The sequence below is a fragment of the Clostridium thermopalmarium DSM 5974 genome, assembly GCF_002995795.1.
Lineage (GTDB): Bacteria > Bacillota > Clostridia > Clostridiales > Clostridiaceae > Clostridium_H > Clostridium_H thermopalmarium.
In genome coordinates this window covers 115,344-168,039 of the sequence record NZ_PVXN01000012.1, presented here as the reverse complement: position 1 = coordinate 168,039, position 52,696 = coordinate 115,344, and the positions used below count along the sequence as shown (strand labels likewise).

Sequence of the window (52,696 nt, the reverse complement as noted above, 5' to 3'; positions counted from 1 at the left end):
CCCAATTATACTTTTTTAGAAACATTCGAGGATTCAGAGAAAAAAGGCTTTTGCAGATAAATATAATAGAAGATTTGAAAGATGAAATGTTGATAATTATGAATTGGATTAATCCAATTTTTAACACTGCATAGTCGATAATAAAATTGGAAATACAGCTTTTCATTATGATGGGGAGGGGGAAGGTGTATCTATATACATGGCCTACGGCCTTTTTCCCTTCCAAAATTTCAATAAAATAGAAAAAATCTAATTTCCTATAAAGAAAAAAGCTTTACTGGAAATTAGATGCGAAATCTCTGATTTATTAAATAAAATGTTGATATATGTATTTATTTATGGTAAAATACCTTTTGTGCTAGTACGGGCGGTCCTCTATCTAATATTTATATAAGATATGAACGTCAAAAAATATTGAAGGAGGGAATGCACATGTTAGATATTATAAAGTCAATTGAAGCAGAACAAATGAAAAAAGATTTACCACAATTTAATGTAGGAGATACTGTAAGAGTTGATGTAAGAATTAAGGAAGGTAATAAAGAAAGAATTCAAGCATTTGAAGGAACAGTAATTAAGAAACAAAATGGAGGAATAAGAGAAACATTTACCGTAAGAAGAGTTGCTTATGGTACTGGCGTTGAAAGAACATTCCCAGTTAATTCTCCATTAGTTGAGGGAATAAAAGTGGTAAGAAGAGGTAAGGCTAGAAGAGCTAAACTTTACTATTTAAGAGATAGAGTAGGTAAAGCTGCAAAAGTTAAAGAAATAATTAGATAAAGAATGGGACTAAACAGTCCCTTTTTTTATATTCTAAATACAATACATACATAAAATGATTTTAATAAGAGGAGGAATGAGAGTTTTGTCAATAAATTGGTTTCCTGGGCATATGGCTAAAACAAGGAAAGAAATAAAAGAAAATTTAAAATTTGTAGATGTTATTATAGAAATTAGGGATGCTAGAATTGTAAGATCTAGTTCTAATCCTGATATTGATGATATATGCAAAAATAAACCTAGAATCATTTTATTAAACAAAAGCGATCTTGCAGAAGATAGTATAACTAGGCAATGGATAAATAAGTTGTCTACAGATCTAGTAAAAGTTACAAGCGTTAATAGTATCAATGGTAAGGGATTAAGCAATATAAAACCTATTATAAATAGTTTATTAAAAGAAAAGCATGATAAATTAAAGGAAAAGGGACTAACCAATATAATTACACGTGCTATGGTAGTTGGGATACCTAATGTAGGGAAATCTTCATTTATAAACCGAATGGCAAATAATAATAGAGCCAAAGTAGGAGATAAGCCGGGAGTAACACGAAGTAAGCAGTGGATTAAAACCAATATAGGAATAGAACTTTTAGATACTCCAGGAGTTTTATGGCCAAAATTCGAAGATGAAGAAGTTGGTCTAAATTTGGCTTTTACAGGAGCTATAAAAGATGAAATAATGGATATTGAGACACTAGCCTTTAAGCTTATAGAAAAACTTCAGAAAGATTATCCTGATAGATTAAAACAAAGATATAAGTTAGAATTTTTAAGTGAGGATACTCTTGAGAATATGAATAACATAGGAAGAAAAAGAGGAGCGGTTATATCAGGTGGTAATATAGATTATAATAGGGTATCAGTTATGATTTTAGATGAATTTAGAGGAGGCAAATTAGGACCTATTTCTTTAGAAAGGCCGTGATGTGAGTGATTAATATTGATAAGTTACAAATAGATAAAATGAAATCTGAAGAAGTAAAAAAATATGTTTCTTATATTTTAAAAGAAGAGAATGGAGATTTGAATTATATAGAACTAGTAAACAATTTAAAAAATGACAGCAGAAAAACTATTCAGAAACTAGGAGATATTATTTATAAAAATTTTGAAAATAGAAAAAAAGAAGTTCAGCGAGTAAAAAATATGTATGATTTTGATAAAAGTTTTAGAGTAGAAGGATATATTGCTGGAGTTGATGAGGTTGGTAGAGGACCTTTAGCAGGACCTATAGTTGCTGCTTCAGTTATACTAGATTTAGATTATGAAAATAATAATGATTTAATACTGAAAATTAATGATTCAAAGAAATTGTCACCTGATAATAGAAAAGAACTTTCTTACATAATTAAAGAAAAGGCTGTTAGTTACAGTATTTCAGAATTGGATAATTTAGAGATAGATAATAAAGGAATTACATGGTGTAACAATGAAGTTTTAAAAAAAGCAATAATGGGTTTAAAGGTGCAACCGATTTTAGTTTTATCAGACGGATATAGAATAAAAAATTGTAATATAAAAAATGAGTTTATAATAAAAGGCGATGCTAAAAGTGCTTCTATAGCTTGTGCGTCTATAATAGCAAAAGTTTATAGAGATGATTTAATGAAAGAATATGCAACTATGTATCCAGAGTATGGGTTTGATAAGAATGCGGGATATGGTACAAAAACTCATATAGAAGCTATAAGAAAATTTGGATATACACCTATACATAGAAAGAGTTTTCTAAAAAATATACTTAATATAGTTTAAAAACAAAATCACTATGATACTTGGTTTATCTTATCATAGTGATTTTATTAAACTCAAAAGGCATTTTCTATTAAGTTTAAACAATAAGAATCATTCGAGTTATTAAAAACCACCTCTATTACATCAAATCTAAAATCTAGATTTTTTAAATTATTTACCATTATGTAGAATTTAGCTGCAGCCTTTATTCTCTTTATTTTTCTATATGTTATGGCTTCAAAAGGAAAGCCATATAAGGAATTATATCTACTTTTAACTTCTGTAAAACATATACGATTATCACTTTCAAGCATACTTATTATATCAATTTCACCAAGTTTACATCTAAAATTTCTATTAAGAATTTTATATCCTAAGTTTGATAAATATTTTACGGATAAATCTTCACCGTAATTACCTATATTCTTATTATAGAATTTCATAAAATCACACTCCTAAATAGGTTATTCTTAGATTTTATCCATTAATTATGTTTATAATTCATTTATTCCAAAATAATTAATTTACATAATAATTATTATGTAAATTGAACTAAAATTGTAAACCTCAAAATTTTACCCTCAACAATTATATAAATACTATAAATATGGCAATAATTTCATCATGAGGTGATTATATGGCAATAAAAATTAATTCAGCTACTTTTATGGGTGTTAATGGTAAAGTGATCGATGTAGAAATTGATATTACAAATGGATTTCCTTCATTTAATATAGTAGGATTAGCAGATACTTCTGTGAAAGAATCTAAAGAAAGAGTAAGAGCAGCTATAATAAATTCTGGATTTGATTTTCCATTAAAAAGAATAACTGTGAATTTAGCACCTGCAGATTTAAAAAAAGAAGGATCATTATTAGATTTACCTATAGCTTTGGCTATATTAATAGCTACGAATCAAGTGTCTGATAAGAATATACAAAAGTTTCTGTTTATGGGAGAATTATCACTGTTAGGAGAGCTAAAAAGAATTAAAGGCGCTTTACCAATTGTAATTGATGCTGTAAATGAACATATTTTAAAGTTTGTAATTCCGTTAGAGAATGCAGAGGAATGCGGAGTTGTTAAAGATGCGCAAATATATCCATTTCAAAACTTAAAGCAAGTAACGGAATTTTTAACATATGGTGATTTAATGCCTTATAAATGTCAAAATATACTTGCATCTACTAGCTATAATTATGATTTTAGAGATGTACTAGGGCAAGAAAGTTGTAAAAGAGCTATAGAAGTAGCTGCTGCTGGTGGACACAATATTATAATGTATGGTCCACCAGGATGTGGTAAGACTATGATAGCAAAAAGAATACCTTCAATACTTCCTAAGCTAAGTTATGAAGAGGCTTTAGAGGTAACAAAAATATATAGTATATCCAATAAAATAGATAAGTTGGATGGGCTCATAAAAGAAAGACCTTTTAGAAGTCCCCATCATACTTCATCTCAAATTTCGTTAGTAGGAGGAGGAAGTAAGCTTATTCCAGGAGAAATTTCCTTGGCCCATCATGGTGTTTTGTTTTTAGATGAAATATTAGAATTTAATAAAAGAACTTTAGAGGCTTTAAGGCAGCCGCTTGAAGATAAGGTTGTAAACATATCAAGAGTGAATGGAAGTGTAAAGTATCCTGCTAATTTTATGCTTGTTGGAGCTATGAACCCATGTCCGTGCGGATTCTATGGTAGTAGGGTAAAGAGCTGTATATGTAGCGATAACGATATAAAAACATATATAAATAAACTTTCAAAACCATTATTGGATAGGATAGATATGTTTATTGGAGTTAATCCCATTTCTTATAAAGATTTAAATTCTAAAAGGGTTAGCGAGACATCCAAATGTATTAGACAAAGAATTGAGGTGGCAAGAAAAATCCAAAAAGATAGATTTAAGAATGAAGCGATATATTGTAATGCTCAAATGAACGATAATTTATTGAAAAAATACTGCAAACTTGATATACAAGCAGAATCAATAATTGAAAAGATTTATGAAAAGTTTAAGATAAGTGCTAGAGGCTATAGCAGGATATTAAAAGTATCTAGGACTATAGCAGATTTAAAAAATAGAAATAACATTTCTAAAGAAGACGTAATAGAGGCTTTACAATACAGAAAATTTATAGATAGAAATATTGTATAGAATACAAGGAGAGAGAACATGAACGATTATGAGATCTGGTATGCTTTATCAAAATTATCTTACACGGCTAAAAATAAGCTATTAAATAATTTTAAAACTGTTGAAAATATATGGTACCACAGTATGAGTGATGAGAAAAATGACTGTATGAATAATGAAACTAAAATTATATTAAGAAAAGCTTGGAATATAGAAAAAATTAAATATATAAAAAGTATCATAATAAGTATGAGAATAGGAACAGTTACAATAACAGACGATTTGTATCCTGAGAGATTAAAGAAGTATGATGATTCGCCATATATGCTGTTTTTTAAAGGGAATATAAAAGATTTAAATAAAAAACATAATGTGGCCATAGTAGGTTCCAGAAAATGCACTAGTTATGGTATAAATGTTACTAATATAATAACACATCATATGTGCCAAAATGGTATAAATATAATTAGTGGAATGGCTAAAGGAATAGACACTGCAGCACATAAAAAATGTGTAGAAAACAATTCATATACTTGTGCTGTTTTGGGGAGTGGAATCGATATTATTTATCCTAGAGAAAATTTTAATTTAGCTAAAGATATAGTTAATAATGGATGCATTATATCTCAATTTATTCCAGGAACTAGACCTTATCCTTATAATTTTCCTATAAGAAATAAAATTATAAGTGGGGTAAGTGATGTTGTTATTGTAGTAGAAGCTGGAGAAAAGAGTGGATCTCTAATTACTGCTGGATCGGCATTAGATCAAGGTAAAGATGTTATGGCAGTTCCAGGAGACATTTTTTCAGATCAAAGTAAGGGAACAAATAAATTAATAAAAGATGGTGCATATGTTTTGACATGTATAGAAGATATTTATGATATTTTAAAAATAGATAAAGTAAATTTTATTGCAAATAATAATAAAAAAATTAGTCCAAGTGAAAAAATAGTATATGATAGTATTAAAAGTTCTCCAATACATTTTGATGAGCTTTTAAGAATAACTAAGATTGACATAAAACAATTATATGAGGTATTATTTGAATTGCAGCTAAAAGATGAAATAATGTGTTTGAGTGGAAACTTTTACGTAAGGAATAATAAAAAAATTTAAAGTTAATATAATAGTGTAAAGTCTTTAAAATAGTTTGTTATAAAGAACCTGAATTAACGGAGGGGATAGCATGGGTCAGAAATTAGTTATAGTAGAGTCTCCAGCAAAGGCTAAAACTATAGGAAAATATTTAGGAAAGAATTATACTGTAAAAGCTTCTATGGGACATATTAGAGATTTACCTAAAAGTCAATTAGGTGTAGATATAGATAATAATTATAATCCTAAATACATAACAATAAGAGGCAAAGGGGAGCTGTTAAATACATTAAAAAAAGAAGCTAAAAAAAGCGAAAAAGTGTTTCTTGCGACAGACCCTGATAGAGAAGGAGAAGCTATATCATGGCATCTTGCCACGGCTTTAAAAATAAGCGAAAATGATAAATGCAGAATCGAATTTAACGAAATAACTAAAAATGCTATAAAAGCTGCTATAAAAAATCCAAGACCAATTAATTTAAATTTAGTAGATGCACAGCAAGCTAGAAGAGTTTTAGATAGATTGGTAGGATATCAAATTAGTCCAATATTATGGAGAAAAGTTAAGTGGGGGTTAAGTGCCGGAAGAGTGCAGTCTGTAGCTCTAAAGATGATATGTGATAGAGAAGAAGAAATTAAAAGATTTAAACCTAAGGAATACTGGACTATTGAATGTGAATTAAAAAGTCAAGAATCTAAAAAAACGTGTGTTGTTAAGTTATACTCTAAAGAGGGTAAAAAATTAGAAATAGCTAATAAAGAAGAAAGTATAAAAATCATAGAAGAGCTTGATAAAGATCAATATGTAGTAAAAAGTATAAAGAAGTCATTAAAAAACAAGAAGCCTTTACCACCTTTTACAACAAGTACTTTTCAACAGGATTCTTACAAAAAGTTAAATTTTTCCACTAAAAGATCTATGTCTATAGCACAACAACTGTATGAAGGTATAGATGTAAAAGGACTTGGAACAGTAGGATTGATAACTTATATGAGAACAGACTCTGTTCGTATATCTGAAGAAGCGCAAAAAAGTGCAAAAGAATTTATTTTAAATAATTTTGGTGAAAAGTATGTTCCAAAAACAACTAGAAGTTATAAAGGCAAGAAAAATATACAAGATGCTCATGAAGCTATCAGACCAACTTATATAGAATTAGATCCTGAAAAAATTAAAAATAGTTTAAAACCAGAGCAATATAAAATATATAGCCTTATATGGAAAAGATTTATTGCTAGTCAAATGGCGGATTGCATAATGAATACTATATCTATAAATGTTGAAAATGGACCATATATGCTAAAAGCCACTGGCTCTAATATTAAATTTGATGGATTTATGAAAGTTTATAAATATGAAGTGGATGAAGAAGATGAAAATATAAAATTTCCAGAACTAAAAGAAGGAGAAATACTTATAAAGAATAATATAGAGGGCAAACAACATTTTACTCAACCACCATCGAGATTTTCTGAGGCAACTTTGGTAAAAACTCTAGAGGAAAATGGAATAGGTAGACCTAGTACCTATGCTCCTATTGTTTCTACTTTAATAGATAGAAAGTATGTTCAAAGAGAAAAGAAGACCTTGGTGCCTACGGAACTTGGATTTATTGTAAATAATATCATGACTGAATATTTTAAACAAATAGTAGATGTTGAATTTACAGCAGAAATGGAAAACAAATTAGATAGCATAGAAGAAGGACAAAAGAACTGGAAACAGGTAGTAGATGAATTTTATATGCCATTAAAAAAATGTATAGAAATAGCAGAAAAGGAGATTGCTAAAATTACAATAGAAGACAAGGTTACTGACATAAAATGCGATAAGTGCGGAAGAAACATGGTAATAAAACAAGGAAGATTTGGTGATTTTCTTGCTTGTCCTGGTTACCCAGAATGTAAAAATACTAAACCAATAATAGAAGAATTAGATATACCTTGTCCTATGTGTAATTCTAAAATTGTATTAAGAAAAAGTAGAAAAGGTAAAAAATTTTATGGATGTAGTAATTATCCAGAATGTGAATTTGTAAGTTGGTTTGAACCAGTTGATAAAAAATGTCCATTATGTGGAAGCTTTATGGTTAAAAGACAAAATAAGTCTCAAGGTGAGTATATCGAATGCTCGAACAAAGAGTGTAAATTCAAGATAAAAGAGTAAAATTGTATTATTTGAGCACACTAAATTTAATAAAAAGTAATGACTTTAGTATAAAATGAAAAATAAAATTCATGTCGAATTTAATAAAGATAATGTTGAAATCTACTTTATACTATGCTATTATATTTTAAGTAGTTGAAATAATTCTAAATATTTAAAAAATAATAAAAATTCGTTTTATTACTAGTAATGTTAAAAATGTATCAAAAAAGGAGAGGTACAAATGGCTTCAGAATTATTAAATAAAATACGAAGACTTAATAAAATACTGCAAAAAACAGGAGCTGAACCAGTTGTATTCGATGATATTTGTGCTTCGCTTAGCGAAGTCTTAGAATGCAATGTCTATATAATAAGTAGAAAGGGTAAAATATTAGGATATAAATTCTTTAAAGATGCTGAATGTCAGAGTGTTAAAGAAAAAGTATTAAATGAAAAAAAGTTTCCTGAGAGTTTTAATTCTAAATTATTAAGTATTCATGAAACTATAGCTAATATAGAAAATGATGGGAAGTCCTCATTTGATGAAACTAAGCCAGCAGAAATGGAAGGAAAACTTTCTACTATTGTTCCTATTGTTGGCAATAGAGAACGATTAGGAACTTTATTCCTTACAAGATTTGAAAAAAGATTTACTGATGAGGATTTAGTTTTAGCGGAATATAGTTCAACTATAGTGGGATTGGAAATATTAAGATCTAAAAGTGATGAACTTGAAGAAGAGGCAAGAAAGAAAGCAGTAGTTCAACTTGCTATAGGAACATTGTCCTATTCAGAGTTAGAAGCTGTAGAACATGTATTTAATGAATTAGATGGCAATGAGGGATTATTAGTTGCTTCTAAAATAGCTGATAAAGTTGGAATTACTAGATCTGTAATAGTAAATGCATTAAGAAAATTTGAAAGTGCAGGTGTAATCGAATCTAGATCTTTAGGAATGAAAGGAACTCATATTAAAATATTAAATGACAAGCTGTTAGATGAATTAAAAAAGATAAAGTAGGAAAATATATATAAAACAAAGAATAGAGAAGACTCTATTCTTTGTTTTATATTATGCTTATTAATAAAATAAAACTTTTTTATATTTTTTTGTTGAACCCTATTATTTCATGTGATATACTACATAAGGATGAAAAACACACATTGCTTATTTTATGGAATGGTGCCTATTATATGAGGTTTTCCATAATAGAGCAATGGAGGTAAAAACCAAACAGGAGGTAATATTAATGTCAGTAATTTCAATGAAACAACTATTAGAAGCAGGTGTTCACTTTGGACATCAAACAAGAAGATGGAATCCTAAAATGGCTCCATACATATTCACAGAAAGAAATGGTATATATATAATTGATTTGCAAAAAACTGTGAAAAAAGTTGAAGAAGCTTATGATTTTATTAAAAATGTTGTTGCAGACGGAAAGGAAGTTCTATTTGTAGGAACTAAAAAGCAAGCTCAAGAGGCTATACAAGAGGAAAGTATAAGAGCTGGAATGCATTTTGTTAATAACAGATGGTTAGGTGGAATGCTTACAAATTTCAACACTATAAAAACAAGAATAAAAAAATTAGAAGAATTAGAAAGAATGGAGGAAGATGGGACATTTGAGGTTCTTCCTAAAAAAGAAGTTATAAAATTAAGAAATGAAAAAGAAAAATTAGAAAGAAATCTTGGTGGAATCAAGAATATGGATGCAAATAATATAGGTGCTATGTTTGTAGTTGATCCAAGAAAAGAAAAGAATGCTGTAGCAGAGGCTAAAATTCTAGGAATTCCAGTTGTAGCAATAGTTGATACAAACTGTGATCCAGATGAGGTTGATTATGTAATACCTGGAAATGATGACGCTATAAGAGCTGTAAGACTAATAACTGCTAAGTTAGCAGATGCTATAATTGAAGGAAAACAAGGTGAACAATTAGCTGAATAATTTAAATTAAACTTGTTAGGAGTGATATACATGATTACTGCAGGAATGGTTAAGGAATTAAGAGAAAGAACTGGCGCAGGAATGATGGACTGTAAAAAAGCTTTAACAGAAGCTAATGGTGATATGGAAAAAGCTATAGAATTCTTAAGAGAAAAAGGTTTAGCCGCAGCAGCTAAAAAAGCAGGAAGAGTAGCTGCAGAAGGATTAGTTGTAACTTATGTAACAGATGATAATAAAACAGCTGTTGTTTTAGAAATTAATTGTGAAACAGATTTTGTTGCTGTTAATGATCAATTCATTAATTTTACAAACTCAATTGCAAAACAAATAGTTTCTTCAAATGTAACAACTGTGGAACAATTACTTGAAGAAAAGTTTATAAACGATTCTAATGTAACAGTTAAAGAAGCTTTAACTGCTTTAATAGCAAAAATAGGCGAAAATATGAACATAAGAAGATTTGAAAAGTTAACAGTACAAAATGGAGTTATTAGTAGCTATATCCATGGAGATGGAAGAATAGGTGTGTTAGTTAAACTTAACTGTGAAAAAGAGGATCCTTCTTTACTTGAACTTGGAAAAGATTTAGCAATGCAAGTTGCAGCAGCTAATCCATTATTTTTAGATGAAAATAGTGTTGATCAAGAAGTACTTAATAAGGAAAGAGAAATTTACAGAGTTCAAGCATTAAACGAAGGAAAACCAGAAAAAATAGTTGAGAAAATGGTTGAAGGTAGAATACAAAAGTACCTTAAGGAAGTGTGTTTAGTAAACCAAGTGTGGGTAAAGAATCCAGACTATACAATAAAGAAATTACTTGAAGAAAAGTCTAAAGAAATAGGTGCTACTATATCAATTGACTCATTCGTTAGATATGAAAGAGGAGAAGGTATAGAAAAGAAAGAAGAAAACTTTGCAGAAGAAGTACAAAAACAGATCGGTAAATAATAAATAAAAGTTAATAAAGAGAGAACACGTAGTGTTCTCTTTTTTTAAAATTATAATAAATATTCTAATATAAAAAACTGTAATTTTTGGAATGTTGGAGGTATAATATTATTATGAGTCCATCTAAATATAAAAGGATAATGCTTAAACTTTCAGGAGAAGCTTTAAGTGGAGAAAAAGGATTTGGAATTGATTTTAATGTAACAAAAAGAATCGCTGAGGAAATAAAAGAGCTTGTAAGCATGGGAATAGAGGTTGGTGCTGTAGTAGGCGGTGGCAATATTTGGCGTGGTAGAAATGGTGAAGAAATGGATAGAACTACTGCTGATTATATGGGAATGCTAGCTACATGCATAAATGCTCTTGCGCTACAAGATTCTTTGGAAAATGTAGGAGTTAATACAAGAGTTCAAACTGCTATTGAGATGCGTGAGGTTGCTGAACCTTTTATAAGAAGAAGAGCTATGAGACATTTAGAAAAAAAGAGGGTAGTTATATTTGCAGCAGGAACAGGAAACCCATATTTTTCTACGGATACAACGGCTGCATTACGAGCAGCTGAAATTGAAGCAGATGCTATTTTGCTTGCTAAAAAGGTAGATGGGGTTTATGATAAAGATCCTAATAAATTTGATGATGCTAAAAAATTTGATAAACTTACATATATAGAAGTTTTAGAAAAAGGATTACAGGTAATGGATTCTACAGCTACTTCTTTATGTATGGATAATGATATCCCTATCATAGTTTTTGGACTTGATAAACCAAATAATATTAAAAAAGTAGCTTTAGGTGAAAAAATTGGTACTATAGTATCTAAATAATAAGGGAGGTAATATAATGATAAAAGATATCATAAATAAATCCCAAGAAAAGATGGAAAAGACTCTTGCGGTTTTAAAAAAGGAACTTGCGTCTATGAAGGCTGGAAAAGCTAACCCATCTATGCTTGATAGAATTACTGTAGAATATTATGGCTCTCAAACTCCTATTAATCAATTAGCTAATATATCTTCTCCGGAGCCTAGAGTATTAATGATCCAACCTTGGGATAAAAACTCTATTAAAAGTATTGAAAAAGCTATACTTCAATCAGACTTAGGCTTAAATCCTTCAAATGATGGCTCAGTTATTAGACTTATTATTCCAGAACTTACTGAGGAAACAAGAAAGCAAATTGTTAAAAAAGTAAAAAAAGCAGGAGAAGATGCTAAAATTGCTATACGTTCTATAAGAAGAGAAGCTAATGATAAAATTAAAAATTTAAAAAAAGAAAATCAGATTACAGAAGATGAGGCTATAGATGCTGAAGATTCTATTCAAAAAACAACTGATAAATATGTAAAAAAAATTGATGATATTGTTAATCTAAAAGAAAAAGAAGTAATGGCAATTTAGGCTATATAAAAAGCATTACATAAAAATATAGAAGTTTTAAAATACCTGCGAAAACGCAGGTATTTTAAAACTTTTATAAATAATTTGAATGGAGTAGTTAGAATGATAAAATTTTTAAATTTTAATAATAAGAAAAAGGACTTTTCTAATATAGACATTGATTTGAATCGTATTCCAAAGCATATTGCTATAATAATGGATGGAAATGGTAGATGGGCAAAAGAAAGAAAAATGCCTCGAACTCTAGGACATAAGGCTGGGGTTGAAGCTATAAGAGATATAGTTAAAGAATGTAATAATCTTGGGGTAAAATATCTCACTTTATATGCATTTTCCACAGAAAATTGGAAACGACCTAAGGATGAAGTTAATGCACTTATGAAACTTTTAATTGAATATTTAAAGAGCGAGATTGCAGAATTAAACAAACAAAATGTTGTTGTAATGCATATAGGAGATATATCTAAACTTCCTTTAATTTGCCAAGATGAATTAAATAAAGCATATCATAGAACTAAACATAATAGTGGGCTAGTTTTGAATCTTGCTCTTAATTATGGTGGAAGAAATGAATTAGTATATGCAATAAAAGGGATAGCGCAAGATATAAAAAATGGTGATTTAAAAATAGAATCAATAAATGAAGAACTAGTATCCAACTATTTATATACTAAAGAACTTCCTGATCCAGATATAATAATAAGAACGGCCGGAGAGCAACGATTAAGTAATTTTTTATTATGGCAGTGTGCATATTCAGAATTTTGGTATACTAATATAAAGTGGCCTGATTTTAGAAAAACACATCTAAGAGAAGCTATATATGATTATCAAAATAGAGATAGACGCTTTGGCGGATTAAAACAGGAGTGAACAAATATGGATAAACGATATCTAGGTGCATTAATTTTATCACCATTGATTGTAGTATTATTTTTAGGTGGCATATATCTTAAATTTCTTGTAATGATCCTGTCTTTATTTGGAATGTATGAATTTTTTAGTATTGTTAAAAAAGGTAATATAAGGCCATTAACTATTATTGCATACATCTTATGCATAATTTATTACGTTTTTTTTATAGATAATAATATAAATTATAGTATGATATTTTCTACTGTAATTATATCTATATTCATAATGCTTTGCATACCTGTTATTAACGAAAAATATAATTTTATAGACATTTCTATCACAATTTTTGGATATATATATATATCGATTTTTTTTAGCTTCATAGTACTTATAAATGGAAAAGACTATGGAGAATATTTAGTTTGGCTTGTTTTTATATCTTCTTGGATGTGCGATACAATGGCGTATTATGTTGGTAAATATTTTGGGAAAAATAAACTATGTCCTAAAGTTAGTCCTAAAAAAACTATTGAAGGTTCTATAGGAGGATTGGTTGGAAGCATTTTTTCATGTGGTATCTATGGAGTTATTTTGAATAAAATTGGAGTTAATATACCTATTTTAAATTTTTTTCTAATAGGATTATTTGCCGGATTATTTTGTCAATTTGGAGATTTAGCAGCTTCATCTATAAAAAGATATGTAAATGTTAAAGATTATAGTAATTTAATTCCAGGCCATGGTGGCATATTAGATAGATTTGATAGCATACTTTTTTCATCAGTTATAGTATATTATTATATATCAGTTATAATAGGAATCTAATTATATAATATCAACCAAATATGATATTGTTTTATATTTATAACTATAATAATCTAAAAGTGTTTATCTTACATATTAATAAATAAAGTAATAATATTTTGATTTAGAATAGGAGTTTATATATGAAAAATGTAAGTATTTTAGGGGCTACTGGTTCAGTAGGTACTCAAACTTTGAATGTAATTAAAGAACAAAGTCATAAGTTTAAACTAATATCCTTTTCTTCAAATAAAAATTATGAAAAAACTATTGAAATAATAAAAAATTTTAATCCTAAATATGTTGCAATTAATGATAAAAACACATTTGAAAAAACTAAAGAATATTGTAATGTAAACAATATTAAAATTAATGTATTATATGGAATGAAAGGACTAATAGAAATATGCACATTAGATGAAGTTGATATAGTGGTTACATCCATAGTTGGTATGATAGGTCTTATACCAACATTAGAGGCTATAAAGGCAGGTAAAGATATAGCATTGGCGAATAAAGAAACCTTGGTTACAGGCGGAGAATTAGTTATGAAAGCGGCACAAGCCTCTAGAGTTAATATACTTCCAGTAGATTCCGAACATTCTGCCATTTTTCAATGTCTTCAAGGAAATAGGTTAAGTTCTATAGATAGAATTTTACTCACAGCTTCTGGAGGTCCATTTAGAGGAAAAACTAAAGAAGATTTAGTTGATATAACACCAGAACAAGCAATAAAACATCCAAAATGGAATATGGGTAAAAAAATTTCTATAGATTCCTCAACACTAATTAATAAAGGATTAGAGGTTATAGAAGCCCATTGGCTATTTGGTATAGATTATAATTGCATACAAGTTGTAATACATCCAGAAAGTATAATTCACTCTATGGTAGAATATAAAGATGGGAGTGTTATGGCTCAGTTGGCTAGTACAGATATGAGACTTCCTATCCAATATGCTCTTAATTATCCTAATAGAGAAGAGAGAATTGTAGATAGATTAGACTTTTATAAAATTAAAAATTTAACGTTTGATGAACCGGATTTAAAAAACTTTAAGGGACTAAAGATATGTTATGAAGCTGGAAAAGCTGGAGGTATAATGCCAACAATTTTAAATTCTGCTAATGAAGCAGCTGTAGATTTATTTTTGAATAAAAAGATAAGATATTTGCAGATAATAGATTTGATTGAAGAATGTATGAATAAATTTGAGAATAAAAAGATTTTAGATTTACAAGATATTTTGGATGCAGAAAATAAAGTAAGAAATTTTATAAAGAATAAATATAAAATTTAAGAGGAGGGGAATGTTTTTTTGCAAATTATATTAAATATTTTAATAGTTATTTTGGCCTTTAGCATTTTGATAATAATTCATGAACTAGGTCATTTTGCTTTAGCAAAGTTTAATGGAGTAAAGGTAGAAGAGTTTGCTATAGGTATGGGACCTAAGATATTTGGAATTCATGGAAAGGAAACATTATATTCTATAAGAGCAATTCCTATAGGTGGGTATGTAAAAATGCTTGGTGAAGAAGAAGAGAGTTTAGATGAAAGAGCTTTTACTAATAAATCACCTCTTAGAAGATTAAGCATAGTAGCTGCTGGGCCTATGATGAATTTATTTTTAGCTATAGTCTTATTTTCATTTGTGAGTTATTTAAAAGGTTTTTTAGTTCCAATAGTGAGCGATGTAATCCCTCAAAGTCCAGCTATGAAAGCTGGAATAAAGAGCGGAGACAGGATAACTAAGGTTAATAATCACAATATCTCTACCTGGGAAGATTTTGTGGCACAGATTAACATTGCAAAAGGAAATACTATAAATATAACACTAATAAGAAACTCTGAAGAAAAGTCATTTAAAATAAAACCTATAAAAAATGATAAAGATAACAGCTATATGATAGGAATTTATTCTACTGTAATAGAAAAGCCATCTATATATCAATCTATAAGTTATGGATTCAAAGAAACAATTTCTACTGTAAAACAAACATTTCAATCCATAGGAATGATTTTTACAGGTAGAGCATCAAAAAATGATGTTGGCGGACCTGTAACGATAATACGGGTTACATGGGCTGTATCAAAAGCAGGATTGATAAACTTAATTGTATTTTCTGCATTTATCAGTATTCAACTAGGTATTTTTAACCTCTTACCATTTCCTGCGTTAGATGGATTCTGGATATTTGTGTCTATATATCAACTTATAACTAGAAGAGAAATAGATAAAGATAAAATAGGTTTAATAAATACCATTGGATTTGCGTTATTACTTCTACTTATGATTTTAGTAACAATAAAAGATGTACTGTATCCAATCAAATTATAAAATATAGGTGATAATTTTATGAATAGAAAAAAGACTAGAAAAATAAAAGTTGGAAACATATATATTGGCGGAGATTCTCCTATAACTATTCAAAGTATGTGTAATACAGATACTCGTGATATTACTTCAACTATAAAACAAATAAAGGAATTAGAAAGTGCTGGATGCGATATAACAAGATGTGCAGTTCCAGATATGGAAGCTGCAGAAGCTTTAAAAAAAATAGTCAAAAATGTAAATATTCCTATTGTAGCTGATATACATTTTGATTATAGATTAGCGCTTAAATCAATAGATAATGGAGTATCTGCTTTGAGGATAAATCCAGGTAACATAGGAAATATTGATAAAACTAAATTAGTAGCTGAAGCTGCAAGAAGTAAAGGAATCCCAATTAGAATAGGTGTAAACTCTGGTTCCCTAGAAAAAGAGTTATTAAATAAGTATGGAAAAGTATGTCCAGAAGCATTAGTGGAAAGTGCGTTAAAACACGTTAATATTTTAGAGAGTATTAATTTTAATGATATAGTTATATCAATAAAATCATCTAATGTAATGCAAATGATAGAAAGTTATAGAATGATTTCTTCAAAAGTAGACTATCCATTACATATTGGAGTTACAGAATCAGGAACGATATGGAGAGGAACAATTAAGTCTAGTATCGGAATAGGGACTCTTTTATCAGAAGGTATAGGTGATACCATAAGAGTATCACTTACAGGAGATCCTGTTGAAGAAGTAAAAGTTGGTAAAGAAATACTAAAGGCTTTAGGATATAAAAATGACGGAATAGAATTTATTTCTTGTCCTACATGTGGAAGAACAAATATTGATTTAATAAAGTTAGCAGGCGAGGTAGAAAAAAAGTTATCTTCTTGCAATAAAAATTTAAAAATTGCTATAATGGGTTGTGTAGTTAACGGACCAGGTGAAGCAAGAGAAGCTGATATAGGCATAGCTGGCGGCAATGGAGAAGGATTAATTTTTAAAAAGGGAAAGGTTTTAAAAAAGGTTAAAGAAGAAAAATTGATAGAAGAATTAATGAATGAAATAAAAAATATGTAAACTGTAAAATATAGCATTATTTAAGTATAAAATTTTATTATTTGGTAACATTATAAAATGATTTAGCTTTATCCCTTGAAATAGAATTTTTAGTATGCTAAAATAAAATAGAATTGGTTAGCAGATAAACTTTAGCATATGAGTGGGGCAAAAACCCACTCTTTATATTTGTAAAAACGCAACAATCTTGTTGCGTTTTTCATTAATATTTGTTTATTTATTTAGTAAATGAGGAAAACTAAGATTAAGGAGGGGTGAAGATGAAAAATGATACATTGATAAATAAACTAAATGATCTAATTAAACCAATTGTATTAAAATTAAATTATGAGTTATATTATATAGAATATATAAAAGAAAATAACGAAAATTACCTTAGAGTATATATAGATAATGAAAAAGGAATATCATTAGAAGATTGTGAAATTGTTAGTAGGGAAATCAGTGATATGTTAGATAATGAGGATCCTATTGAAGAGAGTTATTATCTAGAAGTCTCTTCTCCTGGGATTGAAAGAATACTATATAATGATGAACATCTACATAAGTATGTTAATTATGATGTATTAATAAAGCTATCAAAACCACATAAAGGCCAAAAACTCTTTGAAGGAAAATTAATAGATTTTAGTAAAGATACAATTACAATTGAAGCTGAAAATTTTAAAGTTAATATTCCAAGAGAAAAGATTAAAAAGGTTACTTTAAAAGGGGAGTTTTAGGAGGAGTGAAAGATGAATGGCGAGTTTATTGAAGCCTTAAGAGAGATTGTGAAAGAGAAAGGAATTAGTGAAGATTTGCTGTTTGAAACTGTTGAGGATGCTTTAGTATCTGCATATAAAAAAAACTATGCTAAGGTAGGAGGTAATGCGCAAAATGTAAAAGTAACCATAGATAGAGATAATGGCGAGATACATGTGTATACTCCTAAACAAGTTAGTGAAGAAGTTTTAACTGTGAATGAAATTTCACTAGAAGAAGCAAGAAAAATAGACCCAAGATATGAATTAGGAGATATTATAGACATTGAAGTTACTCCTAAAAGTTTTGGAAGAATAGCAGCTCAAACAGCTAAACAAGTTGTAATTCAAAGAATAAAAGAAGCAGAAAGAAAAGTTATCTACAATGAATTTATTGCTAAAGAATATGATATAATTACAGGTACTGTTATAAGAAAAGATAAGGGTAATGTATTTGTAGACTTGGAAAAAATAGAAGCAGTTTTAGGTCCTAATGAACAGATGCCAGGTGAAGAATATAATTTTAATGATAGGCTAAAGTTGTATATAGTTGAAGTAAAAAATACTACTAAAGGACCTCAAGTTATAGTTTCAAGAACTCATCCAGGTTTAGTAAAAAGGCTATTTGAGTTAGAGGTTCCAGAAATTTATACAGGAGTTGTTGAAATTAAAAGTATTTCAAGGGAAGCTGGTTCAAGAACTAAAATTGCAGTTTATTCTAATGACGAGAGTATTGATGCTACTGGTGCATGTGTTGGTCCAAAGGGTATGAGAGTTCAAAACATAGTTAATGAGCTAAAAAATGAGAAGATAGATATAATTAAATGGGATAAACTTCCTGAAAAATATATTGCCAATGCACTTAGTCCTGCTAAAGTATTGGATGTTGAAATTGATGAAGGTAGTAAATCAGCAAAAATAGTAGTTGAAGATGATCAACTTTCTTTAGCTATTGGTAAAGAGGGACAGAATGTTAGATTAGCTGCAAAACTAACTGGTTGGAAGATAGATATTAAAAGTAAATCTCAAGTTTCAAAGTAATTTTCTTGAGAAAGGCGGTAGAGCTTATTTATGAAGACAAAAAAGGTACCTCAGAGAATGTGTACTGGTTGTTCATCTATGAAGCCTAAAAAAGAACTTATACGAATCGTAAAGAATAAAGATGAAGAAATATTTGTGGATTTAACAGGTAAAAAACCTGGAAGAGGAGCTTATATATGTAGAGATCTTAATTGTTTAGAACAAGCTTTTAAAACGAAGAGATTAGAGCGAAATCTTGGCGTAAAGATAAACGAAGATATTTATGATAAGCTAAAAAGTGAAATTTTAGAAGAGAACTAACAGAAGTTATAAATTTTAATCGATATAAGATAAGCTCCATATAAAATAAAAATTAAATACTAATTGGGGGTGAATGTTTTGGCTAAAACAAGAGTTTACGAACTAGCAAAGGAACTGAATATAACTAGTAGAGAATTGATAGATATTCTTTCAAGTGAGTTCGATATAAAAGTCAAAAATCACATGAGTGTCTTGGATGAAGAAGATGCAGAATTAATTAAGGAAATTTTCGTGGAGAATGAAAGCAACGGTAAAGAAAATAATTCTATAGCAAAAAGTATAATAGATGAATATGAGGAAGAGTTAGATAACTCAGTTAAGATAAAGAACAAAAAGAAAAATTCTAAAAAAAACAATTTTAAAAGTAAGTCAAATGGAAAAGAAAATAATAATGAATCTACTTTAGCAGAAGAGATAATTATAGAAATGGAGGATACTATTACTGTTAAGGAACTATCAGATAAATTAAAGAAACCTATTACGGAAGTTATAAAACAACTCATGTTTATGGGAGTAATGGCTGCTATAAATCAAGAGTTAGACTTTAATACTGCTGAAAAGTTAGCAGAAAAATTTGATGCGTTAGTTATAAAAAAAGAAGAGTCTTTACTAGTTGATAATGATGATGAAGATAATGAGGAAGATATTAATGAGGAAAATTATGAAAAAAGGCCGCCTGTTGTAACAGTAATGGGGCATGTAGACCACGGTAAAACTTCTATACTTGATGCTATAAAAAAATCAAAGGTTACAGCAACAGAGGCGGGCGGAATTACACAACATATTGGTGCTTATACTGTAGAAGTCAATAATGAAAAAATAACATTTCTAGATACTCCTGGACATGAAGCTTTTACTACTATGAGGGCAAGAGGAGCGCAAATTACTGATATAGTAATTCTTGTAGTTGCTGCAGATGATGGAATAATGCCTCAAACTGTTGAAGCAATTAATCACTGTAAAGCGGCAAATGTACCTATAATAGTAGCTATTAATAAAATTGATAAAGTAGGTGCAAATATCGATAGAGTTAAACAAGAATTAACAGAATATAATCTTATCCCAGAAGATTGGGGTGGAGATATAGTAACTGTTCCAGTTTCAGCTCATACAAAAGAAGGGCTTGATACATTACTTGAAATGATTCTTTTAACAGCTGAAATGGAAGAATTAACAGCTGATCCAAATAGAAAAGCTAAAGGTACAGTAATAGAGGCAAAACTTGATAAAGGCAGAGGTCCAGTAGCATCTCTATTGGTTCAAAATGGTACTCTTAGAGTAGGAGATTCAATATTAGTTGGGACTACATATGGTAGAATAAGAGCTATGTTTGATGATAAAGGACATAATATATCATCAGCAGGTCCATCAATACCAGTAGAAATACTTGGTCTTTCAGAAGTACCAGATGCTGGAGATAGATTTAATGTAGTTAAAGATGAGAAAACAGCTAGAAATATGGCTGAAGCTAGAAAAGAAAAATTAAGGCAACAAAGATTAACATCAAGCAACAAAGTTTCACTTGAAGACTTATATAATCAAATTCAGGAAGGTAAAGTTAAAGAACTTGATGTAATAGTTAAAGCAGATGTTCAAGGATCCGTTGAAGCGGTTACTCAATCACTTGAAAAATTATCAACAGAGTCTGTTAAAGTAAGAGTTATTCACGGTGCAGTTGGGGCTATTAGTGAGACAGATGTAACATTAGCATCAGCGTCAAATGCGATTATCATAGGTTTTAATGTTAGACCAACTAATAATGCAACTTCATTAGCAGAAAAGGAAGGAGTTAATATTAGAACATATAGGATTATATATGATGCTATAGAGGATGTAAAATCAGCCATGTTAGGTTTGTTAGAGCCAGAATACAAGGAAGTAGTCTTAGGAAATGCTGAAGTTAGAGCTGTATATAAAATATCAAGTGTTGGAACCATAGCTGGCTGTTATGTGTTAAATGGTAAAATAGTAAGAAACAGTAAAGCAAGAGTAATACGAGATGGTATTGTAGTGTTCGAGTCAGAAATTTCATCTTTAAAGAGATTTAAGGATGATGTAAAAGAAGTAGCATCTGGATATGAGTGTGGATTATCAATAGAGAAGTTTAATGATCTTAAAGAAGGAGATATGATTGAGGTTTTCATTATGGAAGAAGTAAAGCGTAAGAATCTATAATTTGTGTACTTTAGAGGAGAGAGTTATATGGCGAAATATAGATTAGGTAGAATAAATGAAGAGATAAAAAAGGAAATTAGCAATATAATTCAGTACGATATAAATGACCCTAGGCTTACTGCAATGGTAAGTGTAACAAGAGTAGAAGTTACAAATGACTTGAGATATGCAAAAGTCTTTATAAGTATTTTTGGTACAGATGAACAGAAAAAGGAAAGTGTTGAAGCTCTAAAAAATTCAGTCAGTTTCATTAGACGAGAAGTAGGGCATAGAGTTAAGCTACGATATACACCTGAAATAATAATTGAAGTAGATAAAAGCATAGAACATGGTATGCATATTAATGAGATTCTAAGTGATTTAAAGGAGCAAGACAAACATGATACCAAATAATATTATAGAAAAAATAAAGAAAAGTAAAAAAATAGGTATCACATGCCATATATCTCCTGATGGAGACTCCTTAGGAAGTTCCCTTGCATTAATGCAGGGACTTCTTAATATAGGCAAAAGCGCATATATAATTTCAAAAGAAGAAATACCAGAAACATTTTATTATTTACCTTATTCTGATAGAATAAACAAGGATTTAAACTATGTTTTAGAAGATACAGATACTGTTATTGTATTAGACTGTGGTAACTTTGAAAGAATAAATGCTGATATTGATTTAAATACTAAAAAATATACTTTAATTAATATTGATCATCATATATCTAATGATAATTATGGCGATTTAAATTATATAGATACAAATGCGGCTGCAGTAGCGGAAATTATTTATGAGTTATTAGAGGTTTTGAATGTAAATATAGATAAAGACATCGCTACATGTCTTTATACATCAATACTTACAGATACAGGATCCTTTAGACATTCCAATACAACAAGATTGACTCATAAAATAGCTGGAGAGTTGATATATAAAAAAATAGATTTTTCTGAAATTCACAGAAAAATATTTGAAAATATAAGCTTTGAAAGGCTGAAGCTTCAAGGAAAAATTATTGAAAAAATGCATTTAGAATTAAATAAAAAACTATGTATAATGGAACTAACAAAAGAAATGATAGAAGAATTTAATATTGATAAATCTGATACATCAGATTTAGTTAATATAGGAACTCAGATAGATACTGTAGAAGTTGCAATTTTACTTAAAGAGTGTGATTGTGTAACCAAAGTTAGTTTGAGATCAAAGAAAAAAGTAGATGTAAGAAAAATTGCAGAAATGTTCAACGGAGGTGGACATATTAGAGCTGCAGGTTTTTCCACTAACGTATCTTTACAAGAAATTAAATCTATATTAATTAAACAAATAGAAAAAGAGTTGATATAATGAATGGAGTATTAAATATTTATAAACCAGTTGGAATGACATCTTTTGATGTTGTAAAGACTATAAGAAAATTAACAAAGGTAAAGAAAGTAGGGCATACTGGGACTTTAGATCCATTGGCTAGTGGAGTTTTACCAATTTGTATAGGAAAAGCTACAAAAATTGTTAACTATATAATGAATGATTTTAAAGTATATGAGTGCAAATTAAAGTTAGGCATTACAACAGATACTTATGATAGAGAAGGTAAAATTATAACAACAAGCGAAGTTAGTGTACTTGAAGAAGATATAATATCATGTATAAATTCTTTCAAAGGGAACATACTTCAGGTTCCGCCTATGTATTCTGCAGTTAAAATAAATGGAAAAAAACTATATGAACTTGCTCGAGATGGTGTAGAAATACAAAGGAATGCTAGACCAATAACAATATATGATATTGATATTTTAGATATAAGTTTACCTTATGTTTCTTTTAGAGTTAAATGCTCTAAGGGGACGTATATAAGAAGCTTATGCTATGATATAGGTAAAAAACTCGCTTGTGGTGCTACAATGTGGAGTTTAGAAAGAATACAAAGCGGAAAATTCAATAAAGAAAATGCATTATTTCTTGAAGATTTGAAAGAGACCAATGTGAATGAGCATATAATTCCTATAGATGTGGCTTTAAATGACTATGACAAAGTAAAAGTAAATTCAAATGTTGAGAAATTATTACGCAATGGAGTTAGAGTCGGCGATAGAAGACTTTTGAACGAAATACAGTTAAACAAGTTATATAGAATTTACACTTATGATGAAAAATTTTTAGGTATTGGATTAAGAAATTCTAACGGATTAAAATTAGAGATATTATTGCTTTAGGAGAAAATAATATGATAGTATATGAGGATAATTTTAATATTAAGTTAGATGAGAAGACATATATAGCGTTAGGAAGCTTTGATGGGCTTCACATAGGACATATGAATCTTATAAACAAGACTATAGAATTAGCTAGAGCCAATAAGGCTAAAAGTATGGTGTTTACTTTTAAAAATCATCCTTTAACAATTATTAATGAAGAAATGGTTCCTAAGTTAATTATGAATAATAAAGCCAAAACAGAACTTTTAAAAGACGCTGGTATAGATATTTTAAATTACGTGGAATTTAATGAGGAATTCATGAGAATTTCTCCAGAAAAATTTATTGAGAATATAATCGGATATTATAATGCAAAAGGACTTATTGTAGGTTTTAACTATAGGTTTGGATATAAAAACTTAGGAGATATAGAATTGTTGGAGGATTTAAGTAATTCCTTAGGATTCGAATTAAGTGTTATATCTCCAGTAAAAGTTAATGATGAAATAGTTAGTAGTTCAAGAATAAGACACCTTATTTCAGAAGGAGATATAACTAAGGCAAATCGATTTTTGAATAGGCCTTTTTTCTTAGAGGGAAAGGTAGTAAGTGGTAAACAATTAGGCAAAAAAATAGGCTTTCCAACAATAAATTTAGACTATAATAAAAGTCTTGTATTACCACGTGGTGGAGTGTATTATACGGTTGTAGAATATAGCGGAAAAAAATATAAAGGTATAACTAATATAGGATATAATCCTACAGTAAAAGATAAAAAATTAAGTATAGAAACGCATATTATTGATTTTAACAAAGATATATATAATGAATTTGTAAAAATATATTTTTATAAAAGAATACGAGATGAAAAGAAATTTGAATCTTTAGAAACTTTATCAAAACAATTAGAAAAAGATAAGAACTATGCTGAAAAGCAGAATCTTGAATTTAAAATAGACTAAATATAAAAAATAATTTACTTTTTACCAGTTATATGCTATAATACTCTTCGAACCTTATCCTATGAATATTGACTGGCCGGCGGTATTCATGGAATAATGGGGATTATAAATACGGAGGTGCTTTTATGGAAAAGGCTAGAAAGTTAGAAATAATTAATCAATATGCATTACATGAAGGAGATACTGGTTCTCCAGAAGTTCAAATTGCTTTATTAACAGAAAGAATCAATCATCTAAATGAACATTTAAAGGAACATAAAAAAGATTATCACTCAAGAAGAGGGCTTTTAATGATGGTTGGTAAAAGAAGAGGCCTTTTAAATTATTTAAAAGAGCAAGACATCGAAAGATATCGTTCTTTAATAAAAAAATTAGAATTAAGAAAATAGTTTAGAGCGGGCTAGTTCCGCTCTATTATTTTAGGAATAATCTACATATTCTTTATTAAATTAATATAAATAGGCAATAATAGTAATGTATGTGGATGTTGAAGGGAGGTACATTATGAATCAAATTTTTGAAACAACAATAGCTGGAAGGAAGCTAAGAGGTGAATTTGGCAAACTAGGAATGTTATCAGATTGCGCTTTGAAAATAAGTTATGGTGATACTGTAATACTTGTAAATGCTAATGCTTCAGATGCTCCTAGGGAGGGAGTAGACTTTTTTCCGTTAAGCATAGAATATCAAGAAAGATTGTATGCTGTTGGTAAAATACCTGGTGGTTTTATTAAGAGAGAAGGGAGACCTTCTGATAAGGCTATACTCAATGCTAGAGCTATTGATAGACCACTAAGGCCTCTATTTCCAAAAGGATATAGAAATGATGTTCAGGTTGTTTGTACAGTTTTATCTGTTGAGCAAGATAATTTGCCAAATATATTAGCGATGAATGGAGCTTCATTAGCATTATGCTTATCAAGCATACCGTTTACAAAACCTGTTGGTACAGTATCGGTGGGATTAATAAATAATGAATTTATTATAAACCCTACATCTAAACAAAGAGATGAAAGCATTTTAGATTTAACAGTTTGCGCTACTCAAGAAAGGGTTATGATGATAGAAGCTGGTGGTGAAGAAATACCAGAAGATGTAATGTATGATGCAATAATGTTTGGATTTGAAGAGTGTAAAAAAATAGCTCGTTTTCAAGAAGAGGTTATGAAACAGTATGGCAAGCCTAAAGCAGAATTTATACCTTATGAGATTAACAAGGATATAGAAAAAGAAGTTAGAGAATTTTCCTTTGATATGATAAAAAAAGCTATGTATAATACAGATAAAGATTTGAGAAATAAAGCAATGGATGAAGTCAAGGAGAAAATCGATGAACAATTTAAAGAGAAGTACCCAGATAATTTGCTTGATTTAGATGAAGCAGTATATAATATACAAAAAGAAATAGTAAGAAATATGATTTTAAATGAAAAGAGAAGACCAGATGGTAGAGGGTTTAAGGAAATCAGGCCGCTTTCAGCTGAAGTTTCTATTTTGCCAAGAACTCATGGAAGTGGATTGTTTACAAGAGGATTAACTCAAGTGTTGACTGTAGCAACTCTAGGATCTATAAGTGAGGTGCAAATATTAGATGGTATAGAAGAAGAAACTTCAAAAAGATATATGCACCATTATAACTTTCCATCATATAGTGTAGGAGAAGTTAAACCTTTAAGAGGTCCGAATAGAAGAGAAATTGGGCATGGTGCTTTAGCTGAAAAGGCACTTGAGCCTTTAATACCAAGTGAACAGGAATTTCCTTATGCTATTAGATTGGTTTCTGAAGTACTAAGTTCAAATGGTTCTACATCTCAAGCAAGTGTATGTGGTAGCACTCTTGCTTTATTAGATGCAGGTGTTCCTATAAAAAGACCAGCAGCTGGTATAGCCATGGGATTAGTTACAAGTAAAGACTTACAACAAGAAGAAATTTTAACAGATATACAAGGATTAGAAGATTTCTTTGGTGATATGGATTTCAAGGTGGCTGGTACAGAAAAGGGAATTACTGCCATACAAGTTGACACTAAAATAGAAGGATTATCTAATAATTGTATAAAAACTGCATTGGCAGATGCTAGAGAAGCAAGATTAGCTATACTAGAAGTTATGAAAAAGTGCATAAATGGTCCAAGAAAAGAAGTATCTGTATATGCTCCAAAAGTATTTACAATGAATATAAATCCTGCTAAGATTAAAGATGTAATAGGGACTGGCGGAAAAACAATAAATAAAATAATTGATGAGACTGGAGTCAAGATTGATATTAAGGATGATGGAACGGTATTTGTAACAGCTGAAAGCTATGAATCAGGAAATAAAGCACTACAAATGATAGATGGCTATACGAGGGAGATAAAAGAAGGCGAAATATATTTAGGAAAGGTCACTAAGATATCTAATTTTGGTGCATTTGTAGAGATATTACCTGGCAAAGAAGGATTAGTACACATATCTAAACTTGATGTTAAGCGTGTAAGTAAAGTAGAAGATATTGTTTCAGTAGGAGATGAGATACTAGTTAAAGTTACAGAAATTGATTCTATGGGAAGAGTAAATCTTTCAAGAAAGGACGCAATCAAAGACTCAGAAGAAAAACAAAATAAAAGTACTGATGAATAGAGTAGAAGGGCAGAGATGCCTTTTTATTTTGCAGAATAAAGCAAAATATATTGAATATATCCTTAATATACATCATACATATACTTATGATATGTGTTAAGGGGGAATAATTATGGATGATAGAGTAAAGTTATATAGTGATATTGAAAAATATGAAATAATTAATATTAGTAATGGTGAAAAATATAATTATCTTTATAATAACGATATTATAATTGATGAAGATGGAAATCTAAAGTTGCTCGTAATTAATAATCACAAATCCTACTTTAGCCTTTTTAAGAATAATGATTTACTAGAATTGCCATGGGAATACGTAAATAAAATTGGAACAAAAACAATAATTATTGATGTGGAAGAATCTCAATTTAGAAAAAGCTATAAATAATTTATTTTGGAGGCTAAATATGAAAATTTTAGTTCAAAAGTTTGGTGGTACTTCGGTATCTACTCGTGAAAAAAGAAGGTTAGCGATTAATAAGATACTTAAAGCTAAAAGCGAAGGTTATTCTCCGGTTGTTGTTGTATCTGCTATGGGGAGAATGGGTGAGCCTTATGCAACAGACACTTTATTATCGCTTTTAACAGAAGAGTTCAAAAACAGTAATCCTTTAGCTACGGATCTTATGATGAGTTGTGGAGAGATTATAAGTACTGTGGTAATGTGTAATGAGCTATATTTAGAAAATATAAGTGCTATTCCATTAACTGGTGGACAGGCTGGAATAAAAACTGATGATAATTTTAATAATGCTAGTATAAAAAAAGTTGATATAAGTCGAATAGTCAAGTTAATAGAAGAGAACAAAATACCGGTAGTGGCTGGTTTTCAAGGTATCAGTGAAGATGGGTTTATGACTACTCTAGGAAGAGGTGGAAGTGATGTTACTGCTGCTCTTTTAGGAGTAGCACTAAATGCAGTAGAAGTTGAAATATATACAGATGTAGATGGCATTATGACCGCAGATCCTAGAATAGTTGAAAATGCAGCACTTATAGAAGAGATTACCTATAATGAAGTATTTCAGTTTGCAGACCAAGGTGCAAAAGTAATACATCCTAGAGCAGTAGAAATTGCAATGAAGGGAAATATTCCATTGGTAATTAAAAATACTATGAGTGATTGTCGTGGTACGACTATTGACAATACAGGTGCATTGAATAATACAAATGTAATTACTGGAATTACCCATATGGATAATAGAGTTCAGATAAAAATAGAGTTAGAAGAGAATATAAATAATGAAAATTACCATGATTTATTTCCAGTACTTGCAGATAATCTAATAAGTATAGATTTAATAAATGTATTTCCAAATCAAAAAATTTTTACAATAGACAAAAAAGACATTATTAGATTTAAAAATATAATGAATATGCTTAGTCTAAAATATTCTTATATAGATAATTGCAGTAAGATTGCTATAATAGGTTCTAGAATGCGTGGAATTCCCGGTATAATGGCAAAAATATTGAAAGCTCTTATAAAAAATAAAATCGATGTACTTCAAACTGCAGATTCCCATACAACAATTTGGTGTTTAGTTGAGTCTAAATATACTGAACTAGCCATCAATGTTCTGCATAAGGAATTTAATTTAGACAATAAATAGTATGTATAGTCATTACCTCTTAAGTAAAAACTATACTTAAAAATGGGAGGTATGATTATGACTGAAAAAAACACTAATAAAGAAAATCAAAAGGATAAACTTGATTCTATAAAAGAATTAGGAATTCCAAATGCGAACCAAATTGCCCAGAGATTTCAGATATTACCAATAATAGGTCAAATAGAAGGCCATTCTGTACTACCTCCGCAATCTAAAGCTACTAAATATGAACATGTTATTCCTCAGCTAGTGGCTATAGAAACTAATAAATCAGTGGAAGGTGTATTAATTATTTTAAATACTGTAGGCGGAGATGTGGAAGCTGGTCTTGCTATTGCTGAGATGATAAATAGTTTAAGTAAGCCTACTGTATCTTTAGTTATAGGAGGAGGTCATTCTATTGGTGTGCCTCTTGCAACATCTGCTGATTATTCCTTTATATCTCCTTCTGCAACTATGATAATTCATCCAATTAGGATGAATGGGCTAGTACTAGGTGTTCCTCAAACTTTTGAGTATTTTAATAAAATGCAAGAACGTATTGTAGATTTTATTACTCGCACTTCAAAGATAGAAAAAGATACTTTAAGAAAATTAATGTTGCAAACAGACGAATTGTTAAATGATATGGGTACAATTTTAATTGGAAAGCAAGCAGTTGATTATAAGTTAATTGATGAGGTTGGTGGATTAAGTAACGCCATAAAAAAATTAGAGGAATTGATTGATAGTAAAAAGCAAAGAAACTAGCTAAGGGTTTTTCTCTGGCTAGTTTTATTTTATAATATAAAAGGATAGTTTCACAGTGTGTAGAATTTACAAGCAGAGGTGATAATATGGTTAAGAAAAATGCCTATAGCAAATCAAATATATCTAATGATATAAAAGGTATTATATTTATGACTATAGGTATATTGATGTTATTAAGTGTGTTTGCAACAAATTCTTCTGGATTAATGGGTAAAACAGTAAAGAAGTTTCTTTTTTCTCTTATTGGGCTAGGAGCATATTTTTTTCCTTTATTATTAATATTGGTAGGAATAAGTTTTATAATAAAAAAAGGTAAGATTATTTTTAATAAAAGATTTTATGGAATAATGACTCTGTTGATAAATTCACTTATGTTTATACAAATGATATATATTAAGCAATATTATACTGAAGGTAGCTGGATTTTAGGTATACATAAAATATATAATAAGACAGATCATTTTCATGGAGGAATACTTATTTATTTGATTGACATTCCATTGTATAAGCTATTTGGAGACATAGGATCATACATAATATTTATATCTATATATATTATAGCTGGAATTTTAATAATGCAAATATCTATAAATGAGCTTTTTTATATGTTTAAACTTGATAAAATTTTAATCGAAAAAATTAAAGGAAAAAGTATTATTAAGAATAAGAATAAAGAAAATCAAGGTAAAGAAGAAGAAAAATCATCTTTAATAAAAGACTTAAATAGCAAAGTAAAAATTATTAATTTTTTGAAATCAGCACATAATATAGAGAATTTAAAAACCAATGAAGAATCTGGTAAAGAAATTAAAATTTTAGAACCTAAAATAGTTGATACTGGATTCAATACAAATATAGTTAAAAAATCTAATAGTTCCCAAGCAGATAAGGAAGTTTATGAAGAAATCAATAAACAATTAAACAATGAATTAAATCAAAAATACAACAATTGTAATAAAGAATATGTTTTTCCACCTCTTCAGTTATTAAATCATAGTCCTAGTGATAACCATAATAAGAATAGTAAGAAAGAATTAATAAATAATGCAACAAAATTAGAAGAAACCTTAGCTAGTTTTGGAGTGAATGCTAAGGTAATACAGGTTACTAAAGGACCATCAGTTACCAGATTTGAATTGCAGCCTAGTTCTGGTGTAAAAGTAAGTAAAATAACTCATTTATCAGATGATATAGCTTTAAGTTTAGCTGCTTCTTCTGTTAGAATCGAAGCTCCTATTCCAGGTAAAAGTGCTGTTGGAATAGAGGTACCTAATAAAATAGTCTCTCCTGTATATTTAAGAGAGGTAATAGAATCAAATGAATTTAAGAACTTCAATAAAAATATAGCTTTTGCTGTGGGAAAAGATATTGCTGGGAATTGTATTGTTTCAGACTTATCTAAAATGCCTCATTTATTAATTGCTGGTGCAACAGGTTCTGGTAAAAGTGTATGTATTAATACTTTAATAATAAGCTTATTATATAAATACTCTTCAGAGGATGTTAAACTTTTATTAGTTGATCCAAAAGTAGTTGAACTAAATGTATATAATGGTATTCCTCATTTGCTAATACCTGTGGTTACTAATCCTAAAAAAGCAGCTGGAGCATTAAATTGGGCTGTTACAGAAATGACAAGAAGATATAATTTATTTGCAGAAAACAATGTTAGAAATATAGAAGGATTTAATGAACTTTTTAATAAGGGAAAAATAAAAGAAAAATTGCCATGGATTATAATCATAATTGATGAATTGGCAGATTTAATGATGGTATCTCCAGGAGAGGTAGAGGAATATATTGCTAGATTAGCACAAATGGCACGAGCTGCCGGAATGCATCTAGTTATAGCAACTCAACGTCCTTCAGTAGATGTTATAACTGGAGTAATTAAAGCAAATATACCTTCTAGAATATCATTTGCTGTATCTAGTCAAGTAGACTCTAGAACTATAATAGATTCCGCTGGTGCTGAAAAGTTACTTGGCAAGGGAGATATGCTATTTTATCCTGTTGGAGAGTCAAAACCAATTAGAATACAAGGCGCTTTTATTTCAGAAGAAGAAGTAGAAAAAGTAGTAAATTTTATAAAATCTCAAAATAGTGAGATAAAATATGAGGAAAGTATTATTAATGAAATAAACGCTGGTACCAATAAGAAAGAAAATGAAGGTGATGAGCTCATAGATGAAGCAATACAAATTGTTATAGAAACCGGACAAGCATCTACATCTCTTTTACAAAGAAAGCTTAGAATTGGATATAATAGAGCGGCGAGGTTAATAGATGAAATGGAAACGAGGGGTGTAATATCTGGAAGAAATGGAAGTAAGCCTAGACAAGTATTAGTTGATACTATAGTAGAAAGTGATAATTAAAGAATAATATTTAAATTACTACTTGTTAAATTTGCTTAATAGCTTTAAAATAAATTTTATGATAAAAATAATGTTTGTATATTAAGGAGGAAATTTAGTGGCTAAATATAAGGTTGGACTTATAAGTCTAGGATGCGATAAGAATAGAATAGACTCAGAACTTCTATTAGGAAAGTTAAACGAAAAAAATGAAATAGTAAATGACCCTAATAAAGCTGATATATTAATAGTAAATACTTGTGGATTTATAGAAAGCGCAAAACAGGAATCTATAGATGCAATTATTGAGATGGCTGATTATAAAAAGAAGAATTGTAGGATGCTTATTGCAACTGGGTGTCTTACTCAAAGATATTCAGAAGAACTTCATAAATTAATACCAGAAATTGATATTATGCTTGGAGTTAATGAATATGCAAATATACAAAAATATATAGATAATTTTTTTAATGCTAATAAAAATAAAATTTGTGTATGTGATTATAGTGATATATCTATAAATGAGGGTAAGAGAATTTTAACTACTAAAAGTCATACTGCTTATATAAGAATTTCCGAGGGTTGTGATAATCTTTGTACTTATTGTATTATTCCTAAAATAAGAGGAAAGTACAGGAGCAGGAGTATAGAAAGTATAGTTAGTGAAGCAAATGAATTAGTGTCAATGGGAGTTAAAGAAATTATTCTGGTTGGACAGGACACTTCTGTATATGGTGTAGATTTATATAAAGAAAACAAGCTGCATGAATTAATAAGGGCTATTTCAAAAATAGAAAATTTAGAATGGATCAGAGTATTATACACTTATCCTGAAGAAATAACTGATAAGTTTATAGATGAAATAGCCAATAATAATAAAGTATGTAAATACCTAGATATTCCTATACAACATATAAGTAATTCTGTTCTAAAAAGAATGAATAGGAAAAGTAGTAAAGAACTTATTACAAATAATATAAATAAAATGAGAAGTTTAATAAATGGCTTAGTTCTTAGAACATCTCTCATAGTTGGATTTCCTGGAGAAACTGAAGAAGAGTTTAATGAATTAAAAGAATTCGTGAAAAATATTAAATTTGATAATTTGGGAGTTTTTAAATACTCTCAAGAGGAAGATACACCTGCAGCTAGAATGGATAATCAAGTTAGTGAAGAAATAAAGGATAATAGGTTAGAAGAGATAATGATGATTCAACAAGGTATATCTAAGGAAAAAAATAAGCATAAAATTGGCAAAATATATAAAGTAATTGTAGAAGGAAAAGAAAATGGTGACTATTGGTTTGGAAGAAGCTATGAAATGGCTCCTGAAATAGATGGTGCAATTTTCTTTAAATGTGATAAAATATTAAATATAGGAGACTTTATTGATGTGCTAATAACTGATGCCTTAGAATATGATTTAATAGGAGTTGTTTATCATGAATCTTGCGAATAAACTTACTATAATTCGAATTATTTTGGTACCTATTTTCTTAATTTTTATGGCTTTAAATAAGAGTTATTCTATTTTTATAGCTATACTTATTTTTATAGTTGCAGCTTTAACAGATAAACTAGATGGATATATAGCTAGAAGTAGAAATGAGATAACAAACTTTGGAAAATTTATGGACCCATTAGCCGATAAATTACTTGTAACTTCAGCACTAATATCATTAGTGGAATATAATATTATTCCTACTTGGGTATCAATGATAATCATTGGCAGAGAATTTGCTGTTACAGGTTTAAGAGCAGTTGCTGCATCTGAAGGAGTAGTTATAGCAGCTAGTTGGTGGGGGAAAATAAAAACAGTAGTTCAGATAATTGCTATAATTTTTGCGTTAATATCTTTAGTACATAGTACAATATATGTAAGGTATATTACATATATAAGTGTAACTCTTGCTGTTATTATAACCGTAATTTCGGGAATCGATTATTTTGTAAAAAATAAAAAAGCAATTAGTACTAATCATTGATTAATTTAAAATAAAAAGGTTATAATATAATAAAAGTTCCTATAAATACATAAATAGGAACTTTTATTGTACCCACTTGACCTACCTATAGATATAATGTATAATTTGAGTAGGAACATACGTTCGAAATTGAAAGGAGTGTGACCCGGTAGGGGATGATAATATGAATAATGAAAAAATGAAGGCTTTACAAGCCGCTATAACTCAAATTGAAAAGCAATTCGGAAAAGGTTCAGTGATGAAGCTTGGAGAAGATCATGTTCTTAATATAGAGGCAATATCTACTGGAAGTTTGTCTTTAGATATAGCTTTGGGAATAGGAGGAGTACCAAGAGGTAGAATAATCGAGATATATGGACCAGAATCTTCTGGTAAGACTACTGTGGCTTTACATATTATAGCAGAAGCTCAAAAATCCGGTGGAACTGCAGCATTTATAGATGCTGAACATGCATTAGATCCAATATATGCAAAAGCATTAGGTGTGGATATAGATAATTTAATAGTATCTCAACCAGATACCGGAGAACAAGCTTTAGAAATATGTGAGGCTTTAGTGAGATCAGGAGCTATAGATGTGATTGTAGTAGACTCTGTTGCAGCTTTGGTTCCAAAAGCGGAAATAGAAGGAGAAATGGGAGATTCACATGTTGGTCTTCAAGCAAGGCTTATGTCTCAAGCACTTAGAAAATTAACTGGTGTTATAAACAAGTCAAAGTGTGCTGCTGTATTTATAAATCAATTAAGAGAAAAAGTCGGGGTGATGTTTGGAAATCCAGAAACTACACCAGGAGGTAGAGCGTTAAAGTTTTATGCATCTGTAAGGCTAGATGTTAGAAAGGTAGACACAATTAAACAAGGCGATGAATTTTTAGGTAGCAGAACTAGGGTAAAAGTAGTAAAGAATAAAGTAGCTCCTCCTTTTAAGCAAGCGGAATTTGATATAATGTATGGCACTGGGATATCATACGAAGGTAATGTACTTGATGTAGGTGTAGATAATGAAATAATTGAAAAAAGTGGATCATGGTTTTCTTATAAAGATATAAGATTAGGACAAGGAAGAGAAAATGCTAAGCAGTTTTTAAAGGAAAATGTTAATACTTTATTTGAAATAGAAAATCAAATAAGGAATAAATTAGGACTTCCACCAAGAGAGAATAGTGTTGTTCCTGAAAAAGTTGATATGAAAAATGAAGATTCAATTAAATAGTATTTAATAAAAAAGTTTATTTTATTGGAAATAGCATTTCTTTATGGAATTGAGTTTAACTATAAAGAAATGCTATTTTTGCTGTTTTTTATTAAGTTTATAAGTATGATTTCAATTTCATAAAACAACTAGAAATAGATTTTAATGGAGTATTAAAAGTTATAACTACCTTTGTTTTCCTCTGGAGTTCAGATGCTAGATCTCTGCCACTTTTTTTACAAACTTGACACGAATTTAAAAATAATATAAAATGAATACAAATACTGGTTTAACACGTATAAATGATTTATATATAAACAAACATAACACCTTTTCTAAACTTCGATGACGCTTAATTTTTTATTCTAAACTAGATAAAGTCAGGAGGTGTTGTTTTGGGATTATACGTTTTAATAGCTATTGCAGTGCTGATTTCTGTATTTGTGATAATATATGTTAGAAAAAATATATCACAGGCTAAAATTGCAGAAGCCGAAATTAGAGCAAAACGAATTATTGAAGATGCTGAAAAAGGAGCTGAATCAATAAAAAAAGAAGCAATTTTAGAAGCAAAAGAAGAAGTGCATAAACTAAGAAATGATTTTGAAAAGGAATCAAGGGAAAGACGCAATGAAATTCAGAGATTAGAAAGAAGAATCATCCAAAGAGAAGAGTTGTTGGATAAGAAGAGTGAAGCTATTGAGAAGAAAGAAGACGCTCTTAATAAGAAACAGCAGGAAATTGCAGAAAAGGAATCTAGTGTAGATAAGTTATATGAAGCACAAAGAGAAGAACTTGAAAGGCTCTCTAATTTATCATCCGAGGAAGCTCGTCAATTATTGCTTGAAGAAATTAAAAAAGAAATCAAACATGATTTAGCGGTTATGATTAAAGATATGGAAAATAAGGCTAAAGAAGAAGCAGATAAAAAAGCAAAAGAAATAATTTCAACGGCAATTCAAAGATGTGCTGCTGATCATGTAGCTGAAAGTACTGTACATGTGGTTTCCTTACCTAACGATGAAATGAAAGGTAGAATTATAGGTAGAGAAGGAAGAAATATAAGGGCTTTAGAAACGTTAACTGGAGTTGATCTTATAATTGATGATACTCCTGAAGCTGTAATTTTATCAGGATTTGATCCAATTAGAAGGCAGATAGCTAGAATTGCACTTGAGAAGCTCATAATTGATGGCAGAATTCATCCTGCAAGAATTGAAGAAATGGTAGAGAAAGCTAAAAAAGAAGTGGAGAATGAGATAAAAGAGGAAGGCGAACAAGCTACTTTTGAGACAGGAATACATGGTGTTCATCAAGAGTTAATTAAGCTTTTAGGAAGATTAAAATATCGTACTAGTTATGGTCAAAATGTCCTAAAGCATTCTATTGAGGTTGCTTATTTGGCTGGACTTATGGCTTCGGAACTTGGCATAGATCCTACCTTGGCTAAACGAGCTGGTTTACTTCACGACATAGGAAAAGCGGTTGATCATGAGATAGAGGGTCCTCACGCGTTAATAGGTGCAGAAATGGCTAAAAAATATCATGAATCACATATCGTTGTAAATGCTATAGCAGCACATCATGGTGATGTTGAGCATGATTCGATTGAAGCTATACTTGTTCAGGCGGCAGATGCTATATCAGCAGCTAGACCTGGAGCAAGAAGAGAAACTCTAGAAGCGTACATTAAAAGATTAGAAAAACTTGAAGAAATAGCTAATTCGTATGAAGGTGTAGAAAAGTCTTATGCTATACAAGCAGGAAGAGAAATTAGGATTATGGTTAAACCAGATGAAATTGATGATTATGGTTGCATAGAAATGGCGAGAAATATTGTTAAAAGAATAGAAAATGAATTGGAATATCCAGGTCAGATTAAAGTTAATATTATAAGAGAAACTAGATCGATTGATTATGCACGATAAATTTATAAAATAGAACCTTTTATTTTGCAATTTTATGATAGCAAAATAGAGGGTTTTTATTTTTTTTGTAGAAATACTAATACTATATATATATTTATAAAATAATGAACGTAATTATAGGAGGTTAATTATGGAAATGCTAAAAGTATCAGCTAAATCTAATCCAAATTCTGTGGCTGGCGCACTAGCTGGCGTATTACGAGAAGTTGGTTTGGCAGAAATTCAAGCAATTGGTGCGGGGGCATTGAATCAAGCGATTAAGGCTATTGCTATTGCACGTGGTTTTGTTGCTCCAACTGGGATAGATTTAATTTGTATTCCAGCATTTACTGATGTACAAATAAATAATGAAACTAGAACGGCTATAAAATTAATTGTTCAACCTAGATAATAAACTTTATATTTAAAGAATGTTGTTGTGAGTGAGTTTATAAGTTATTTATTGTTTGATATTTAAGATAAATTAGTTATGTTATAATATTATATATTACATATATTTAAAAAATGGAGGAAAATACTGTAATGATAGTATCAGAAAAAGCAAAAAATATATCTCCCTCATTAACACTAGCTATAACAGCTAAAGCAAAGCAAATGGCTAAAGAGGGTATTGATATAATCAGTTTTGGAGCAGGAGAGCCTGACTTTGATACGCCGGTAAATATTAAGGAGGCTGCTAAAAAAGCTATAGATCTAGGGCTAACTAGATATACTCCTGCTTCTGGCATAATTGAATTAAAGCGGGCCATTATCGAAAAATTTAAAAAGGACAATAATTTGTTTTACACAATTGATCAAGTAATAGTTTCTACCGGGGCAAAGCAATGTTTATCAAATGTATTTCAAGCAGTTTTAAACTATGGTGATGAAGTTCTTATACCTGTTCCATATTGGGTGAGTTATCCTGAATTAGTAAGACTTTATGGAGGAGTTCCGATTTTTGTGGAATGTCAGGAGAAAGATAATTTCAAGTATACAATTGAAGCTATGGAAAAGAAGGTAAGCGATAGGACTAAATGTATTATAATAAATAGCCCTAATAACCCTACAGGAGTTGTTTATTCTAAAGAAGAGCTATTAGCTATAGCTGACTTTGCGAAACGTCATGATTTATTAATAATATCTGATGAAATATATGAGAAGTTAATATATGAAGATAATATTCATATAAGTATTGCAAGTTTAAATGAAGATGCTTATAAGAGAACTATTGTAGTTAACGGAGTTTCTAAATCTTATGCTATGACAGGTTGGAGAATAGGATATGCAGCTGGGGATGAACATATAATTAAACTAATGTCAAGTATTCAAAGTCATACTACTTCTAACCCTACATCCGTAGCTCAATATGCTGCCTTAGAAGCTTTGACTGGTCCTCAAGAAGACTTATATAATATGGTAAAAGAATTTGAAAAAAGAAAAAACTATATGATTAATAAAATTAATTCGATTAATAATCTATCTTGCATAAGTGCTGAAGGTGCATTTTATATTATGCTCAATGTATCAAAATACTATGGTAGAAAAATTGATAATAAGGTAATTAATAACTCTATGGAATTTGCAGAATGCTTGCTGTCTGAGGAAAAGGTAGCTGTTATTCCTGGGATAGCCTTTGGTTTAGATGATTATGTACGACTTTCATATGCTGTTTCTATGAAAGAAATTGAGATAGGCTTAAATAGAATAGAAAATTTTATTTCTCAACTTTTAAATTAAAAGTTGAGAAATATTAAAATAATGATATAATATAATAGTGCTATTTAAAAATTTAAATTGAGGTGATATTAATGGTAAAAAAAGAAGCAATAGTTAAAAGTTCAACTGGTCTACATGCACGTCCTGCTACTTTACTAGTAAAAAAGGCATCTTCATTTAAATCAGAAATATACTTAGAATATAATGATAAGAAAGCTAATGTAAAAAGTTTGATAGGAGTTTTATCACTAGGAGTTACTAAAGATTCTAAAGTTACTATTACAGCATCTGGCGATGATGAAACGTTAGCTGCTGAAGAAATGGCAAAATTAATTGAATCTCTTGAATAATAAATAAAAGGCTGGTATTAGCCTTTTATTTTATTTTAACTACATTTCTATTTTTTTAATAAATAATAGAACGTTAATTCCCGATAATCCTATTACTATATATATTATTCGCTGAAGCGAAGGTATGAAACTAAAGACAAACTTTGTAACATTAAAATCAAATAAACCTATAAGTCCCCAGTTAATAGCACCTATTATAATTAGCAGTAAAGAGATCTTGTCTATTAAACTTAACTTATACATACATATGTACCTCCCATTAAATAAAATTATGTATTTATTAATAGATTATATTAGATTTAGTAATAAAATAGAACCTGATTATATTTGTAAAAATTACGAACAAATATATTTAATCTTGTATATAATATATGATATAATATGAATAAATTATTTATTAAATTTAATAATATTTGTTACGGAGGTTTTTGTATGAAAAGAGATAGTTATAATTCTCCATTAAACAGTAGGTATGCTTCTCCTGAAATGTCCTATTTGTTCTCTGATGATATGAAATATAAAACATGGAGAAAACTTTGGGTAGCTTTAGCTGAAAGTGAAAAAGAATTAGGTTTAAACATTTCTCAGGAACAAATAGAAGAATTGAAATCAAATGTAGAAAATATAAATTATGATGATGCAGAAAAAAAAGAGAAAGAAATAAGACATGATGTAATGAGTCATGTGTATGCGTATGGATTACAATGTCCTAAAGCTAAAGGTATAATACATTTAGGGGCAACAAGTTGCTTTGTAGGGGATAATACGGATTTAATAATTATGAGAGACGCTCTTATAATTGTACGAAATAAAATTATTAAGATAATAGAAAATTTATCTGATTTTGCTATAAGGTATAAAAGTCTTCCTACATTAGCTTTTACTCATCTACAACCTGCTCAGTTAACCACTGTAGGTAAAAGAGCTACGCTTTGGATACAAGATTTAATTTTAGATCTGGAGAATTTGGAATTTGTCATAAGCAAATTAAGATTAAGAGGTGCTAAAGGGACTACTGGAACTCAAGCAAGTTTCATGAAATTATTTAACAATGACGAATCTTTAGTAAAGAAACTTGATTACTTAATAGCTCATAAAATGGGATTTGATTCAACTTATGAAGTCACAGGTCAAACTTATCCTAGAAAGGTAGATTCGATTATATTAAATACGCTTTCTGAAATAGCTCAAAGTGCTTATAAGTTTAGCAATGATTTGAGAATTTTGCAAAGTATGAAAGAAATGGAAGAACCGTTCGAAGAAAAACAGGTGGGTTCATCTGCTATGGCTTATAAAAGAAATCCCATGAGATCTGAAAGAATTAGTGCATTAAGTAGATTTGTAATTATAAATTCTTTAAATCCAGCAATAACTGCAGCAACACAATGGTTCGAGAGGACTTTGGATGATTCGGCTAATAAAAGGTTAGCTATTTCTGAATGTTTTTTGGCATTAGATGGAGTGTTAAATTTATATATTAATATATCAAAAGGCATGGTTGTTTATGAGAAAGTGATTCAATCCCACATAAATAAAGAGTTTCCTTTTATGGTTACAGAAAATATATTAATGGAGGCTGTAAAAAGAGGTGGGGATAGACAAGAACTTCATGAAAAAATAAGAACCCTGTCTATGCAAGCGGCTAAAATGGTTAAAGAAGAAGGTCTTGACAATGATTTGATAGAAAGAATAGTGAATGATAACTCTTTTTATATGAGCGAAGAAGAAATACGTTCCATAATAAGTCCTGAAAATTTTATAGGAAGAGCTGCTAATCAAGTTGAAGAATTTATAACTAATACAGTAACTCCGATCATCAAAAAATATAAAGATCAAATAGATATTAATGTAACGATAAATGTATAATTTTATCTTAAATAAATCCATATATTTTTATATGGATTTATTTAAGATAAAATTTAAATTTGAATTAGTAAGTATTACAAGTAGTGCTAGTTCTATTGTATAATATAATAAAATCTGATTTTAGTACTACCACACCAACTTCGCTAAATGTATATTTAGCGAAGTTGGTGTGGTGAAAAAGGAGGGCATAATGAATTATAGTTTATCAAATGTATTTGATCCAACATTACCAGAATGTTTAAATGAATTTTTAAACTATCTTAATACCATTAAAGGAAAATCTAAAAATACAATTAACGGATATAAGTATGATCTCTCTATGTTTTTTAAATTTATAAAGCTTTATAGAGGATATGTCAAAGATGATATAGATTTTGAACAAATCCCTATAAATGATATAGACGAAAAATTAATAAAAAAAATTAAATTATCCGATCTTTATGCTTTTATATCCTTTACAGAAAATTATAGAAACAATGGTAGTTATGCTCGTGCTCGCAAAGTCGCTTCTTTAAAATCTTTTTTTAAATATTTATATAATAAGGCAAAAATTATTGAAGAGAATCCGGCTTTAGAGCTAGAAACTCCAAAAATAAATAAAAGAAACCCTATATACTTATCTTTAGATGAGAGTAAGCTTTTATTGTCATGTATAGATGGAGAAAATAAAGAAAGGGATTATTGTATAATCACCCTATTTCTCAACTGCGGGTTGAGGCTTTCTGAATTATGTAGTATAGATATTTCAAAAATAAAAGCAGATACCCTGACTATTATAGGTAAAGGTAACAAAGAAAGAACTGTATATTTGAATGCTGCTTGTTTAAAGGCTTTACATAATTATCTTCCTATTCGCTTAAGAAAAAATAATAAGCTAGACGAGAAAGATAAGGATGCTCTATTTATAAGTAGAAATAATAGAAGAATAAATAAAAGAAGTGTTGAATTGTTAGTTAAAAAGTATATTTCTAAAGCGGGTCTTGATTATCAAAAATACTCTCCTCATAAGTTAAGACATACTGCCGCAACCTTAATGTATAAGTACGGAAATGTAGATATTCGTAGTCTTCAGAAGATACTAGGCCATGAAAATGTATCTACAACGCAGATATATACTCATGTAGATGATGAGACTCTAAGGCAAGCTGTCAATTTAAACCCTTTAAGCGAAGAGTAAATAAAAACGAAAAGTTTTTCTTTTCAAAAATATCATTAAAAAAGAAAAACTTTTCGTTTTTACTACTTTTTGGTTTTTTTATTTACTATTAATAATCCAGGAAAAACTTCTTTTATTACTTCATCACTATTATCTATGTTATCTAATAAATCATTTAAACCATCCACGTCATCTATATATTCCAAACTGATATCAGAATCTTTTAAATCTCTATTTAACAGTTTTAAGCTATCTATATCTATATTTATATCTTCTATTTTTTCTTCACATGTATCATATTCATTAACTTCAGATAGATCATCTATTATCTCATCAATGTCTATAGCTTTAACATCATACCCTTCTAACTGTAAACACTTACCGCAGTTATTACACAATTTATTCGAATCTAAATCGCATATATTACACTCTCCGCAATTGTTACATACTTTATTAGACTCAAACACACAAGTTTTAACCATTTGTATCACCTCTCCTATCTATTGTATTATATCAGATGGTTTTAGCACAATCAATAATTATAGAACATTTGTTTGATATTATCCAAAATTTATGTTATAATTTAGAATATAAAATAAGGAGTGTTTTGAATGGGTGAAATGAGAAAAGATAAGCAAACTGAAATATATGAATTTATTAAAAAACAAATATTAGAGAAAGGTTATCCCCCTTCAGTTAGAGAAATATGTAAAGGCGTAGGCTTGAGTTCAACATCAACTGTACATGGTCATCTTGAAAGATTAGAGAAAAAAGGTCTCATTAGAAGAGATTCTACAAAACCAAGAGCTATAGAAATACTTAAAGAACCTATGATAAAAAAAGAAATAGTAAACATACCTATAATAGGAAAAGTGCCTGCTGGTACACCTATATTGGCCGTGGAAAATATTGAAGATACCTTTCCAATGTCCTTGAATTTTATGCCAAGTAATAGAGAATTATTTATGCTTTCTGTTACAGGAGAAAGTATGATTGAAGCTGGAATTTTAGATGGAGATTTAGCCATCATAGAAAAAACTGACTATGCACAAAACGGTGATATAGTAGTTGCTCTAATCGATAATGAAGCTACACTTAAAAGATTTTTTAAAGAAAAGAATTTTATCAGACTTCAACCCGAAAATAAATCGATGGCTCCAATAATCGTAGAGAATTGTAAGATTATCGGAAAATTAGTTGGATTATTTAGAAGATATTAAAATAACTGCAAGCAGATAACTTTTAATTTATCTACTTGCAGTTATTTTATTCTATAATTCTACTTAAGGCTATGAGAATACCTATTTTAGCATGATCAAAGGTAAGTCCTCCTTGAAGATATGCTATATAAGGCTCCCTAATTGGTGCATCCGCTGATAATTCAATTGATGATCCTTGTATAAAAGCTCCTGCCGCCATTATAACCTGGTCTGTATAACCTGGCATATCCCATGGTTCACATTCTACAAAAGAATCTACAGGTGAACCAGCTTGAATTCCTTTGCAGAATTGAATTAGCTTTTCTTTGTCATTAAACTTTATAGCTTGAATTATATCGCTTCGCTTATCATTAAATTTAGGAAGCACATCAAAACCAGCAAGCTCCATTAACCTTGAGCAAAATATAGCACCTTTTAAGGCTTCTATAGTTATATGAGGAGCGAGAAATAATCCTTGATACATAGAACGTACAACACCAAAAGTAGATCCGCACTCTCCTCCTATTCCAGGAACTGTTAATCTATATGCAGCTTTTTCTACATATTCTTTTTTTCCCGCTATATAACCACCTGTAGGAGCTATACCTCCTCCTATATTTTTAATTAACGATCCAGCTATTAGATCAGCTCCAACATCTGTAGGTTCTAAAGTATCTATAAATTCGCCATAACAATTGTCTACAAAGCAAATTATATCATTTCTAATTTGTTTTGCACAGTTTATAATTTTTCGTATATCCTCTATGGTTAAAGCCTTTCTCCATCCATAGCCAGTTGATCTTTGAATATGAACTAATTTTATACTTTCATCTGATAACAAAGCTTTTTCTATACTTTTAAAATCAGGTTTGTTTTGAGCAGTTAAATTTAATTGCTTATAATCTACTCCAAATTCTTTTAAAGAACCCATTCCATCTGTCCCATCTATTCCTATTATGCCATGAAGAGTGTCATAAGGCTCGCCGCAAACTGATAACATTGTATCATTAGGCCTTAAATTCCCAAATAGAGCTGCTCCTAATGCATGAGTTCCATTTACAAAGTGAGGTCTTACAAGAGCGCTTTCACAATTAAAAACTCTTGCATACACCTTGTCCAATGAATCTCTTCCTATATCTCCGTATCCATAACCGCTAGAATTAGTAAAATGAGATTCGCTAATTCTCTCTTCTTGGAATGCATTTAACACTTTTGCTTGATTAAATTCTCTTATATCATCTAGAATATCAAATTCATCTTTTACATCATTTATAGCATGTTCATATAAGGCTAGTACTTTATTATTTATGCCGTACTTGCTAATTAAAAACTCTTTCATCTTTTTAATCATATATAAACCCTCACTTTTATAATATGATAAACTACAGTTAGTAGCCAATAAATATATTAGCATACATAAAAAAAATAGGCAAATACATGCCTATTTTTAAGCATTATCTTTTTGATTGAATAATATTGGCTTTGCAGGCACTATTGTAGAAACTGCGTGTTTATATATCATCATTTGTTTACCGTCATTATCTAAAATTATTGTAAAATTATCAAACCCTTTAACATTGCCTTTAAGTTGGAATCCGTTAGTTAAATATATGACAACTGGTATCTTATTTTTTCTAGCATTATTTAAAAATAAATCCTGTAAGTTATTAACTGGCTTACTCATGATATTACCTCCAACAATTATTCTATTAAAAATGAAATTTTCAGATTTATGTTATACTCGAAGTGAATTTTTTTATTATATCCATAACTACCTCCATATCACTATTATAATTATCCTTATCTATCCAAATTGCTCTTTTATCTTTTCTAAACCAAGTTAACTGTCTTTTTGCATAGTTTCTGCTGTTCTTTTTTATAGCTTCTATGCTTTCTTCTAATGTCATTTTACCATCAAGATAACAAAGGATCTCTTTATACCCTATTCCTTTCATTGATTGCATATTAGGAACACATCCCATATCTTTAAGCTTTTTTACTTCTTCTATTAGACCTTCATCAATCATCATATCTACTCTTTTATTAATTCTTTCATATAACTTATTTCGATTCATAGTTAGGACAAAATAATGTACATTGTACGGAATATTATATATATCCTGTTCCATATTATACTGAGAAATTGTTTTTCCTGTAAGTTTATAAACTTCTAATGCTCTAATTACTCTTTTTAGATCATTAGGATAAAGTCTTTTATAAGATTCCTTATCAACCTCTTTAAGCAAATTATGAACATACTCTTTTCCTTTTTCTTCTGCAAGAAGTTTCAAATATTCTCTATAGCTTTCATCTTTATGTGTATTTGCAAAATCATAGTTAAATATTAATGAATTAATATAAAAACCAGTTCCTCCAACTACCATAGGAAGCTTGTGCTTTTCATAGATTTGATTTATAGCATCTGTAGCTTTCTTTTTAAATTCTGCAACACTGAATTCTTGCTGAGGATCAAGAAAATCTATTAAATGATGTTGTATTCCTTGTTTTTCAGTTTCTTTAATTTTAGCTGAACCTATATTCATATATTTATATATTTGCATGGAATCTGCAGATATTATTTCTCCATTTAACCTTTTAGCTAACTCTATAGAAATTGCAGTTTTTCCAACTGCCGTAGGTCCTGCTAGAATAAATAAATCCTTATTCATTTAATCTCTCCTTTAATTAATATGCCCATGCTTTTTATTGTATTCTTTTAAACATTTTTTCTATATCAGTTAATGATATTTTCACAATGGTTGGTCTACCATGAGGACAATTAAATGGTTCTTTTATATATCTTAATTCTTCAATTAATGCATTCATTTCTTTACTTGTTAATGGATGATTTGCTTTGATAGCAGCTTTACATGCAAGAGAAGCAATTATATTATAATTTACTTCTGTAGTCTTTCCTGAACCCATATTTTTTAAATTATCTAAAATTTCTAAAAAGAATTCCTCTACACTTGCTTTGCCAAGAAGCATAGGAGCCTCCCTTATACTTATTGTGTTATCCCCGAAGTCTTCGATAAAGAATCCACTTCTATTAAATATTTCCATGTTTTCTGTATAGTATACATAATCATAACTACTTAATTCTACAATTATAGGAGTAATTAAAATCTGAGATATAACTTCACTATTTTCAATTTGATTTTTAAATTTTTCAAATAGAATTTTTTCATGAGCAGCATGTTGATCTATAATGTAAAAATTATTCGATTCTTGAGCTAAAATGTATGTGTTATTAAATTGGCCTATTATATTTAAATATGGAAATTTTGGCTCATTTGTTTTAGTACTTTTATTATTTTTAACTGCATCATTAATTGTATATTTATTATCTTCTAGTACTCTATCATTTCCGTACATGTTTTCATATTTTACATCATTATTAGTGTTTGAATTTTCGAGAAATAGATTATTAAGTTCAACTTCTTCACGTTTTGAAGGGTATGATGTAAAAATATTTTTCTCTTTTAAATCTATAGGAAGTTGCACAATCGAATTGTCCTCCTCATTACTTATTGAAACATGATTATCAGTAATTTCAAATGAGTTTTTCATAAACTTAGCAAGAGCTTCATGGACTCCTTCAAACACTAGCTTATATATCAATTTTTCTTCTTGGAATTTTACTTCTGCTTTAGCAGGATGAACATTAACATCTACTAGCTCAGGATAAATTTCCAAGAATAAGACAAAGAACGGAAACTTATTGATTGTCAAAAAAGATTTAAAAGCATTTTCTACGGCCGAAGTAATTAAGGCACTTTTTATATATCTTTTATTTACAAAAATACTTTGATTATTTCTACTTCCTCTGCTTATTTCAGAACTACCTATATATCCATATATAGATGCAATATCTGAATGTTTTTCAAAGCCAATTATATTATTATATATATTTTTACCATAAACTGATCTTATAGTATCTTTAACATCTTTTGAAGGAAATGTTATAAGAGATTTTTTTCCGTTAATATAGTATTTAAATGATACATCATAGTTTGCTAATGCTAATCTATTTACGATATTAGATATTAGGCTGGTTTCTCTTTGCTTGCTTTTTAAAAACTTTTTTCTTGCAGGAACATTAAAAAATAAATTAGATACTTCAATAGAAGTTCCAATACTACATCCAACATCTTTTATATACTCAACATTTCCACCAGATATATAAATTTCTCTTCCATATTCATTATCTTTACTTCTACTTTTCAAGCTTACTTTAGAAACTGCAGAAATACTTGGTAAAGCTTCACCTCTAAAACCAAATGTATTAATAGAGTGTAAATCATCTATTTTTAATATTTTACTAGTTCCATGTGGAAGGAAAGCTTTTTCTATATCATCATAATGAATACCGATTCCATCATCTGATATTTTTATTTTTTGGTCATCATTATCATTATTAACTTCTATTATTATATTTTTTGCTTCTGCATCAATACTATTTTCAATCAATTCTTTTACCACTGAAGCTGGTCTTTCTACAACTTCTCCTGCAGCTATCTTATTAGAAATATCCTCATCAAGCACATGAATTCTCTTCAAATATGTCACCTCCCTTTAGTCAAGTAGTAACTTTGCTTTAGTAATTAATTTATATAATTTATTGAAACCTTCCATAGGTGTCATATTTAAAATATCTATCGATTGAATTTCTTTTAATAGATTATCTTTTTCTATATCTATGAATTCCACTTGCTTTGTATTGTTTTTTATATCTGTTGCATTGTTTACACTGATTTCTTCAAAGTTAGAAACAGATACTTCTTTTAATACTGAATTATCTGTATTTGTGTTTTTATAGTCTTTTTCTCTATTTTCTTTTCTTTCTAAATTAGATAATATAGATTTAGCCCTTGAAATAACTTCTTCAGGAATACCGGCAAGTTTTGCTACTTCAATTCCATAAGATTCATCTGCTCCACCCTCAGTGATTTTCCGAAGAAAAACTATGTTATTATCAAGTTTTTTTACTGCTATAGAATAGTTTTTTACTCCTTTAATTCTTCCCTCTAATGATATAAGTTCATGATAGTGAGTTGCAAATAGAGTCTTACTTTTTAATCTATTATTAGTACAGATATACTCTATAACTGACCATGCTATACTAAGTCCATCATAAGTACTGGTACCACGCCCTACTTCATCTAATAAAATAAGACTTTTATTTGTAGCATTATTTAATATATTGGCAACCTCACACATCTCAACCATAAATGTGCTTTTACCTCTTGCTAAATCATCAGAAGCTCCTATTCTTGTAAATATTTTATCACAAATAGCAATTGAAGCTTTTTTGGCTGGAACAAAACTTCCTATCTGAGCAAGTATATTTATTAAAGCAACTTGTCGCATATATGTAGATTTTCCAGCCATATTAGGACCTGTTATTAATATTAACTGCTGATTTTCATTATCTATATATGTATCATTAGCTACAAAAGTGTTATGAGGAATCATTTTTTCTACTACAGGATGTCTGCCTTCTTCTATATGTAAAGCTCCTATTTCTAAAATTTCAGGTCGGCAATAATTATTTTCAAGTGCAACTGTAGCAAGAGAACATAAACAATCTATTTCAGAAATCATTTTAGCACTTTTTTTCATTCTATTAATGTGTTTTTCTATTGTTTCTCTTATTTCAACAAATATATTATATTCTAATTCAATTAATTTATCTTGAGCTCCTAATATTTTATCTTCTACTTCCTTTAATTCTGGGGTGATATATCTTTCGCAATTAGCTAAAGTTTGTTTTCTTATATATCTGTTTTCTGGAACTAAATTTAAATTAGATTTCGTTATTTCTATATAGTAACCAAACACTTTGTTATATCCTATTTTTAAAGACTTAATTCCAGTTACATTTCTTTCTTGTTCTTCAAGAGATGCTATCCACTGTTTACCATGTGACTTTGCACTTCTTAATTCATCAATAGTTTTATTATATCCGTTCTTTATTATTCCACCTTCTTTTAAGGATAAAGATGGATTTTCTAATATAGCGCTATCTAAAAGAGTATACACATCTTCAAGACAATCTAAATTATTATATATATTTTTTAATATAAAGCTTTCACTATTTGATAATACGCTTTTTATATATGGTAATTTTTGAATAGAATTTTTTAAAGTCAAAAGTTCTTTTGCATTTACATTTTTAGAAGAAATCTTACCTACTAATCGCTCAATATCATAAACATCTTTTAAACAACTTTTTAATTCATCGTATAAATTCTGATTAGACATTATCTCACTTACCGAATCTAATCTGTTTTCTATTTGCTCTTTATTAATTAGAGGCTGTTCTAACCATTTTCTAAGAAGTCTTGCACCCATAGCGGTAACAGTCTTATCAATGACCCATAGTAGTGAGCCTTTTTTAGACTTATCTGTTAAAGTTTCGGTAAGTTCTAAGTTCCTTCTAGAGTTAATATCCATAATTAGATAGTCGACTAAATTATAGTACTCTATATTATTTATATGAAGTAAAGATATTTTTTGAGTTTCCATTATATAGCTTAATAAACCATTACATACATTAATAACAATGTCCTCATAATTATTAGGATTAAAATTAGGAAATTGATTTTTTAGATTTTCTATAGAATTAGTTTTAAAATATTCATCTGATTTTATAGTTAGTGTAAGCTGAAAACGTTCATTTATGGAATTTATTAAGTTATCTTCCACGCTATCTGTAATTATGATTTCACTTGGCATAAACTTTGATATCTCATCTAAAACTATAGAGACATTATAATTACTATATGTACACTCAAAGTCTCCAGTAGATATATCAGCGAAAGCCATAGAGACTAGTTCATTTTCTATATATAAACTCATAATATAATTATTCTTTGTCTCTTCTAAAAATGTAGAATCAGAATATGTACCAGGAGTTATTATTTTTATGACATCTCTTTTTACAATTCCTTTAGCTTCAGAAGGATTTTCTAATTGTTCGCATATAGCTACTTTATATCCTTTATTTATAAGTCGATTTATATATGAATTAGCTGAATGATATGGTATACCGCACATAGGGGCTCTTTTTTCTAAACCACAATCTCTACCTGTTAAAACTAATTCAAGTTCTCTTGCTGCAATTTCTGCATCTTCAAAAAACATTTCATAAAAGTCTCCTAACCTAAAAAATAAGATGCAGTCTTTATTTTTTTCTTTAATCTCTAAATATTGTTGCATCATCGGAGTAAGAGCCATATATATTCCCTCCTTGTAATAAGATAAATATAACATAAATAGTATAGAAAGCTCTCTAGAGAGCTTTCTATACTATTTCACCTATTAATGAAAATGATTGTGCCTTAATAATTTTAACTTTAACTAATTTTCCAATAATATCATTGTTACCTTCAAAATTTACAAGTTTATTAGTTCTTGTTCGACCCATAAGTTTAGTTTCATCATTTTTGCTAGGTCCTTCCACCAAAACTTCTACAATTTTACCTTCATACTCCTTATTTTTCTTAGCAAGAATATCGTTAACTACCTTAACTAACCTATTAAATCTTTCGTGTTTTACGTCTTCTGGAATCTGATCTTCATGATTTGCTGCTGGAGTACCTTCTCTTTGAGAGTATATAAAAGTAAATACAGAATCAAATTCTATCTCTTTAACAATACTTAATGTATCATTAAAGTCTTCTTCTGTTTCTCCTGGAAATCCAACAATAATATCGGTAGTTATAGCTATATCAGGCATAGCCTTCCTTAGTTTCTTAACTAATTCTAAATACTGCTCTCTTGTATATTTTCTATTCATCTTTTCTAGAATCCTGCTTGAACCAGATTGTAGTGCAAAATGACCATGTTCGCATACCTTTTCACATTCTGCCATAGCACTTATTAATCTATCTGAAACATCTTTTGGATGAGAAGTCATAAATCTTATTCTTTCAAGCCCTTCTATTTTATTAACCCTTTTTAAAAGCTCTGCAAAATCAATTTCTGGTTCTAGTCCTTTTCCATATGAATTTACATTTTGACCTAATAAAGTGATTTCCTTATATCCTTTAGATACTAAGTCTTTTATTTCATTAATAATGTTTTCAGGTTCTCTACTTCTTTCTCTTCCTCTTACATAAGGAACTATGCAATAAGAACAAAAATTATTGCATCCATACATGATTGTTACAAAAGCTTTGACATTGCTCATTCTATCAACTGGTAATCCTTCAACAATGCCTTTTTCTTTATTCCATACTTCAATGATAGATTTTCCTTCTGTTTTTACTCTTTCAATATATTCAGGAAGCTTATAAGAGTTATAGCTACCTGCAATAATATCTATATACGGAAATTTTTTAATAACTTTATCTGGCATACCCTTTTGCTGCATCATGCATCCAGTAACTACTATTATAAGATTTGGTTTCTTTCTTTTTAAAGCTTTTAAAGAACCTAAATGTCCATATACCTTTTGCTCTGCATTTTCTCTAACACAGCATGTATTAAATATGATTATATCTGCTTCCTCTTTTATATTTGTTCTTTTATATCCTGTTCCTTTTAAAAGGCCTGATATCTTTTCAGAATCCTCTTCGTTCATTTGGCAACCCCAAGTATCTATATAATATTTTTGATTTAAATTAGTCATGAAATTCCTTTCCTTTCTATAAACTTTGCTTTAGTTTACAACTTAATATTATACATTTATTAATTATATATAATTTAAACTTATTTTTAAAGAACTTTTATATTCTTTTTGGAGATTTTAAAAATGATTATAAAGTTGATTTATGCAAATAATACTAACAAGGAGGGATTTTATGTATGATATAAAAGAAAAAAAACAGCCTAATGAAAGTAGTTTTAATTTTCAAATGAATTGTATTTATGATAGAAGTTATTTTTCTAAATTTCAATCTGAGAACATAATAAACCTTAAATCTAGCTATATTCCAAAAGAAAACTTATTTGAAATAAAATAATACTTAAAACTAAAAAAGAGATATCTCTTTTTTAGTTTTAAGTATTATTTTTTGTTACTTAATACCCAATGAGACCTTTCCTTATCATTTATAAAACCAATACTCTCATACAATTTAATAGCTGATTTATTTTCAGAATCTACATTTATTTTAACTAACTTTTTCCCTTTCTTATATAATATATTTAAAATATATTTTAGCAACATTTTTCCATAGCCTCTGTTGCGATAATCTTTTATTACTCCAAAATTTACTACATAAGGGCAATTATCTTTCATAATAATTTGTCCATATCCTATATAAATATTATTTACTTTCATAAGTATTGCTCCATC

The 52,696-nt window shown here is 29.1% G+C and carries 51 protein-coding genes (1 of these 51 running past the window's edge); 41 read left to right on the top strand and 10 right to left on the bottom strand.

Annotated elements, in window-relative coordinates:
- Nucleotides 1-432 precede the first annotated feature (432 nt).
- The 3 genes from rplS (at nucleotide 433) to CPAL_RS04145 (ending at nucleotide 2,538) form a co-directional block, all read left to right on the top strand.
- Nucleotides 433-780 carry a 50S ribosomal protein L19 gene (rplS, locus tag CPAL_RS04155; RefSeq protein WP_061857469.1) on the top strand — a complete coding sequence of 116 codons (348 nt, stop codon included), beginning with the start codon at nucleotides 433-435 and terminating at the stop codon, nucleotides 778-780.
- Nucleotides 781-865: 85 nt separating this feature from the next.
- Nucleotides 866-1,708: a ribosome biogenesis GTPase YlqF gene (gene ylqF, locus CPAL_RS04150; protein WP_061857468.1), complete on the top strand. Its 843-nt coding sequence runs from the start codon at nucleotides 866-868 to the stop codon at nucleotides 1,706-1,708.
- Between the two features lie 38 nt (nucleotides 1,709-1,746).
- Nucleotides 1,747-2,538, top strand: coding sequence for a ribonuclease HII (locus CPAL_RS04145; RefSeq protein ID WP_061857602.1), 792 nt, complete (start codon nucleotides 1,747-1,749; stop codon nucleotides 2,536-2,538).
- Between the two features lie 53 nt (nucleotides 2,539-2,591).
- Here the strand turns inward: CPAL_RS04145 and CPAL_RS04140 are convergent, their stop codons facing one another.
- On the bottom strand, nucleotides 2,592-2,960 hold the full coding sequence (locus tag CPAL_RS04140; RefSeq protein WP_061857467.1) for a YraN family protein: 369 nt from the start codon (nucleotides 2,958-2,960) through the stop codon (nucleotides 2,592-2,594).
- Between the two features lie 194 nt (nucleotides 2,961-3,154).
- Here CPAL_RS04140 and CPAL_RS04135 point away from each other — a divergent pair, with 194 nt between their 5' ends.
- The 34 genes from CPAL_RS04135 to CPAL_RS03970 all read left to right on the top strand — a co-directional run bounded on the left by CPAL_RS04135 (nucleotide 3,155) and on the right by CPAL_RS03970 (nucleotide 39,171).
- On the top strand, nucleotides 3,155-4,675 hold the full coding sequence (locus CPAL_RS04135; RefSeq protein WP_061857466.1) for a YifB family Mg chelatase-like AAA ATPase: 1,521 nt from the start codon (nucleotides 3,155-3,157) through the stop codon (nucleotides 4,673-4,675).
- Between the two features lie 18 nt (nucleotides 4,676-4,693).
- Nucleotides 4,694-5,773 (top strand): DNA-processing protein DprA, encoded by a 1,080-nt coding sequence (gene dprA, locus CPAL_RS04130; RefSeq protein ID WP_061857465.1) that lies wholly within the window; start codon nucleotides 4,694-4,696, stop codon nucleotides 5,771-5,773.
- A 70-nt stretch (nucleotides 5,774-5,843) separates the two neighbouring features.
- Nucleotides 5,844-7,919 carry a type I DNA topoisomerase gene (gene topA / locus CPAL_RS04125; protein ID WP_106024135.1) on the top strand — a complete coding sequence of 692 codons (2,076 nt, stop codon included), beginning with the start codon at nucleotides 5,844-5,846 and terminating at the stop codon, nucleotides 7,917-7,919.
- Nucleotides 7,920-8,142: 223 nt separating this feature from the next.
- A complete protein-coding gene (gene codY, locus CPAL_RS04120; RefSeq protein WP_061857463.1) occupies nucleotides 8,143-8,922 on the top strand; it encodes a GTP-sensing pleiotropic transcriptional regulator CodY in 780 nt (259 codons plus the stop codon).
- A gap of 229 nt (nucleotides 8,923-9,151) precedes the next feature.
- Complete coding sequence (rpsB, locus tag CPAL_RS04115) at nucleotides 9,152-9,853, top strand: 30S ribosomal protein S2 (RefSeq protein WP_061857462.1); 702 nt, start codon at nucleotides 9,152-9,154, stop codon at nucleotides 9,851-9,853.
- Nucleotides 9,854-9,883: 30 nt separating this feature from the next.
- Nucleotides 9,884-10,801, top strand: coding sequence for a translation elongation factor Ts (tsf, locus tag CPAL_RS04110; protein ID WP_106024134.1), 918 nt, complete (start codon nucleotides 9,884-9,886; stop codon nucleotides 10,799-10,801).
- Nucleotides 10,802-10,914: 113 nt separating this feature from the next.
- Nucleotides 10,915-11,625 carry a UMP kinase gene (gene pyrH, locus CPAL_RS04105; RefSeq protein ID WP_061857460.1) on the top strand — a complete coding sequence of 237 codons (711 nt, stop codon included), beginning with the start codon at nucleotides 10,915-10,917 and terminating at the stop codon, nucleotides 11,623-11,625.
- A 16-nt stretch (nucleotides 11,626-11,641) separates the two neighbouring features.
- Nucleotides 11,642-12,199 (top strand): ribosome recycling factor, encoded by a 558-nt coding sequence (gene frr / locus CPAL_RS04100; protein WP_061857459.1) that lies wholly within the window; start codon nucleotides 11,642-11,644, stop codon nucleotides 12,197-12,199.
- A 102-nt stretch (nucleotides 12,200-12,301) separates the two neighbouring features.
- Nucleotides 12,302-13,072, top strand: a complete 771-nt coding sequence (locus CPAL_RS04095) for an isoprenyl transferase (RefSeq protein WP_061857458.1) — start codon at nucleotides 12,302-12,304, stop codon at nucleotides 13,070-13,072.
- A gap of 6 nt (nucleotides 13,073-13,078) precedes the next feature.
- On the top strand, nucleotides 13,079-13,879 hold the full coding sequence (locus tag CPAL_RS04090) for a phosphatidate cytidylyltransferase (protein WP_061857457.1): 801 nt from the start codon (nucleotides 13,079-13,081) through the stop codon (nucleotides 13,877-13,879).
- A gap of 122 nt (nucleotides 13,880-14,001) precedes the next feature.
- Nucleotides 14,002-15,159 carry a 1-deoxy-D-xylulose-5-phosphate reductoisomerase gene (gene dxr / locus CPAL_RS04085; RefSeq protein WP_061857456.1) on the top strand — a complete coding sequence of 386 codons (1,158 nt, stop codon included), beginning with the start codon at nucleotides 14,002-14,004 and terminating at the stop codon, nucleotides 15,157-15,159.
- 18 nt (nucleotides 15,160-15,177) lie between these two features.
- Nucleotides 15,178-16,200: an RIP metalloprotease RseP gene (gene rseP / locus CPAL_RS04080; RefSeq protein WP_061857455.1), complete on the top strand. Its 1,023-nt coding sequence runs from the start codon at nucleotides 15,178-15,180 to the stop codon at nucleotides 16,198-16,200.
- 18 nt (nucleotides 16,201-16,218) lie between these two features.
- Nucleotides 16,219-17,268 carry a flavodoxin-dependent (E)-4-hydroxy-3-methylbut-2-enyl-diphosphate synthase gene (gene ispG / locus CPAL_RS04075; protein WP_061857454.1) on the top strand — a complete coding sequence of 350 codons (1,050 nt, stop codon included), beginning with the start codon at nucleotides 16,219-16,221 and terminating at the stop codon, nucleotides 17,266-17,268.
- 260 nt (nucleotides 17,269-17,528) lie between these two features.
- Entirely contained in the window at nucleotides 17,529-17,990 is a 462-nt protein-coding gene (rimP, locus tag CPAL_RS04070; protein WP_061857453.1) for a ribosome maturation factor RimP, read from the top strand.
- A gap of 12 nt (nucleotides 17,991-18,002) precedes the next feature.
- Entirely contained in the window at nucleotides 18,003-19,049 is a 1,047-nt protein-coding gene (gene nusA / locus CPAL_RS04065; protein ID WP_061857452.1) for a transcription termination factor NusA, read from the top strand.
- Nucleotides 19,050-19,079: 30 nt separating this feature from the next.
- The gene (rnpM, locus tag CPAL_RS04060) at nucleotides 19,080-19,349 is read left to right on the top strand and encodes an RNase P modulator RnpM (protein WP_061857451.1); all 270 of its coding nucleotides are present in this window, start codon (nucleotides 19,080-19,082) and stop codon (nucleotides 19,347-19,349) included.
- Between the two features lie 78 nt (nucleotides 19,350-19,427).
- The gene (gene infB, locus CPAL_RS04055; RefSeq protein WP_061857450.1) at nucleotides 19,428-21,524 is read left to right on the top strand and encodes a translation initiation factor IF-2; all 2,097 of its coding nucleotides are present in this window, start codon (nucleotides 19,428-19,430) and stop codon (nucleotides 21,522-21,524) included.
- Nucleotides 21,525-21,551: 27 nt separating this feature from the next.
- A complete protein-coding gene (rbfA, locus tag CPAL_RS04050; protein ID WP_061857449.1) occupies nucleotides 21,552-21,917 on the top strand; it encodes a 30S ribosome-binding factor RbfA in 366 nt (121 codons plus the stop codon).
- Complete coding sequence (locus CPAL_RS04045; protein ID WP_106024133.1) at nucleotides 21,904-22,863, top strand: DHH family phosphoesterase; 960 nt, start codon at nucleotides 21,904-21,906, stop codon at nucleotides 22,861-22,863. The genes rbfA and CPAL_RS04045 overlap by 14 nt, the downstream gene beginning before the upstream one ends.
- A complete protein-coding gene (gene truB, locus CPAL_RS04040) occupies nucleotides 22,863-23,732 on the top strand; it encodes a tRNA pseudouridine(55) synthase TruB (RefSeq protein WP_061857447.1) in 870 nt (289 codons plus the stop codon). The genes CPAL_RS04045 and truB overlap by 1 nt, the downstream gene beginning before the upstream one ends.
- A gap of 11 nt (nucleotides 23,733-23,743) precedes the next feature.
- Nucleotides 23,744-24,676 carry a bifunctional riboflavin kinase/FAD synthetase gene (locus tag CPAL_RS04035; protein WP_061857446.1) on the top strand — a complete coding sequence of 311 codons (933 nt, stop codon included), beginning with the start codon at nucleotides 23,744-23,746 and terminating at the stop codon, nucleotides 24,674-24,676.
- Nucleotides 24,677-24,801: 125 nt separating this feature from the next.
- Nucleotides 24,802-25,065, top strand: a complete 264-nt coding sequence (rpsO, locus tag CPAL_RS04030) for a 30S ribosomal protein S15 (RefSeq protein WP_061857445.1) — start codon at nucleotides 24,802-24,804, stop codon at nucleotides 25,063-25,065.
- Between the two features lie 115 nt (nucleotides 25,066-25,180).
- The gene (locus CPAL_RS04025; protein WP_061857444.1) at nucleotides 25,181-27,298 is read left to right on the top strand and encodes a polyribonucleotide nucleotidyltransferase; all 2,118 of its coding nucleotides are present in this window, start codon (nucleotides 25,181-25,183) and stop codon (nucleotides 27,296-27,298) included.
- 112 nt (nucleotides 27,299-27,410) lie between these two features.
- Nucleotides 27,411-27,686 carry a YlmC/YmxH family sporulation protein gene (locus tag CPAL_RS04020; RefSeq protein ID WP_061857443.1) on the top strand — a complete coding sequence of 92 codons (276 nt, stop codon included), beginning with the start codon at nucleotides 27,411-27,413 and terminating at the stop codon, nucleotides 27,684-27,686.
- Nucleotides 27,687-27,705: 19 nt separating this feature from the next.
- Nucleotides 27,706-28,911 carry an aspartate kinase gene (gene dapG / locus CPAL_RS04015; protein ID WP_061857442.1) on the top strand — a complete coding sequence of 402 codons (1,206 nt, stop codon included), beginning with the start codon at nucleotides 27,706-27,708 and terminating at the stop codon, nucleotides 28,909-28,911.
- 57 nt (nucleotides 28,912-28,968) lie between these two features.
- On the top strand, nucleotides 28,969-29,661 hold the full coding sequence (locus CPAL_RS04010; protein WP_061857441.1) for a ClpP family protease: 693 nt from the start codon (nucleotides 28,969-28,971) through the stop codon (nucleotides 29,659-29,661).
- A gap of 86 nt (nucleotides 29,662-29,747) precedes the next feature.
- Nucleotides 29,748-32,039: an FtsK/SpoIIIE family DNA translocase gene (locus tag CPAL_RS04005; protein WP_061857440.1), complete on the top strand. Its 2,292-nt coding sequence runs from the start codon at nucleotides 29,748-29,750 to the stop codon at nucleotides 32,037-32,039.
- Between the two features lie 97 nt (nucleotides 32,040-32,136).
- The gene (gene rimO, locus CPAL_RS04000) at nucleotides 32,137-33,477 is read left to right on the top strand and encodes a 30S ribosomal protein S12 methylthiotransferase RimO (protein WP_061857439.1); all 1,341 of its coding nucleotides are present in this window, start codon (nucleotides 32,137-32,139) and stop codon (nucleotides 33,475-33,477) included.
- Nucleotides 33,461-34,003, top strand: coding sequence for a CDP-diacylglycerol--glycerol-3-phosphate 3-phosphatidyltransferase (gene pgsA / locus CPAL_RS03995; protein WP_061857438.1), 543 nt, complete (start codon nucleotides 33,461-33,463; stop codon nucleotides 34,001-34,003). Before rimO ends, pgsA begins: the two co-directional genes overlap by 17 nt.
- 163 nt (nucleotides 34,004-34,166) lie before the next feature.
- The gene (gene recA / locus CPAL_RS03990; RefSeq protein ID WP_106024132.1) at nucleotides 34,167-35,216 is read left to right on the top strand and encodes a recombinase RecA; all 1,050 of its coding nucleotides are present in this window, start codon (nucleotides 34,167-34,169) and stop codon (nucleotides 35,214-35,216) included.
- A gap of 392 nt (nucleotides 35,217-35,608) precedes the next feature.
- Entirely contained in the window at nucleotides 35,609-37,123 is a 1,515-nt protein-coding gene (gene rny, locus CPAL_RS03985) for a ribonuclease Y (protein ID WP_207644338.1), read from the top strand.
- A gap of 130 nt (nucleotides 37,124-37,253) precedes the next feature.
- Nucleotides 37,254-37,514, top strand: a complete 261-nt coding sequence (locus tag CPAL_RS03980; protein ID WP_061857435.1) for a stage V sporulation protein S — start codon at nucleotides 37,254-37,256, stop codon at nucleotides 37,512-37,514.
- Nucleotides 37,515-37,645: 131 nt separating this feature from the next.
- The gene (locus CPAL_RS03975) at nucleotides 37,646-38,842 is read left to right on the top strand and encodes a pyridoxal phosphate-dependent aminotransferase (protein ID WP_106024130.1); all 1,197 of its coding nucleotides are present in this window, start codon (nucleotides 37,646-37,648) and stop codon (nucleotides 38,840-38,842) included.
- A gap of 71 nt (nucleotides 38,843-38,913) precedes the next feature.
- On the top strand, nucleotides 38,914-39,171 hold the full coding sequence (locus CPAL_RS03970) for an HPr family phosphocarrier protein (RefSeq protein WP_061857433.1): 258 nt from the start codon (nucleotides 38,914-38,916) through the stop codon (nucleotides 39,169-39,171).
- Nucleotides 39,172-39,210: 39 nt separating this feature from the next.
- Here CPAL_RS03970 and CPAL_RS03965 read toward each other — a convergent pair whose 3' ends face one another.
- Complete coding sequence (locus CPAL_RS03965; protein ID WP_061857432.1) at nucleotides 39,211-39,414, bottom strand: DUF378 domain-containing protein; 204 nt, start codon at nucleotides 39,412-39,414, stop codon at nucleotides 39,211-39,213.
- Between the two features lie 189 nt (nucleotides 39,415-39,603).
- On the opposite strand from CPAL_RS03965, the gene purB reads away from it, so the two are divergent.
- Nucleotides 39,604-41,037, top strand: coding sequence for an adenylosuccinate lyase (purB, locus tag CPAL_RS03960; RefSeq protein ID WP_061857431.1), 1,434 nt, complete (start codon nucleotides 39,604-39,606; stop codon nucleotides 41,035-41,037).
- Nucleotides 41,038-41,227: 190 nt separating this feature from the next.
- Entirely contained in the window at nucleotides 41,228-42,214 is a 987-nt protein-coding gene (locus CPAL_RS03955) for a tyrosine recombinase XerC (RefSeq protein ID WP_061857430.1), read from the top strand.
- A gap of 62 nt (nucleotides 42,215-42,276) precedes the next feature.
- Here CPAL_RS03955 and CPAL_RS03950 read toward each other — a convergent pair whose 3' ends face one another.
- On the bottom strand, nucleotides 42,277-42,675 hold the full coding sequence (locus tag CPAL_RS03950; protein ID WP_061857429.1) for a hypothetical protein: 399 nt from the start codon (nucleotides 42,673-42,675) through the stop codon (nucleotides 42,277-42,279).
- Between the two features lie 129 nt (nucleotides 42,676-42,804).
- Between CPAL_RS03950 and lexA the strand changes: the two genes are divergently transcribed.
- Nucleotides 42,805-43,413 (top strand): transcriptional repressor LexA, encoded by a 609-nt coding sequence (gene lexA / locus CPAL_RS03945; protein WP_061857428.1) that lies wholly within the window; start codon nucleotides 42,805-42,807, stop codon nucleotides 43,411-43,413.
- A gap of 46 nt (nucleotides 43,414-43,459) precedes the next feature.
- Here the strand turns inward: lexA and CPAL_RS03940 are convergent, their stop codons facing one another.
- The 6 genes from CPAL_RS03940 to miaB form a co-directional block, all read right to left on the bottom strand.
- The gene (locus CPAL_RS03940; protein WP_061857427.1) at nucleotides 43,460-44,743 is read right to left on the bottom strand and encodes a methionine gamma-lyase family protein; all 1,284 of its coding nucleotides are present in this window, start codon (nucleotides 44,741-44,743) and stop codon (nucleotides 43,460-43,462) included.
- Nucleotides 44,744-44,839: 96 nt separating this feature from the next.
- Nucleotides 44,840-45,076, bottom strand: a complete 237-nt coding sequence (hfq, locus tag CPAL_RS03935) for an RNA chaperone Hfq (protein WP_061857426.1) — start codon at nucleotides 45,074-45,076, stop codon at nucleotides 44,840-44,842.
- A 46-nt stretch (nucleotides 45,077-45,122) separates the two neighbouring features.
- Nucleotides 45,123-46,061, bottom strand: coding sequence for a tRNA (adenosine(37)-N6)-dimethylallyltransferase MiaA (miaA, locus tag CPAL_RS03930; protein WP_061857425.1), 939 nt, complete (start codon nucleotides 46,059-46,061; stop codon nucleotides 45,123-45,125).
- A gap of 34 nt (nucleotides 46,062-46,095) precedes the next feature.
- A complete protein-coding gene (gene mutL, locus CPAL_RS03925; protein WP_106024129.1) occupies nucleotides 46,096-47,952 on the bottom strand; it encodes a DNA mismatch repair endonuclease MutL in 1,857 nt (618 codons plus the stop codon).
- Nucleotides 47,953-47,967: 15 nt separating this feature from the next.
- On the bottom strand, nucleotides 47,968-50,631 hold the full coding sequence (mutS, locus tag CPAL_RS03920) for a DNA mismatch repair protein MutS (RefSeq protein WP_106024128.1): 2,664 nt from the start codon (nucleotides 50,629-50,631) through the stop codon (nucleotides 47,968-47,970).
- A 67-nt stretch (nucleotides 50,632-50,698) separates the two neighbouring features.
- Complete coding sequence (miaB, locus tag CPAL_RS03915) at nucleotides 50,699-52,027, bottom strand: tRNA (N6-isopentenyl adenosine(37)-C2)-methylthiotransferase MiaB (protein WP_061857422.1); 1,329 nt, start codon at nucleotides 52,025-52,027, stop codon at nucleotides 50,699-50,701.
- A gap of 172 nt (nucleotides 52,028-52,199) precedes the next feature.
- Between miaB and CPAL_RS13835 the strand changes: the two genes are divergently transcribed.
- Entirely contained in the window at nucleotides 52,200-52,361 is a 162-nt protein-coding gene (locus CPAL_RS13835) for a hypothetical protein (RefSeq protein WP_165815344.1), read from the top strand.
- Between the two features lie 44 nt (nucleotides 52,362-52,405).
- Here the strand turns inward: CPAL_RS13835 and CPAL_RS03910 are convergent, their stop codons facing one another.
- On the bottom strand, nucleotides 52,406-52,696 hold the end of the coding sequence (locus tag CPAL_RS03910; RefSeq protein WP_061857421.1) for a GNAT family N-acetyltransferase. 582 nt of this gene lie beyond the right edge of the window; the window shows 291 of its 873 coding nt (coding positions 583-873); its start codon lies beyond the right edge, outside the window; it ends in the stop codon at nucleotides 52,406-52,408.

Excerpts from the sequence above, each read along its gene's own strand:
- rplS (WP_061857469.1), top strand. The coding sequence starts at position 433 with ATGTTAGATATTATAAAGTCAATTGAAGCAGAACAAATGAAAAAAGAT.
- CPAL_RS04145 (WP_061857602.1), top strand. The coding sequence starts at position 1,747 with ATGAAATCTGAAGAAGTAAAAAAATATGTTTCTTATATTTTAAAAGAA.
- CPAL_RS04140 (WP_061857467.1), bottom strand. The coding sequence starts at position 2,960 with ATGAAATTCTATAATAAGAATATAGGTAATTACGGTGAAGATTTATCC.
- CPAL_RS04135 (WP_061857466.1), top strand. The coding sequence starts at position 3,155 with ATGGCAATAAAAATTAATTCAGCTACTTTTATGGGTGTTAATGGTAAA.
- dprA (WP_061857465.1), top strand. The coding sequence starts at position 4,694 with ATGAACGATTATGAGATCTGGTATGCTTTATCAAAATTATCTTACACG.
- topA (WP_106024135.1), top strand. The coding sequence starts at position 5,844 with ATGGGTCAGAAATTAGTTATAGTAGAGTCTCCAGCAAAGGCTAAAACT.
- codY (WP_061857463.1), top strand. The coding sequence starts at position 8,143 with ATGGCTTCAGAATTATTAAATAAAATACGAAGACTTAATAAAATACTG.
- rpsB (WP_061857462.1), top strand. The coding sequence starts at position 9,152 with ATGTCAGTAATTTCAATGAAACAACTATTAGAAGCAGGTGTTCACTTT.
- tsf (WP_106024134.1), top strand. The coding sequence starts at position 9,884 with ATGATTACTGCAGGAATGGTTAAGGAATTAAGAGAAAGAACTGGCGCA.
- pyrH (WP_061857460.1), top strand. The coding sequence starts at position 10,915 with ATGAGTCCATCTAAATATAAAAGGATAATGCTTAAACTTTCAGGAGAA.
- frr (WP_061857459.1), top strand. The coding sequence starts at position 11,642 with ATGATAAAAGATATCATAAATAAATCCCAAGAAAAGATGGAAAAGACT.
- CPAL_RS04095 (WP_061857458.1), top strand. The coding sequence starts at position 12,302 with ATGATAAAATTTTTAAATTTTAATAATAAGAAAAAGGACTTTTCTAAT.
- CPAL_RS04090 (WP_061857457.1), top strand. The coding sequence starts at position 13,079 with ATGGATAAACGATATCTAGGTGCATTAATTTTATCACCATTGATTGTA.
- dxr (WP_061857456.1), top strand. The coding sequence starts at position 14,002 with ATGAAAAATGTAAGTATTTTAGGGGCTACTGGTTCAGTAGGTACTCAA.
- ispG (WP_061857454.1), top strand. The coding sequence starts at position 16,219 with ATGAATAGAAAAAAGACTAGAAAAATAAAAGTTGGAAACATATATATT.
- rimP (WP_061857453.1), top strand. The coding sequence starts at position 17,529 with ATGAAAAATGATACATTGATAAATAAACTAAATGATCTAATTAAACCA.
- nusA (WP_061857452.1), top strand. The coding sequence starts at position 18,003 with ATGAATGGCGAGTTTATTGAAGCCTTAAGAGAGATTGTGAAAGAGAAA.
- rnpM (WP_061857451.1), top strand. The coding sequence starts at position 19,080 with ATGAAGACAAAAAAGGTACCTCAGAGAATGTGTACTGGTTGTTCATCT.
- rbfA (WP_061857449.1), top strand. The coding sequence starts at position 21,552 with ATGGCGAAATATAGATTAGGTAGAATAAATGAAGAGATAAAAAAGGAA.
- CPAL_RS04045 (WP_106024133.1), top strand. The coding sequence starts at position 21,904 with ATGATACCAAATAATATTATAGAAAAAATAAAGAAAAGTAAAAAAATA.
- truB (WP_061857447.1), top strand. The coding sequence starts at position 22,863 with ATGAATGGAGTATTAAATATTTATAAACCAGTTGGAATGACATCTTTT.
- CPAL_RS04035 (WP_061857446.1), top strand. The coding sequence starts at position 23,744 with ATGATAGTATATGAGGATAATTTTAATATTAAGTTAGATGAGAAGACA.
- rpsO (WP_061857445.1), top strand. The coding sequence starts at position 24,802 with ATGGAAAAGGCTAGAAAGTTAGAAATAATTAATCAATATGCATTACAT.
- CPAL_RS04025 (WP_061857444.1), top strand. The coding sequence starts at position 25,181 with ATGAATCAAATTTTTGAAACAACAATAGCTGGAAGGAAGCTAAGAGGT.
- CPAL_RS04020 (WP_061857443.1), top strand. The coding sequence starts at position 27,411 with ATGGATGATAGAGTAAAGTTATATAGTGATATTGAAAAATATGAAATA.
- dapG (WP_061857442.1), top strand. The coding sequence starts at position 27,706 with ATGAAAATTTTAGTTCAAAAGTTTGGTGGTACTTCGGTATCTACTCGT.
- CPAL_RS04010 (WP_061857441.1), top strand. The coding sequence starts at position 28,969 with ATGACTGAAAAAAACACTAATAAAGAAAATCAAAAGGATAAACTTGAT.
- CPAL_RS04005 (WP_061857440.1), top strand. The coding sequence starts at position 29,748 with ATGGTTAAGAAAAATGCCTATAGCAAATCAAATATATCTAATGATATA.
- pgsA (WP_061857438.1), top strand. The coding sequence starts at position 33,461 with ATGAATCTTGCGAATAAACTTACTATAATTCGAATTATTTTGGTACCT.
- recA (WP_106024132.1), top strand. The coding sequence starts at position 34,167 with ATGAATAATGAAAAAATGAAGGCTTTACAAGCCGCTATAACTCAAATT.
- CPAL_RS03980 (WP_061857435.1), top strand. The coding sequence starts at position 37,254 with ATGGAAATGCTAAAAGTATCAGCTAAATCTAATCCAAATTCTGTGGCT.
- CPAL_RS03975 (WP_106024130.1), top strand. The coding sequence starts at position 37,646 with ATGATAGTATCAGAAAAAGCAAAAAATATATCTCCCTCATTAACACTA.
- CPAL_RS03970 (WP_061857433.1), top strand. The coding sequence starts at position 38,914 with ATGGTAAAAAAAGAAGCAATAGTTAAAAGTTCAACTGGTCTACATGCA.
- CPAL_RS03965 (WP_061857432.1), bottom strand. The coding sequence starts at position 39,414 with ATGTATAAGTTAAGTTTAATAGACAAGATCTCTTTACTGCTAATTATA.
- purB (WP_061857431.1), top strand. The coding sequence starts at position 39,604 with ATGAAAAGAGATAGTTATAATTCTCCATTAAACAGTAGGTATGCTTCT.
- CPAL_RS03955 (WP_061857430.1), top strand. The coding sequence starts at position 41,228 with ATGAATTATAGTTTATCAAATGTATTTGATCCAACATTACCAGAATGT.
- CPAL_RS03950 (WP_061857429.1), bottom strand. The coding sequence starts at position 42,675 with ATGGTTAAAACTTGTGTGTTTGAGTCTAATAAAGTATGTAACAATTGC.
- lexA (WP_061857428.1), top strand. The coding sequence starts at position 42,805 with ATGGGTGAAATGAGAAAAGATAAGCAAACTGAAATATATGAATTTATT.
- CPAL_RS03940 (WP_061857427.1), bottom strand. The coding sequence starts at position 44,743 with ATGATTAAAAAGATGAAAGAGTTTTTAATTAGCAAGTACGGCATAAAT.
- hfq (WP_061857426.1), bottom strand. The coding sequence starts at position 45,076 with ATGAGTAAGCCAGTTAATAACTTACAGGATTTATTTTTAAATAATGCT.
- miaA (WP_061857425.1), bottom strand. The coding sequence starts at position 46,061 with ATGAATAAGGATTTATTTATTCTAGCAGGACCTACGGCAGTTGGAAAA.
- mutS (WP_106024128.1), bottom strand. The coding sequence starts at position 50,631 with ATGGCTCTTACTCCGATGATGCAACAATATTTAGAGATTAAAGAAAAA.
- miaB (WP_061857422.1), bottom strand. The coding sequence starts at position 52,027 with ATGACTAATTTAAATCAAAAATATTATATAGATACTTGGGGTTGCCAA.
- CPAL_RS13835 (WP_165815344.1), top strand. The coding sequence starts at position 52,200 with ATGTATGATATAAAAGAAAAAAAACAGCCTAATGAAAGTAGTTTTAAT.